49 protein-coding genes and 7 pseudogenes (1 of these 56 running past the window's edge) are annotated in these 57,671 nt (G+C 57.5%); 33 read left to right on the top strand and 23 right to left on the bottom strand.

The window, feature by feature from the left end; translation table 11 throughout:
• A protein-coding gene (locus C5L12_RS17620; RefSeq protein ID WP_245422959.1) for a sensor domain-containing protein crosses the window boundary here: on the top strand, positions 1-908 show its final stretch. 1,861 nt of this gene lie to the left of the window's left edge; 908 of the gene's 2,769 nt are visible here — the last part of the coding sequence; its start codon lies off the left edge, out of view; the stop codon is at positions 906-908.
• A gap of 147 nt (positions 909-1,055) precedes the next feature.
• Here the strand turns inward: C5L12_RS17620 and C5L12_RS17615 are convergent, their stop codons facing one another.
• From C5L12_RS17615 to C5L12_RS17605, 3 genes are read right to left on the bottom strand one after another with little or no spacing between them, the layout of a single operon-like run.
• The gene (locus tag C5L12_RS17615) at positions 1,056-1,493 is read right to left on the bottom strand and encodes a TadE/TadG family type IV pilus assembly protein (RefSeq protein ID WP_105373354.1); all 438 of its coding nucleotides are present in this window, start codon (positions 1,491-1,493) and stop codon (positions 1,056-1,058) included.
• On the bottom strand, positions 1,490-2,059 hold the full coding sequence (locus C5L12_RS17610) for a TadE/TadG family type IV pilus assembly protein (protein WP_245422958.1): 570 nt from the start codon (positions 2,057-2,059) through the stop codon (positions 1,490-1,492). The genes C5L12_RS17615 and C5L12_RS17610 overlap by 4 nt, the downstream gene beginning before the upstream one ends.
• 23 nt (positions 2,060-2,082) lie before the next feature.
• Complete coding sequence (locus C5L12_RS17605; RefSeq protein WP_280952532.1) at positions 2,083-4,020, bottom strand: pilus assembly protein TadG-related protein; 1,938 nt, start codon at positions 4,018-4,020, stop codon at positions 2,083-2,085.
• Positions 4,021-4,749: 729 nt separating this feature from the next.
• On the opposite strand from C5L12_RS17605, the gene C5L12_RS17600 reads away from it, so the two are divergent.
• On the top strand, positions 4,750-6,711 hold the full coding sequence (locus C5L12_RS17600; RefSeq protein ID WP_105373352.1) for a methyl-accepting chemotaxis protein: 1,962 nt from the start codon (positions 4,750-4,752) through the stop codon (positions 6,709-6,711).
• Between the two features lie 679 nt (positions 6,712-7,390).
• Here the strand turns inward: C5L12_RS17600 and C5L12_RS17590 are convergent.
• Together C5L12_RS17590 and pdxR are read right to left on the bottom strand one after the other, a co-directional pair.
• Positions 7,391-8,398 carry an AraC family transcriptional regulator gene (locus C5L12_RS17590; RefSeq protein WP_105373350.1) on the bottom strand — a complete coding sequence of 336 codons (1,008 nt, stop codon included), beginning with the start codon at positions 8,396-8,398 and terminating at the stop codon, positions 7,391-7,393.
• A 728-nt stretch (positions 8,399-9,126) separates the two neighbouring features.
• Positions 9,127-10,611, bottom strand: a complete 1,485-nt coding sequence (gene pdxR / locus C5L12_RS17580) for a MocR-like pyridoxine biosynthesis transcription factor PdxR (protein ID WP_105373348.1) — start codon at positions 10,609-10,611, stop codon at positions 9,127-9,129.
• Positions 10,612-10,692: 81 nt separating this feature from the next.
• Between pdxR and C5L12_RS17575 the strand changes: the two genes are divergently transcribed.
• From C5L12_RS17575 to C5L12_RS17560, 4 genes are all read left to right on the top strand, one after another.
• Positions 10,693-11,925 (top strand): trans-sulfuration enzyme family protein, encoded by a 1,233-nt coding sequence (locus C5L12_RS17575; RefSeq protein WP_105373347.1) that lies wholly within the window; start codon positions 10,693-10,695, stop codon positions 11,923-11,925.
• A gap of 49 nt (positions 11,926-11,974) precedes the next feature.
• The gene (locus tag C5L12_RS17570; protein ID WP_105373346.1) at positions 11,975-12,874 is read left to right on the top strand and encodes a dihydrodipicolinate synthase family protein; all 900 of its coding nucleotides are present in this window, start codon (positions 11,975-11,977) and stop codon (positions 12,872-12,874) included.
• Positions 12,875-12,915: 41 nt separating this feature from the next.
• Positions 12,916-14,379: an L-lactate permease gene (locus tag C5L12_RS17565; RefSeq protein ID WP_105373345.1), complete on the top strand. Its 1,464-nt coding sequence runs from the start codon at positions 12,916-12,918 to the stop codon at positions 14,377-14,379.
• A gap of 99 nt (positions 14,380-14,478) precedes the next feature.
• Positions 14,479-15,117: a glutathione S-transferase family protein gene (locus C5L12_RS17560; protein WP_105373344.1), complete on the top strand. Its 639-nt coding sequence runs from the start codon at positions 14,479-14,481 to the stop codon at positions 15,115-15,117.
• 321 nt (positions 15,118-15,438) lie between these two features.
• Here C5L12_RS17560 and C5L12_RS17555 read toward each other — a convergent pair whose 3' ends face one another.
• From C5L12_RS17555 to C5L12_RS17490, 14 genes are all read right to left on the bottom strand, one after another.
• Complete coding sequence (locus C5L12_RS17555) at positions 15,439-15,882, bottom strand: Lrp/AsnC family transcriptional regulator (RefSeq protein WP_105373343.1); 444 nt, start codon at positions 15,880-15,882, stop codon at positions 15,439-15,441.
• Complete coding sequence (locus C5L12_RS17550; protein ID WP_105373342.1) at positions 15,879-16,679, bottom strand: phosphotransferase; 801 nt, start codon at positions 16,677-16,679, stop codon at positions 15,879-15,881. Before C5L12_RS17550 ends, C5L12_RS17555 begins: the two co-directional genes overlap by 4 nt.
• A gap of 14 nt (positions 16,680-16,693) precedes the next feature.
• Entirely contained in the window at positions 16,694-18,109 is a 1,416-nt protein-coding gene (locus C5L12_RS17545) for an aspartate ammonia-lyase (protein ID WP_105373341.1), read from the bottom strand.
• An 11-nt stretch (positions 18,110-18,120) separates the two neighbouring features.
• Complete coding sequence (gene dapA / locus C5L12_RS17540; RefSeq protein ID WP_105373340.1) at positions 18,121-18,999, bottom strand: 4-hydroxy-tetrahydrodipicolinate synthase; 879 nt, start codon at positions 18,997-18,999, stop codon at positions 18,121-18,123.
• A 45-nt stretch (positions 19,000-19,044) separates the two neighbouring features.
• Positions 19,045-20,460 carry an aldehyde dehydrogenase family protein gene (locus C5L12_RS17535; protein ID WP_105373417.1) on the bottom strand — a complete coding sequence of 472 codons (1,416 nt, stop codon included), beginning with the start codon at positions 20,458-20,460 and terminating at the stop codon, positions 19,045-19,047.
• Positions 20,460-21,521, bottom strand: coding sequence for a homoserine dehydrogenase (locus C5L12_RS17530; protein ID WP_105373339.1), 1,062 nt, complete (start codon positions 21,519-21,521; stop codon positions 20,460-20,462). Before C5L12_RS17530 ends, C5L12_RS17535 begins: the two co-directional genes overlap by 1 nt.
• Before the next feature lie 279 nt (positions 21,522-21,800).
• Complete coding sequence (locus tag C5L12_RS17525) at positions 21,801-22,712, bottom strand: ArgP/LysG family DNA-binding transcriptional regulator (RefSeq protein ID WP_105373338.1); 912 nt, start codon at positions 22,710-22,712, stop codon at positions 21,801-21,803.
• Positions 22,713-22,803: 91 nt separating this feature from the next.
• Positions 22,804-23,121 (bottom strand): DMT family transporter, encoded by a 318-nt coding sequence (locus C5L12_RS17520; RefSeq protein ID WP_105373416.1) that lies wholly within the window; start codon positions 23,119-23,121, stop codon positions 22,804-22,806.
• Positions 23,122-23,228: 107 nt separating this feature from the next.
• Positions 23,229-24,440 (bottom strand): trans-sulfuration enzyme family protein, encoded by a 1,212-nt coding sequence (locus tag C5L12_RS17515; protein ID WP_105373415.1) that lies wholly within the window; start codon positions 24,438-24,440, stop codon positions 23,229-23,231.
• 39 nt (positions 24,441-24,479) lie between these two features.
• Positions 24,480-25,169, bottom strand: coding sequence for an ABC transporter permease (locus tag C5L12_RS17510; protein ID WP_105373337.1), 690 nt, complete (start codon positions 25,167-25,169; stop codon positions 24,480-24,482).
• Between the two features lie 12 nt (positions 25,170-25,181).
• Positions 25,182-25,904, bottom strand: coding sequence for an ABC transporter permease (locus C5L12_RS17505; RefSeq protein WP_105373336.1), 723 nt, complete (start codon positions 25,902-25,904; stop codon positions 25,182-25,184).
• Positions 25,905-25,970: 66 nt separating this feature from the next.
• On the bottom strand, positions 25,971-26,732 hold the full coding sequence (locus tag C5L12_RS17500; protein WP_105373414.1) for a transporter substrate-binding domain-containing protein: 762 nt from the start codon (positions 26,730-26,732) through the stop codon (positions 25,971-25,973).
• A gap of 37 nt (positions 26,733-26,769) precedes the next feature.
• Positions 26,770-27,552, bottom strand: a complete 783-nt coding sequence (locus C5L12_RS17495) for an ABC transporter ATP-binding protein (protein WP_105373335.1) — start codon at positions 27,550-27,552, stop codon at positions 26,770-26,772.
• Positions 27,553-27,660: 108 nt separating this feature from the next.
• Positions 27,661-28,419: a B3/B4 domain-containing protein gene (locus C5L12_RS17490; protein ID WP_205839356.1), complete on the bottom strand. Its 759-nt coding sequence runs from the start codon at positions 28,417-28,419 to the stop codon at positions 27,661-27,663.
• Between the two features lie 43 nt (positions 28,420-28,462).
• Between C5L12_RS17490 and C5L12_RS17485 the strand changes: the two genes are divergently transcribed.
• Together C5L12_RS17485 and C5L12_RS17480 are read left to right on the top strand one after the other, a co-directional pair.
• Positions 28,463-29,086: a helix-turn-helix domain-containing protein gene (locus C5L12_RS17485; protein WP_105373334.1), complete on the top strand. Its 624-nt coding sequence runs from the start codon at positions 28,463-28,465 to the stop codon at positions 29,084-29,086.
• 20 nt (positions 29,087-29,106) lie between these two features.
• Positions 29,107-30,309 (top strand): trans-sulfuration enzyme family protein, encoded by a 1,203-nt coding sequence (locus C5L12_RS17480; RefSeq protein WP_105373333.1) that lies wholly within the window; start codon positions 29,107-29,109, stop codon positions 30,307-30,309.
• A 72-nt stretch (positions 30,310-30,381) separates the two neighbouring features.
• Here the strand turns inward: C5L12_RS17480 and C5L12_RS17475 are convergent, their stop codons facing one another.
• Positions 30,382-31,731, bottom strand: coding sequence for a sigma-54 interaction domain-containing protein (locus C5L12_RS17475; RefSeq protein WP_105373332.1), 1,350 nt, complete (start codon positions 31,729-31,731; stop codon positions 30,382-30,384).
• Positions 31,732-31,984: 253 nt separating this feature from the next.
• Here C5L12_RS17475 and C5L12_RS17470 point away from each other — a divergent pair, with 253 nt between their 5' ends.
• The 3 genes from C5L12_RS17470 (at position 31,985) to acs (ending at position 36,765) form a co-directional block, all read left to right on the top strand.
• Entirely contained in the window at positions 31,985-32,812 is an 828-nt protein-coding gene (locus C5L12_RS17470) for an alpha/beta fold hydrolase (protein ID WP_105373331.1), read from the top strand.
• Between the two features lie 15 nt (positions 32,813-32,827).
• Complete coding sequence (locus C5L12_RS17465; protein ID WP_105373330.1) at positions 32,828-34,450, top strand: MFS transporter; 1,623 nt, start codon at positions 32,828-32,830, stop codon at positions 34,448-34,450.
• Positions 34,451-34,803: 353 nt separating this feature from the next.
• Positions 34,804-36,765, top strand: a complete 1,962-nt coding sequence (gene acs, locus C5L12_RS17460) for an acetate--CoA ligase (RefSeq protein ID WP_105373329.1) — start codon at positions 34,804-34,806, stop codon at positions 36,763-36,765.
• 229 nt (positions 36,766-36,994) lie between these two features.
• Here the strand turns inward: acs and C5L12_RS17455 are convergent, their stop codons facing one another.
• Complete coding sequence (locus C5L12_RS17455; RefSeq protein ID WP_105373328.1) at positions 36,995-38,809, bottom strand: methyl-accepting chemotaxis protein; 1,815 nt, start codon at positions 38,807-38,809, stop codon at positions 36,995-36,997.
• Between the two features lie 683 nt (positions 38,810-39,492).
• Between C5L12_RS17455 and C5L12_RS17450 the strand changes: the two genes are divergently transcribed.
• From C5L12_RS17450 to C5L12_RS17420, 7 genes are all read left to right on the top strand, one after another.
• Positions 39,493-40,431, top strand: coding sequence for a helix-turn-helix domain-containing protein (locus tag C5L12_RS17450; protein ID WP_157949074.1), 939 nt, complete (start codon positions 39,493-39,495; stop codon positions 40,429-40,431).
• Positions 40,432-40,710: 279 nt separating this feature from the next.
• On the top strand, positions 40,711-41,682 hold the full coding sequence (locus C5L12_RS17445) for a CobW family GTP-binding protein (RefSeq protein ID WP_105373326.1): 972 nt from the start codon (positions 40,711-40,713) through the stop codon (positions 41,680-41,682).
• 355 nt (positions 41,683-42,037) lie between these two features.
• Positions 42,038-42,781, top strand: coding sequence for a nitrile hydratase subunit beta (gene nthB / locus C5L12_RS17440; RefSeq protein WP_105373325.1), 744 nt, complete (start codon positions 42,038-42,040; stop codon positions 42,779-42,781).
• Between the two features lie 22 nt (positions 42,782-42,803).
• Positions 42,804-43,421: a nitrile hydratase subunit alpha gene (gene nthA / locus C5L12_RS17435; RefSeq protein ID WP_105373324.1), complete on the top strand. Its 618-nt coding sequence runs from the start codon at positions 42,804-42,806 to the stop codon at positions 43,419-43,421.
• Between the two features lie 8 nt (positions 43,422-43,429).
• A complete protein-coding gene (locus C5L12_RS17430) occupies positions 43,430-43,777 on the top strand; it encodes a nitrile hydratase accessory protein (RefSeq protein ID WP_105373323.1) in 348 nt (115 codons plus the stop codon).
• 19 nt (positions 43,778-43,796) lie between these two features.
• Entirely contained in the window at positions 43,797-44,474 is a 678-nt protein-coding gene (locus C5L12_RS17425; RefSeq protein ID WP_105373322.1) for an energy-coupling factor ABC transporter permease, read from the top strand.
• A gap of 98 nt (positions 44,475-44,572) precedes the next feature.
• A complete protein-coding gene (locus C5L12_RS17420) occupies positions 44,573-45,592 on the top strand; it encodes a GlxA family transcriptional regulator (RefSeq protein ID WP_105373321.1) in 1,020 nt (339 codons plus the stop codon).
• Positions 45,593-45,730: 138 nt separating this feature from the next.
• Here C5L12_RS17420 and C5L12_RS17415 read toward each other — a convergent pair whose 3' ends face one another.
• A complete protein-coding gene (locus tag C5L12_RS17415; RefSeq protein WP_105373320.1) occupies positions 45,731-46,648 on the bottom strand; it encodes a LysR family transcriptional regulator in 918 nt (305 codons plus the stop codon).
• A gap of 110 nt (positions 46,649-46,758) precedes the next feature.
• Here C5L12_RS17415 and C5L12_RS17410 point away from each other — a divergent pair, with 110 nt between their 5' ends.
• From C5L12_RS17410 to C5L12_RS17400, 3 genes and pseudogenes are all read left to right on the top strand, one after another.
• Positions 46,759-47,367 carry an FMN-dependent NADH-azoreductase gene (locus C5L12_RS17410; protein WP_105373319.1) on the top strand — a complete coding sequence of 203 codons (609 nt, stop codon included), beginning with the start codon at positions 46,759-46,761 and terminating at the stop codon, positions 47,365-47,367.
• A 27-nt stretch (positions 47,368-47,394) separates the two neighbouring features.
• Entirely contained in the window at positions 47,395-47,856 is a 462-nt protein-coding gene (locus C5L12_RS17405) for a DoxX family protein (RefSeq protein WP_105373318.1), read from the top strand.
• A pseudogene (locus tag C5L12_RS17400) lies at positions 47,838-48,940 on the top strand (ISL3 family transposase); the annotation flags it as partial. The gene C5L12_RS17405 and the pseudogene C5L12_RS17400, both read left to right, overlap by 19 nt.
• Before the next feature lie 155 nt (positions 48,941-49,095).
• Here the strand turns inward: C5L12_RS17400 and C5L12_RS17395 are convergent.
• Entirely contained in the window at positions 49,096-49,386 is a 291-nt protein-coding gene (locus C5L12_RS17395) for a hypothetical protein (protein ID WP_105373317.1), read from the bottom strand.
• Between the two features lie 57 nt (positions 49,387-49,443).
• Between C5L12_RS17395 and C5L12_RS17390 the strand changes: the two are divergent.
• The 12 genes and pseudogenes from C5L12_RS17390 to C5L12_RS17335 form a co-directional block, all read left to right on the top strand.
• Positions 49,444-50,643, top strand: a pseudogene (locus C5L12_RS17390) (IS256 family transposase).
• A gap of 212 nt (positions 50,644-50,855) precedes the next feature.
• The gene (gene nifB / locus C5L12_RS17385) at positions 50,856-52,337 is read left to right on the top strand and encodes a nitrogenase cofactor biosynthesis protein NifB (RefSeq protein WP_105373316.1); all 1,482 of its coding nucleotides are present in this window, start codon (positions 50,856-50,858) and stop codon (positions 52,335-52,337) included.
• Positions 52,338-52,371: 34 nt separating this feature from the next.
• Entirely contained in the window at positions 52,372-52,566 is a 195-nt protein-coding gene (locus tag C5L12_RS17380; RefSeq protein ID WP_105373315.1) for a 4Fe-4S binding protein, read from the top strand.
• 80 nt (positions 52,567-52,646) lie between these two features.
• Positions 52,647-52,973 (top strand): nitrogen fixation protein NifZ, encoded by a 327-nt coding sequence (locus C5L12_RS17375; RefSeq protein WP_105373314.1) that lies wholly within the window; start codon positions 52,647-52,649, stop codon positions 52,971-52,973.
• Positions 52,970-53,245, top strand: coding sequence for a putative nitrogen fixation protein NifT (gene nifT, locus C5L12_RS17370; protein WP_105373313.1), 276 nt, complete (start codon positions 52,970-52,972; stop codon positions 53,243-53,245). Before C5L12_RS17375 ends, nifT begins: the two co-directional genes overlap by 4 nt.
• A gap of 92 nt (positions 53,246-53,337) precedes the next feature.
• A pseudogene (locus tag C5L12_RS17365) lies at positions 53,338-53,691 on the top strand (IS110 family transposase); the annotation flags it as partial.
• Positions 53,692-53,693: 2 nt separating this feature from the next.
• Positions 53,694-53,969 (top strand): annotated as a pseudogene (locus C5L12_RS29235) (ISL3 family transposase); the annotation flags it as partial.
• A 47-nt stretch (positions 53,970-54,016) separates the two neighbouring features.
• Entirely contained in the window at positions 54,017-54,466 is a 450-nt protein-coding gene (tnpA, locus tag C5L12_RS17355; protein WP_105373312.1) for an IS66-like element accessory protein TnpA, read from the top strand.
• On the top strand, positions 54,463-54,816 hold the full coding sequence (gene tnpB / locus C5L12_RS17350) for an IS66 family insertion sequence element accessory protein TnpB (RefSeq protein ID WP_425350806.1): 354 nt from the start codon (positions 54,463-54,465) through the stop codon (positions 54,814-54,816). The genes tnpA and tnpB overlap by 4 nt, the downstream gene beginning before the upstream one ends.
• Positions 54,817-54,858: 42 nt before the next feature.
• Positions 54,859-55,773, top strand: a pseudogene (locus C5L12_RS17345) (transposase); the annotation flags it as partial.
• A 142-nt stretch (positions 55,774-55,915) separates the two neighbouring features.
• Positions 55,916-57,140, top strand: a pseudogene (gene istA, locus C5L12_RS17340) (IS21 family transposase); the annotation flags it as partial.
• A 5-nt stretch (positions 57,141-57,145) separates the two neighbouring features.
• Positions 57,146-57,562, top strand: a pseudogene (locus C5L12_RS17335) (ATP-binding protein); the annotation flags it as partial.
• Positions 57,563-57,671 lie beyond the last annotated feature (109 nt).

Below are 57,671 nucleotides of genomic sequence, written 5' to 3'. Positions count from 1 at the left end.
ACCCCGACGACAGCACAGATCCAGACGATCTGGTGAGATACGCCGATTCCGCCATGTACTTGGCGAAGCGCTCGGGGCGGGATAGCTTCCATTTCTATACCCGGGATCTAACGGCGGGCGCAGAGGAACGCTTCGCGCTTGAATCGGAACTGCGCCACGCCATCGATCGCGGCGAACTCGAGTTGCACTACCAGCCGAAGGTGCTCTTGCAGAACGGCACCATCTTTGGCTCGGAGGCATTGCTCAGATGGCGCCACCCGGAGCGAGGCATTATCCCACCAGATAAGTTCATCCGTATAGCGGAGGAGACTGGGTTTATCACCGACCTGGGGCGTTGGGTGTTGCACGAGGCCTGCGGTACCGCGTCCGCGCTGAATGCCGACGGACAACTGCAGCACAAAGTGGCAATCAATCTATCTGCGAGGGAGTTTCAATCCCGGGATTTGCCAAAGTTGGTCGCCGATTGTCTGAGCAGGACCGGCTGTAGAGCGACCTGGATTGAAATTGAAATCACGGAAAGTTTGCTGCTCGACGACAAGGAAAGGGCACTGGAGATCCTGCACGAACTACGAGCCATGGGCATCTCTATCGCCATCGATGATTTTGGCACAGGATATTCGGCGCTCAATTATCTGGCTCGCTTTCCGATCGACACGCTCAAAATCGACCGATCGTTCATCAACGGCGCCGGCGAGCGCAGTTCCGAACTGGTGAAGGCGATCCTGTTGATCGCCCGTTGCCTCGGACAGAGCGTCGTGGCGGAAGGTGTCGAGACCCTCGAGCAGGCCACCTTCCTGACAGCGAATGGCTGCGAGGCCGCGCAAGGCTTCTTCTATGGCAAACCAATGCCCAAAGCGGAGCTCATCAAGCTATTGGGGCTTCCGGAAGGCCTCAGCCTGGCGTCGTGAGGCGGGTCTGAGGTAGTGAAACCGTATTGGTCCCGTCCATTGGGGCGTGGATGCTCACCAGCGTTGCTTCGGTTCTCTTGAACCGTCAGGGCAGAGCGCGCCATCGCGACACACATAGGTGTGCGAAGGTCCAATGTCGCGAGCAATTCAGTAATTGGTGTAGCATGCTTCGGCTTTCAGCTGGGTACCGCCCGCAAGCGATGTGAGCAGATCGGGTACGACAGTCGTGAACTGATATTCGATCCTTGCCTGTGAGAGACCCTCCAGGCCACTGCAGGTGGCATTGCGATCGAGCGTGATCGCCGTCGGATCAATTTGGATGAGCCACCCCGCCGCTTTGGATTTCGCGAAAGCGATCGCATTCTCAGAGCTGTATGCTCCGCCATCTTCGCATTGGAGCTGCGGTATGCCCATGCAACGGGCAGTGGCGATTGCTGTTTCACGGAGGGCATGCGTCGTCCAGAACAATCGGGCGAATTCGATCATGCCAAACAGCAAAAGGAGAAAGACTGGTGCGACCAACGCGAACTCGACGGCGCTTGCGCCGGAACGTTCAAGGATGAACCTGCGAATGGAATACTTCATTTCGTCTGCACCACTGCATTGGCTGCAATGAAGCCGTCTCTGACGACATCGAACATCCTGAAGAATGGCGTATATGTCTGCCTCGCCGTCACAGCGACATATCGTCCGGCTCGCCCGCCGTCAGGACAAGACGTGTTGCAGGTGAACTGCCCGCCCCAATCGACTGATACTGCATTCCCCTTTGGACAATAGCAGGCATTGGCCTGACTGTTCACACCACCGATCTTGATCTTGGCCCCGTCATAACTCGCCTGTGGACCGTTGTTGACCTGTATAACCACGGTCGCATCGCCGCGATAATTGCTGGCGATCATGAGGGCGAGATTCTTGGCCAGTTCGCTGCCGTTGCTGCCATCGACCTGGTCGGAATGTGCGATGGCATAGCTGGCGCTTGCCGAGACGGCCGCCTCCAGTTGAAAACGCGAGAACACCAGCATTCCCAGATCGACGCTCGCCACGAAGACCAGAGCGAAGATGGGGACGACCAGCGCAAATTCGATGGCAGCATTGCCTGTTGTGTCCCTCAAGACATTGCGTCGATCGCCAAGACGAAAGTGCCCTTGCATCGTCATTATTCTCAGAAGCTTCCTCATTGGACCAAGGCCACCTTTCCGGTTCCACTCAGTTGCGTACATTCGGACATCGCCTGGGAACCGCCGGACAGCGAGATGCTCGTGCCGATCAATTGCAAGCAGCCGTTCCCGGCATCCCCGAGCTGACCACCACCGCCGAAGTCGATCACGCCATTTGGAAAATAGAATGCACCGGAGATCTTGGCTCGGCCGCCGGAGGTGATCTCGGCGCCTGTCGTGTTCTTGGAAGACTGCGGACCAATTACCGCCAGCTCCGCAAAGGGGCCGGATTTCGGGGCGTTGAGCGTGATGGCATTGCCGCCCGTCAGGCAGAACGACTTTCCACTACACTCCCAATCGGAAGGTGTTTCGATACCGGACAGTACGATGGTGACGTCCTTGCCGGAGACGGCGACATTGTCGCTACATGCGGAGCCGCCGGTATTGACCGAGAAGTACCCATCAACGGTATAGGTGCCAGCACCAAGTCGTGCGCCCCCCGCCAGATTGACGTTTCCGGATATATCGTGCTCGGCGCTGGCAGGGATGGCAATGCAGCTCCCACCGCCGCCGCCATTCAGATCTCCGTTCAGGCGGAAGAGACCCTTGCTCGTGCTGGCATCCGCCATGATCGTAATGGAGCCGCCATCAAGCCCGATGGCATTGTCGCCGCTGGATTTCCCGATGGTGTAACTGTTGGACGTACCGGCCCCAAGTTTGAGTGTGGCCCCAGCACCAGTATAGAAACCGGCGTCGAATACGAAGGTGCTTGGACCATCGATGGTGACCTTGCCTGACGTGCAGAGGCTATAGCGCGCGTCGCCGCATTTGTCGCTTCCCATGCCAAAGTGGAAGGAACCAGCACCAAATGTCAGGTCCGCACCGTACACCCCCTTCTCCACGTTAAAAATGCCGTCGCCGAATTCCAGCTTTGTGCCGAAGTCGTTCTGAATCCTGCCCGAGAAGCTATAGACCGTCGACTTGCTGCCCGAGACGTTGAACTTCACCTGCACGTTGCCATGCACAAGCAGGGAGCCGATGTTGATCTTCGAACCGCTGCAGGTCACATCCCACTTGTCCATCCAGTACTGATTGTAGTTGGCCGGGTCGTAGCTGCATCCAATGGCCTGTAGGGCGGCAGCAGTGTCCGGGGGTGAGGTGCTGCCACCGAATTCGATGTCCTTGCCTTTGGTGACCGAAGCTTCAGCCGGCCAGGATGCCTTCCGAATTATGTCGAGGCGACCATTGAGTTCCGCCACGCCCGCGTGGTTTTCCAAAGGATCGCCGGTGTATTGCTTTGTGACGGGAGCTTCGCTGCCGTCGCCCTTCACAATGTTCGCGGTCGATGGACAGGGCTGTGAAGAGCCTTCAAAGTAGGTGGCGCTCTTGGCCGTGATCTTGGTTCCACAGGGCGCGACTAGATCATTGTTGGACGCCACGTAGCAATTGGGCGCGCCGACCTGAACACCACCGGAAAGCGCCACGCCTGTTCCCGATTTATCAAGCGCGATGATGCAGGCGCTTTCCGCCGCACCAAACGAGGAATAGGCCTCTGCTGCGACGTCAAGTTGAGGTTTCACGCCGAGGACCGGTGCCAGAAATAGCGTGTTCGTCGTCTTGACCCCAACGTACACCGCCTGGAGCTTTGCGTCTTTCGGTGACGCTGCAAGTGAGACGGAAACGTTCGCAGGATCGACACCGTTGAGCTTCGCAACGTTGAGCGCGGCAGACCTCATCCGATCCTGCGAGCTTGTTTCACTATAGGCGAGCGCTCCCGCATAAGATGCCAAGTCAGCAGTGCGCTGATTTTCGTCCCGCACCAGCAACCCGTATCCATACTCGACGGACAAAGCTGCGAAACCAATGATGATTGGCAGCAGTATTGCTGCCATGATTGCGATACCCCCGTGCTGGTCGGCGCTCAACTTGCTAGCAAGGCGGTGGTAAGTCCTCATTGTCCGAAGTTTCCTCAAGACTAGCGTTCTAAAACTGACGCGCGAAAATCGGGGCCCTATGGGCTATTGCGAGTGTTGGCGCGGCTCCGGGGACAATTTCACGTCAAACACGGGACCTGCTGCACTTGCAGTGCGATGTGGAGCTAAACGAAACCTTACATCGGTCTTAGGACGGCGAGGTTTACGACGGAGAACGGATAGAGAAGGAAGAATCGGACACAAAAATATTGTAGACGTCGCCGTCGCCGGGCCCGTCAAATTTGGTACAAGGCGCGGCAGAGTTTTGCTCCGAGCTGCGTATTCCCTGTCATCTCTTCGCTTCTGGGCTCAGGTCAGGCCCTCTATCCATCGCGCGGCGCCTGCCGTTTGGCTCGGCATGGGACGTAAACGTTCGCAAATTGCCAGTGGGTCATGGTTAGAGCCATTCCTGACACGGTTGCAGGTGCTGTCAAAGACACGAGAGACGCGATCTCTTGACGGGGATGCCGCGGCACTTAGACGACAGCAGCCGACTTGTTGGTCTTGATAATCCAGTTTTGACCACGGCTGCTTCAACCGGTCGGTCGGTACAGATGTCCGCTTTCCGCCGGAGTGTCCGTTTCGCGGAGCAAAGTAATCAAGTCCGGTTAGATGCAAGACCTTGTTAACCCTACCTGGCGAGTTCTCGGGGGCGGCGTTATGCAAATCAGCAGATCATCAGGCCGCTCACCTCTCTTCAGGAACATCTACATGAAACCAAATTTTAGATCCTTCGGAATCGGAACCCGCCTGGGGATGGGTTTCGGTTTTCTTCTGCTCTTGATGCTGGCGCTGACGCAATACTCAGTCAGGCAGGTCAACGCGATTAACGATGGTCTTGGCCAGATCAACGACGTTAACAGCGTCAAGCAGCGCTTCGCCATTAACTACCGCGGCAGCGTTCACGATCGGGCCATTGCAATCCGGGACGTCACGCTGGTCGAAACACCTGCGGAACTGCAGGCCGCCGTGGATCTGATTGCGAAACTGGCCGACGCTTACGCTGTTAACGAGAAAAAGATGGCGGATATGATCGCCTCTCACGCGGGCGCCTCGGCCACGGAAACGAGCATACTTGCTGAAATCGCCGACATTCAGGCCAAGACTAATCCGCTTGTTGCTCAAATCATCGATCTGCAGAAGAGGGGCAATGAAGCGCAGGCAAAGACCATTCTGCTTGAACAGGCGCGGCCCCTGTTCGTAGCTTGGTTGGGCGCAATCAACAAATTCATCGACTACCAGGAGGCACTGAACCAGAAGCTTGGTGGCGAAGTCCGTCAATCCGCCAGTGGTTTCCAGACATTGGCATTCGGTTCGCTCGCTGGCGCCATTCTTTTGGCGATCGCCTCGGCTCTTTTGACAGGTCGTTCAATTACGAAGCCCATCGCCAAGCTGCAGTCGGCACTCCACCGTATGGCAGGCGGGGAAAGCAATGAAGCTGATGCTGGCCTCGACACTCGCCGTGACGAAATTGGTGATCTTGCACGCGCCATCGGCGCCGTCCGCGATACGCTAAGCGAGCAGGCTGCACGCCGGGCTGAAAGTGATGCCAACCGTGCAGCGGCGGAGCGCGAACAGCTTGAAAAATCTGCCAGGGACCGCGAGGCGGTGGCGGTGGAAACCAACAACGCGGTCGCGCAACTCGCTCAGGCGCTGGAAGCTATGGCCGAAGGCAATCTCGCTTTCCGCCTTACTCGAGCATTCGGCCCTGCCTTGGACACTCTGCGTCTGAACTTCAACAATTCCGCCGACAAGCTACAATCGACCTTGAAGGCGGTTGGAGGCAATGCGTTCTTGATCGACGCTGGTGCCGCAGAAATCAGCACGGCAGCCAACGACCTGGCGCGCCGCACCGAGCAACAGGCGGCATCGCTTGAAGAAACCGCATCCGCACTCGATCAGATCACAGCGACGGTCAACGGTTCGACTGCGCGGGCTGAAGAAGCTCGTACCGTTGTCGCCAAGACGCGGGAGAATGCCGAGCGGTCCGGCGACGTTGTCAAGCGCGCAATCCACGCCATGGGGCAGATCGAGAGCTCGTCTAGCGAAATCAACAACATTATCAGTGTGATCGACGAAATCGCGTTCCAGACCAATCTGCTGGCACTTAATGCCGGTGTTGAAGCAGCCCGTGCGGGAGAGGCCGGCAAAGGGTTTGCCGTTGTAGCCCAGGAGGTCCGGGAACTGGCGCAACGCTCAGCGAGAGCCGCCAAGGAGATCAAGCAGTTGATCCATGCATCTGCGGAGCAGGTCCGCTCCGGTGTGGCGCTCGTCGACGAGACGGGCGACGCGTTGACGGAAATCGTTTTGGAAGTGCAGGAAATCAATCAACACGTTGATGCAATCGTTGAGGCGGCGAGGGAGCAGTCAACAGCCCTGAAGGAGATCAACAACGCCGTCAACGCGATGGACCAGTTTACTCAGCAGAACGCTGCAATGGTCGAGGAAACTTCTGCTGCAGGACAGAAGCTGGCTTCAGAAGCAGCGGCGCTGTCGGCACAGCTTGGAAAGTTCCGTTTCGATGGTGCGGATGCACAGCCGATCCAACTTGCAAGCCTTGGTTCCAAGCCGCGACCTTCGGTTCCCGTCTCTATGATCCGGAAAATTTCATCAGCGTTCGGCGGTGCTAGAGGCGCGGCGGTCTCTGCCGCTCAGCAATGGGAGGATTTTTAATGAGCAATGTTATCGTCTTCACTGTCACCAATCCTGGGAACCGTTCGAAATCGATCGATGCCGACACGCGACTGAAAATCGAGACTATGGAGAGCGTCCGCGACCAAGTTAAAGACGTGTTTGCCAAGCTCTCGGAGATCCAAGATGAGCTCACAAGGGCGCACCTCTCTTGTACTTAACCCAAGACCGAAAACACGACGATCGATGCCCAGAAAAAGATGGGTTTGTTTGATCACTGTGCCTTCCGGGCAGGACGAAAACCTGGCTCATTCTCCTCGTAGGCTGACCCACTCAGCATAGCGTCGCTATAAGTGGCAATACTCCTGATGGACCGCTGCACTTGCCGCAGACGCCTGGCGTCTGCGGCTTCTCCCGATAGAACGATTGCTCGGCAGGCTGAATGGTGGGATTATCTAATTGCACGTGAGGTGGGAAGCGTGAGGTTGTTGAAACGCGGCCGCGTCTTGGCGGCCGAGATTAATCGCTGCATAATGGACCTTCGCTAGACGAGCTCTTAACGTCGACGACGCACTTTGCCAAGACAGGGGTGCAGCCCCATCAGACAACAGACAATCCTGAACTGCCCATCAGTTCAGTGCCGTTCAAGGCCAGCATCGCGGACCAACGTGTTACCCATTCGGAAGTGAGGTTATCGAACCGATTTGCTGAAAATTGTACCTTACAAATTCTCGGGGTCAAATTTACGGACTCGGACCCGGGTTTCCTTCGGGCTTTCGCCATAGGAGGCGCGATAGACGGCAGAAAAACGTCCGAAATGGAAGAAGCCCCATTTTAGACAGATGTCCTTGACCGACTGAGTATTCAATGGGTCAAGCAGATCCCTTCGTGCCGCTTTGAGACGTATCGTACGAAGATAGGTTGCTGGAGTCGTGTCTTTGAAAACTCGAAATGCATTCTCGAGCGTCCGGACAGAAACTCCGACAGCGTCCGCAACGATGAAGATTGTCAAGGGACTTCCTATTTTGGCATGCATGAAATCAATGGCGTGACGAACATGTGCTGGTGTAACGAGATGGACCTTCTTCTCCAATAGGTGTGACAGCCGATGAGGAACCGTTCGCAGGACAATATCGGCCATTGCACTGCTAAGGTTCGTCACTGCGAGTGGAGACCGAAGTAATGGACCATTGTGGCGCATCCCGCCTGCCATGGCTTTAGCGACGCTGACTAGCATCTGACCGGATTGATTGGACAGGTCGAGTTTGGTTTCAAGTTGGAGTGGATCAACAAGAGGGGTCTCGAAAATTGCAGGGACTGCTCGAGCGATTGCTGTCCAATCCAAACGTAGTGCCTCATATCGATGCCCTGAGCCGAGCATGTTGAAGCTCTTTACTTGACGATTGTGGGCTAGCAACACGTCGCCTGGCTTACCGCGGATTGCTTGATTTCCTACGTCCAGTTCAGTCACGCCAACCTTTGGCCAAATGATGGATAACCACTGAGCCGCCTCGGCGCATCCACTCAGCCTCCACCCATTCTCGAACTCACCTGAAAACAGGGACACAGTCCCGACCGTCCAGCAGTCTGCTTTCCAATAGAAGCTGCGTGATGCCCGGTCGGGCAAGGCATCAAGTGCACCGTATTCGTTCGATAGAGTCGCGACCATGGTCTCAAATGTCGAGCCGCTGTGCGGCGCGGTATGAGCTGATGCATGATCGTTTAACATGCGAACTGACCCCTTACCGCTGGAACACGCTGATGCCAGATTTTTCGGTGCTCGATGTGGTGCTCTTTGCGGGTGAGCAAACCCACCTTTTCGACCGCGGCCATATAGGCGCCCCCCGGGAAGCCAACCAAAGAGAGGGCCTCCGTAACAATGTGACCCGGCCTGTCTACATCCAAAACTTGCGGCACAAACGGTGCATTCGTGCTTTTGACTTCCACGTGCACAGCCCAAACCCGGCGTCTATCGCTGACGCAGCAATGCGAACGACAGCGTCTGCCGAACAGCCACTTGTGAGCCTCGCAGCGTGAATCGCTGCAGACCTCGTCCGATCCGAAGTCGTTACAGGCCCGCGATACCGCAAAGGTTGTGCAATCTGTTGTGCATCGATTTTCGTCCCGCCACGGCAAGCCGTATCCACAGTCGAACAATGCCGCGAAATCGTCCGAAGAGAAGGTACACGACTTCCCCCGTTTGATTTCCTTCCGCCACCGCACATAAAGACCGGCGGAAGCATGCAAGCTCCGTTGATCATCAATAGATGTTTTGTGACGCATGCTCCGCCATAGCCTCATCCCACGTTGCACCAGTCGCGACAGATATCAGATGAGGGAAAAGTGGCCCTTCAGTAAGAGCCAGTTTTTCTAGATATCAATGTGCCAGTTGACGAGGAGCTGCAGGAACTCACGCTTATTCTGAGTAGGGGGCGGGTTCTGCATCTACGTATGCACTCAGCCAGGATCTGTGACTGCTGAGAAGGCTTCTGCTAAAAGCTGCACCCCCTTCTGAATATGCTTCGGCGACAATGCCGAGTAGCCCATCACCAGCCCTAGTGGCTGTCTCTCTGAACGGCTAGTGTCTAGCGGGGCATAGAGCGACGAAATGCCATAAATGCCAACACCAAGCTCGTAGGCAGCCTTCATCAGGACGGCCTCAGCCGATGCGGATAGCTCGTTGAACCAAACGACGACATGCAAGCCTGCATCAGCGCCTTCGACGGTAATTCGCCTACCGAATGTCGCCTGAAGAGCGTTCAATAACATCTCCCGGCGCTCACGATTCAGCCGCCGGGCACGACGCACATGGCTCTCATAAGCGCCGCATTCTATTAGGGAAGCAAGCGCTTCTTGCTCGGTCATAGAAGTGTGCCGATCGGTCAACTGTTTTGAGGTTGCGAACACATCCTGCAAGTGCTTTGGCACCACCAGGTAGCCGATACGCATCATCGGTGACAGCGTCTTGGAAATGGTGCCCAGATAAATGACGTTTCGCCCGTCCCCCAAGCTCTGAAGGGGCGGAACAGGGCTGATGTCATACCGGTATTCGCTGTCGTAGTCGTCCTCAACCACATAGGCATCACGATCCAGAGCCCAATTGACAAGCTGATGGCGCCGACTAATCGGCATTACGCCGCCTAAGGGGAATTGGTGGGATGGTGTAACATAGGCCATCCGAGCATTGACATTTGCCAACTCTGCCGTTTGTAGGCCGTCAGCGTCGACGTCCACGTCTATGGTGCAGGCACCGGTACTAGAGAATATCTGCCGAGCCATCCGATAACCGGGGTTCTCCATCACGAATGCGCTGTCTTCATCCAGGAGGAGCCGAGCACAGAGATCCAACCCCTGCTGAGAACCATTGACGACAATGATCTGCTCAAGATCGCATTGTAGCGTCCTTGCCCGCCAAAGGTAACCCTGAAGGGCTTGCCGCAGCCGCCGGGAACCCCGCGGGTCCTCATAGGCCAGTCGCCCCGGTCTTTGAGTAATCACAGAATTGACAGCACGCTTCCATGCCAGCGCCGGAAAATCGGATGGGGCAAGGTCGCCGTACCGAAAATCGACCGCCAGAGTGTTGGGCAGGTAATCGAGCCACGGTGGAAGCGCGCGAAGCCTTTCTCCGTAAGCCGAGAGCGGCCCACATGCCTCCCGCGACGCGTTGGTTTCTCGAAGGCGCTGTCCCAGCTGCAAGGCCGTCACTCGCGGACGAGCACCCTGACGCAATTCCACGAAGCCTTCAGCGGCAAGCTGTTCATAGGCGACTGTAACCGTTGTCCGTGACACATGCAGTTCAATTGCCAGGCTCCGTGAGGACGGCAGCTGGCTCCCTGCTGAATACACGCCGTTGAGGATCTGATTTTTGAGCGCCTCGTAGATTCTGCGAGCACCCATCTTTGGGGCATGCCCCGCTTCCACCTGCTTTTCCGACTGGACCATCTTTTTTCTGCCGAACTGGATATTTGTTGCCGGCCAGTATGATGCCAGTCTGAACTAAAGCAAAGAGGATATGATCGAGCTATGACGGGCAGCGAACAGGACAAGGGTCAGGCACGCGCTGACTATTCTCATACGGCAAGCTTCGGATTTGACACGCGCGCCATTCATCACGCGTTTGACCCAGTGGCCTTCAAGAGAGCTGTCCAGCCGCCGGTGTTCCTGACCTCAACCTACGGATTTGAGAGCGTCGAGGCCAATGATGCCGCCGCAGCACTTGGCGGCCGGCTTTATGCGCGAGAATATAACCCGACCACAGAGATTCTCGAGCAGAGGCTTGCGAATTTGGAAGGGGCCGAGGCGGGCCTGGTTGTATCGACCGGGATGGCTGCTTTCGGCACTCTGATACTGTCATTGCTATCGCAGGGCGACGAACTCGTGGTCCACAAAACGCTCTATTCCAACACTGTTGCGATGGTGGAGCACGGCCTGCCTCGCTTCGGAATCAAGGTCATTCCCGTCGATTTGTCTGATCCGTCCAACCTCGACGGTACGATAACCGAAAAAACCAAGCTCGTTTATTTCGAAACACCTGTGAATCCGATGAGCAGCATTCTCGACATCGCAGCGATCGCGGGGCGCGCTCACGCGCGCGGCGTGAAGGTCGCGGTGGACAGCACCTTTGCTTCTCCAGCGCTCCAGCGGCCTATCGAGCATGGGGCGGATATCGTTCTTCACTCGCTGACAAAATACATCAACGGGCACGGAGACACGTTGGGTGGAGCGCTGCTCGGCGACGCTGAAACGCTCCACCGCTTGCATGAAACGGGGCTCCGCTACATTACAGGCGCGACCTTGGCCCCACACTCGGCCTTCCTAATCATGCGCGGCCTGAAAACCTTATCGCTTCGTATGGATCGGCATAGCGCTTCGGCTCTGGCGATCGCCCGAATGCTCGAAGCGCATCCGGCTGTGTCCTGGGTCAGTTACCCATTCCTGGAATCGCATCCTGATCAGGCGACCGCGCGCAAACAAATGGCGCAAGGATCCGGCATGCTTGCCTTTGGACTTCATGCCGGTTTCGACGGCGCAAGGACGATGTTGGACCGCTTGAAACTGATGACGCGCGCGGTCAGCCTCGGTGACACTGACACGCTAATTTATCATCCGGCCAGCATTACGAGAGCCCGGCAATCAATAAGGAAGGACGCCCACATGGTAAGGGGTGTCGGAGACGACCTTATCCGTCTGTCCGTCGGCCTGGAAGATGTGAGCGATCTGATTGGCGACCTGCAGCAGGCGCTTCTCGCCTTCTGACATTTCCAGAGAAGCTTTGAATACATAGACGTCGAAATCGGAGTTTCCAATGGCTATCCTCAGCGGGCTTTCCGCATTTCCCATCACGCCGGCTGACCAAAACGGCAATGTCGACATTGCCGCGCTCAAAAGACTGGTAGCGCGCCTCTGCACCGCGGGCGTCGATTCGATTGGCCTTCTTGGCAGCACCGGAACCTATATGTACCTGTCCCGTGAGGAGCGGCGGCGGGCTGTGGAAGCAGCGATCAAGGAGGTCCGCGGGAACACACCGGTCGTGGTGGGCGTCGGGGCCATGCGGACAGACGAGGCGGTCAGGCTGGCGCAGGACGCGAAAGCCGCAGGTGCCGCGGCTGGCCTCCTTGCTGCAGTTTCCTATGCACCGCTGACGGAGAATGAGGTCTTCGAGCACTTCTCAACCGTCGCTCGCGAGAGCGGCCTACCCATCGTGATCTACGATAATCCGGGGACCACTCATTTCCGTTTCACAGCCGATCTGGTAGAACGATTGGCTCATGTGTCTGGCATTGTTGCGATCAAGAATCCCACGGAAAAATCCGAGGAGATCGCGAGGCATCTGGCGCACCAGAGATCGACGGCACCTAGGGGCTTCTCGATCGGCTATAGCGGGGATTGGAATGCTGCCGAAGCCATGATCTGCGGTGCCGATACCTGGTATAGCGTGCTCGCCGGCATCCTTCCCGATGTCTGCCTGCGCATCGTCAGGGCAGCACAGAACGGTGATGCCGGCGAGGCACGCCGGATCGATGCAGGCCTTGCGCCGATCTGGGAACTGTTCAAACAGTTCTCAAGCCTTCGGACGGTCTACACCATGGCAGATCTGCTCGGCGTCTGCCAGGCCGAACCGCCTCGTCCTATACTCCCCCTGCCTCCGGCCGCGAAGGAGAGGGTTGCTCAGTGCCTCGCCGTGTTTGAGCACGACCTGGCCTGAGGCAAAGCAACGTCTGGCACTGGTGGAGGATCCAGAGGGCAGTGCTTTATTTCGTATGGGCATTGCCCGCGCTCATCGTCATCGCACTGCTCGCTAGCGGTCGTGCCTCCACGCTTGGTGCCGCAATCATCGGATTGCTGGTTGCCGTGGTCGTCGCGTTGACCGCTGCGCCGGAGCGGTTTCAGCTGTTTGATGGCGCCTTTGCACTACTGCGCGGAGCCTGGATCGGCTGGATTGTTGTGCCCTACATCCTGGGTGGGCTGCTGTTCTGGCAAATGGCAATTCGGCCTGGAGATGCCGCGATGCCCGTGGAAGGCCTGCAGCGCAACAGGCAGGGCAGGCGGCGGTTGCTGTTTTCTGCCTGCTTCCTCATCGGTCCGTTTTCCGAATCCGCGACCGGCTTCGGTGTCGGGATCGTGGGAACGATGCTGTTGCTGCGCAAGCTGGACCTGCAACCTGTCCCTCTGATGGCGTTCAGCCTGATCAGTCAGACAATGATTCTGTGGGGCGGCATGGGCAACGGTGCGATCGTCGCTGGTGCCTTTTCGCACAGCGACCCTACCGCCCTCGCTGTCAATGCGAGTTTCTTTCAGTTGGCCTTGAATGTGCTCTGGTTGCCAATGTTCTGGAGGATGGCTGAGAAAGCAGGTGTCGGGGCGCCGATCCGCGAGCATCTCAGCGAGGTTCTATGGCTAGGAGGAAGCATTCTGCTGCTGATTGCAGCGACGCACGCCCTCGGACCAGAGGTGGCCATGCTCTGTGCCTACGGGCCCGTCATCGTTCTACGTTATGTTGCCGATGAGCGCCCCGACAAGGAGCGAATGCTTGAAGCAATGGAAAGGATGACCCCCTTTGCGCTTCTCATAGGATGGCTTTTGGCCAGTCGGCTCGTCTTGCCTTTGAGCCAGTTCCTGCAGCAAACAGGGCGGCTCGAGCCTTTTGTCGGCGCGCCGGGCTGGTCGCCGCTCTTTCACGCCGGCACTTGGCTCACCTTCGGAGCCTTGTTGTGCGCGCTCTTCTATGGTCACGTTTCGAGCCTAAAACTGCAGGCTCGGGAAGCTTGGAAGACCGGTCGACTTTCGGTTCTCGCCATCATCATTTTTTCTATGATGGCGGAGATCTTGTCCAGCTCGGGGATCGCTTCGGCCCTCGCAGAGGGCATGCATGCCGCGATCGGCACAGGCGCGCTGGCATGCCTCACGCTCATATCCGCTGCATTCGGCGCTCTCGCAAACAGCGGCAATGCCGCAAACGGCCTCTTCATGGGTTCTCAGGTCAGCCTCGCGACGGAGGCCGGCCTGAATGTCGCGGCGGTTATCGCCCTGCAGCACACTGCGGCTCTTGCGCTAAACCTAATTTCTCCGGTGCGAATGTCGATAGTATGCAGTCTTGCCGGCTGCGCTGGACGGGAACGGGCGGTTTACCGCGCAATGATGCCGTTCGCGGTGGTGATCGTGATCGTGCTGCTCACAGGCTCCCTGTTGATCACATTGGAAGTGGTCTAGTGCCAGACCCCTGTTGCCTCTGCGCTCCAGACAATAGAGTCGTCGGCCGCAAACAATGGGGACGAACCAAGATGAAACTCTAATGATTGGAGACTGCGCATGTCGGAATTCAGGCTGCATTGCTTTGCGATGTCGGGAAACTCATACAAGGTTGCGTTGTTTCTTGCGCTTGCAGGCCAAGACTGGGAACCGGTGCTCGTGGACTACTTCGGTGGTCAAACGCATCAAGAGCAATGGCGACAGGAGGTGAACGAACTGGGAGAAGTTCCAGTTCTGGAACACAAAGGCGCAAAACTCAGTCAGTCGGCACTTATCCTGGACTACTTGGCTGAAACCACGGGAAAATTTGGTCCTGCCAATGCTTCGGAGAAGCACGCGATCTGGCGATGGATGTTGTTCGACAACCATAAATTCACAAGCTATTTCGCCACTCTGCGCTATCTTTATGGGATCAAGCAGACTGGAGAAACCGAGTTGACGCAGTTCCTGCGAGAGCGAGCGACCGCCGCGTATCGCATTGTCGACGACCACCTGCGGCAAACGCCGTTCCTTGTGTCTGAACGCCCGACAATCGCGGATCTGTCTCTGGCCGGCTACGTCTACATGCCGGAGGAGACGGGCATGCCCGAGAGCGAGTTTCCCAACATCGCAAAGTGGAAGGACAGAATCCGAAACCTGGCAGGTTGGCGGCATCCATATGATCTGATGCCAGGGCCCACTTCACTATCGATACTTTGAAGGCGAAGGCAGAGCTCGTTTTCATTCGAGCTCTGCAAGCATTTGGGCCTAAGCCACCTCGGCGGGCCTGATCTCGACCCGCCGATACAGGCCCATTGTGATCCACATGCCGACTGTTGTTCGCGGGCTTTGTGCGTGCTCAAGGCAGAAATTGTCCGAGCGCGTCAGGCGTGGTCTGCTCATGCGAACAGCATTGAAGTCCAGATGCCGGCGGGTCACTTCATACGCAAAAGGGTCGGCGGGTGGCCCGCTGCACTTGTGTGACTAGCAGGCGGCGCTGTTGTGGTTGGCGGCAGACCGGGGTTCATTGCCTGGATAGCGTCATTTTCTTATGACTGAAGAAAGCGCGAACGCGGTCAGTGTGTCCCGTACCCCCGGCATTTCCGAAACCTGTTGCCAGATGCGGCGGATACGATCGGCTTCGGGAGATTCGACGCGTACTAGCAGATCGAAGTCGCCCGTCATGACATCGCATGCCACAACTTCGGGAATTTTGCGAAGCGCCTGAATGACATCACCGCCTCTCATCCGGTCCTGGCGATATACGAACATCAAGGCTGTGGTGACATGTTGGTCACCGCCACCATCGCCAGTGACGATGGTGTATCCCTTTATGAAGCCCTCGCGCTCTAGCCTTTCGATCCGAACACGTACCGCGTTTCGCGACAGGTTCACTTTCGCTGACAGTTCCGCGTGCGAGACGCGCGCATTCGCCTTCAACTCGGAGAGTATCTGTTCATCTATCCGATCGATCAGGTACTTCATGATGTTGGATAGCTGTCGTTCAGAATATTGCGAGCAGTTTCGTATGCCGCCAAAGCGATCTCCGGCACGCCAGTTTTCCCGTTCTTGCCGGCAAAACGGCGAGAAACGGATGCCATCACAAAAGCTGGAAGCGCTTGCATCTCGGCTTCCGAGAGTTGGCGCACCTCTTGATAGCCACGGAGAAGCGCGCCTGCCCGGGATTTGTCCAATTTTCCGGTGGCAAGACCTGTCCATGAAACCAAAGCGTCAGCCACTTCCGACACCAGAACATCATCGTGGCGCAGGCGGAAGTTGATTACGCCGCTGACTCTGTCATCAATGTAGAAGACATTGTCGTGAACCAGTGCACCGTGGACAGCGCCCGTGGGAAGTTCTGTCGCCACCCTCTTAACTTTGCGCTCAAGGACAGTATGGATTTGAGCCATGACACGGCCCAAGCTCACGCATTTCGCATCTGTCGCGTTGGAGGTAGATGATCCTGGGACGAATGTGACGACCGCCACCAGACGTTCAGCCACATGGAATGTCGCGCTGCCGTCAACGGTGCGTATGGGCCTGGGGCAGGGCACGCCATTGCGATGAAGCGTCTCCATCGTGACGAACGCTCTCTCGAGATCAAGTGGTTCCGCACCGTTTTCAAACAGCGTAACGATGTATTCCTCTTCTTTTGTGCGAAAGAGGTATGTGGTTTCTGTATCGCCATCGGCAATGCCGATTACCGACGACAACGACATCATCCCGTAGGCTGTCGTGATTGATACGCGATCCTCATCGGACAATTCAGTAAATACCGCCACTTTTTGCTATCCCATCAAGCTGACGAGCGCGTTGGCAGGCGTGTAAACTCCGCCGTCCCCGCGAACAATGTCTCAATTTGCTGCGCTGTAAGGACGCCTGCCTCCTCAACGACCTCTCGCAATTTTCGATTGTCAGCCAGAGCCTTCTTCGAAAGGACGGCTGCATTGCTGTAGCCGATCATCTTTGCGAGCGGAGTTGCCAGCACGAGTGTCTGGTCAAGAACTGCCTCGCAGCGCGCTGTGTCCACCTCAATGCCATCGACGCAGCGATGCTTGAAAATGTCCATTCCGCGGGTCAGCATTCGCATCGATTGGAGAATATTGAGAACGATCACCGGCTCCATCGCGTTTAACTGGAGCTGACCTGCACTGGCAGCGAGAGTGACGGTAAGATCATTCCCGATGACCTGGAAGCTGATCTGATTGATCATCTCCGGAATTACGGGGTTGACCTTTCCGGGCATGATCGACGAGCCCGCCTGCACGGCGGGCAGCCGGATCTCGCCAAATCCGCCACGAGGCCCGCTGCTCAAGAGCCTCAGGTCGTTGCTGATTTTCGTCAGCTTCACCGCCATGCGCTTGAGGACGCCCGAGAAGGAGACAAAGCCCCCCGTGTCAGAGGTTGCCTCGATCAGATTTCGAGCTGGAATGAGCTGGAAGCCTGAAATCTCTATCAAGTGACGGCAGGCTGTAGCGGCAAAGCCGGGCGGCACATTGATCGACGTCCCTATCGCAGATCCCCCGAGGTTCACTTCCTTGAGCAGCTTGGATACGGTCTGGAGTTGCCTGATGTCTTCGTCGATGAGTTCGGCAAAGGCTTCGAACTCCTGGCCGACAGTCATTGGCACAGCGTCCTGCAGCTGTGTGCGTCCAACCTTAAGTGCCGCGGCATACTCTCTTGCCTTCGCGCGGAACGCGTCCCTGAGGCTGATCTGTGCACTCACCAAGCCGTCACATGCGCGCAGAATGGTGAGGCGCAGGGCCGTCGGGTACACGTCGTTGGTCGACTGCGAGAGGTTTACATCGTCATTTGGATGAAGCTTGCTGTATTCGCCTGCCTTGGCCCCCAGCTTACTGAGCGCCAGGTTGCTTATCACCTCATTGACGTTCATGTTCGTGGATGTGCCAGCGCCACCCTGCATCATGTCGACGGGGAAGTTGCCATCTACATCCTTGAGCTCGATGAGGTGGTCGCAAGCTTCTGAAATTGCGTTGGTCTTTTCCTGCGAGAGAAGACCAAGCTCATAGTTTGCCATGACCGCGGCCTTTTTGATCATGGCCATGGACTGGATAAGTTCCGGGAAGTCGCGGAGGCAGAGCCCAGAGACATCGAAATTGAGTTCGGCGCGTCGCGTATGGACGCCGTAGAGGACATTGGCAGGGATCTGCAGGGAGCCAATCAAATCAGCTTCAATGCGTTCAGTGATCATTTCTCGTCTTTCTACACATCAATTCCGGCGTGACGCATAGCGTCGTCGATCGCCTGCTTCACTGGCGGGCTAACGTCCACGAGCGGAAGGCGCAGGTCACCACGGATGATCCCAAGACGCGACAAGGCATACTTCGGACCTGCGGGATTGGTTTCGAGGAAAAGGGCGCGATGAAGCGGCATCAACTGATCCTGCAAAGTGAGTGCGAGACTGAAATCTCCACTCAGGCAGGCATGCTGAAACTCGGCGCAAAGGCGCGGGGCAACATTTGCAGTCACCGAGATGCAGCCATGGCCACCATGTGCCATGTAACCCAGTGCGGTGCCATCCTCGCCTGACAGGAGATTGAACTCCTTCCCACATGCCATGCGCTCCAACGACGGCCGAAGGATGTTGCCAGTTGCGTCTTTCACGCCAGTGACGTTCTTGCAGTCTTTGAAAATGCGCGCGAGCGTTTCCACCTGGATATCGATAACGCTGCGGCCGGGAATATTGTAGACAATGATCGGGATGTCTGCCTCAGCATCTATCGCCTTGAAGTGCTGGTAAATGCCTTCCTGGGTCGGCTTGTTGTAGTATGGAGAAACAATCAGCAGCCCGTCTGCACCTGCCTTTTGGGCGTGGTGGACGAAGTCTATTGCTTCCTCGGTGCTGTTAGAACCGGCCCCGGCAATGATCGGAACCCGTCCTTTGGCGACATCGATCGTTAATTCGATGACTTGCTTATGCTCAGCATGGCTAAGGGTTGGGCTCTCACCGGTTGTCCCGCATGGAACAAGGCCGGAAGACCCCTCACCAATCTGCCATTCGATGAGGCTACACAATGCAGCCTCATCGACCTTGCCATCAGCGAACGGTGTAACGAGCGCGGTAATGGAACCTTTGAACATGTGAAACTCCCGAATGCTGGTGACTGGACCGGTCTGGCGTGGTGATTAGGTCTTCAACCGATTGATGCAGACGACCTTGGGCTGCGTCATGTCTTCGTATGCAAAACGCACCCCCTCGCGTCCCATGCTGCCGTATTTGAAGCCGCCGAAGGGCATTGCGTCGAAACGGTAGTCCGAGGAGTCATTGATCATGACGCCACCGGCATCAATCCGGCTCGCCGCGTCCAGAGCGGCTTCCAGGTCGTTCGTGAAGATGCCCGCGTGAAGGCTGTAGTCGGGACTGTTTGCCATCTCGATTGCATCGCTCAGCTTGTCAAACGGCTGGAGGAGGACGATCGGAGCAAAAACCTCTTCTTTCCAGACATCGCAGTCGGAAGGAACGTTCTCCAGCACGGTTGGTGGGAAGAGATTGCCGGAGGGCTTGTTGCCGCACAGCAAAGTAGCACCTGCGCTGATCGCCCGATCAACCATAGCTGCAGCCCGGGTCACTGCCCGCTCTGCGATCATCGGGCCCACGTCCGTATCCGCTTCGAGCGGATTGCCAGTTTTGAGCCTCTTGGTCTTCGCAACGAACTCCGTCCTGAATTGTTCGTAGATCGGTCGCTGAACCAGAATGCGCTGCGTTCCGATGCAATTCTGGCCGGCTGCCCAATATGCGCCTGAGACGCAGCCTTCGACTGCCGCGTCGAAATCCGAGTTTTCCATCACGATCACTGGAGCGTTGCCGCCAAGGTCCATCGCCAGCTTCTTCAGGCCGGCATTCTTGGCGATCGCCTCGCCTGTCACAAACCCGCCGGTGAACGAAATCATCCGAACATCCCGAGCAGTGACGAGGGCTTTTCCAAGATCAGCGCCACCGATCGCGACGGTGACGATCTCCTCCGGAAGACCGCTTTCAACCAGGACGTCTGCCAGTCTGAGCGCTGACAACGGGGTCAGCTCCGACGGCTTGAGAAGAACTGCGTTGCCGCCGGCGATTGCCGGCCCAAGCTTGTGGGCGACGAGGTTCAGGGGGTCGTTGTAGGGGGTGATTGCCGTAATAATGCCCAACGGTTCACGGGTAAACCACCCCTGACGCGTTTCCGATCCGGCATAGGAGTCGAAGGGAATGACTTCCCCGGCGTTGCGCTTGGCTTCGTCGGCCGAGAGCTTCAGTGTGTTGATGCAGCGGGTCGCTTCCTTGCGAGCCTGCGTGATCGTCTTGCCGGCTTCCCGAACAATAAGAAGAGCGAACTCCTCTTTGTTCTTCTCAACTGCAGAGGCGGCCTTTTCGAGGATTGCAGAGCGTTGGTAACGGGGAAGGCGGCGTGCGATCTGAGCACCGCGCCTTGCGCGCTCAAGAAGGTAGCCGATGTCGTCGGCGCTCGTCGTGACGACTGTGCCGACTATGCTGCCGTCAAACGGGTTGCTAACGGTTATGTGCTGGACAGCGGGGGCATTGTTGAGGGAAACGCTATGCATCATGCGGCATCCTTCTTGCCGTCGTTGGCCTGTGCATTGTGGATGGCGACAATGTCGGAGAGCAGGGCGTAGGCCGTTTCAATCCGTCCAGCCCCTGGACCTGTGATCGTTACGGAGCCGAGCAGCTCGGTGTTCAACGAGACAGCGTTGGTTGCGCCATTCACGCCTGCCAATGGGTGCTCGAGAGGAAGCTGTTTTGGGGAGACGTTGCCGGATACTCTTCCATCAGCATTGCGGACCGCTGATCCAATAAGCTTCCAGCGGCTCTTCGCCTGGGTTGCTTCTTCAATGTCAGCGAGAGAAAGTTTGGAGATACCGTTGCAGGTAACATCCTCAGGTCTGAGCTTGGCACCAAGCAGCTCATTTGCGAGGATGACGACTTTGAGCCGCACGTCAAAACCTTCCACGTCAGCGGTCGGGTCGGCTTCGGCGTAACCGAGCTCTTGGGCTTCCTTGACGGCGGAGGCAAAGTCGAGACCGCCTTCCATGCGGCCAAGGATGAAGTTTGACGTGCCGTTCAAGATGCCCTCGAAGCCCTTTAGTTCAGCGCCGCCGAGCGTCTTTTCAGCCATACGAATGACTGGAGTGCCGCTCATGACGGAGCCTTCGTATTCGAAATGGAGGCCGTTTACCTTGGCAAGGTCCTTGAGTTCCTGGGCCGCGATAGCAACCGGCCCCTTATTCGTCGTGACGACATGCTTGCCGGTCTGAAGCGCCCAGCGGCAATGAGATACGGCCGGTTCGCCATCCTTGGGATTGGTGAAGGTCGCCTCGACAATGATGTCGGCAGGTGCTGTCTTGATGATTGTCTCGTTGTCCGCTTCGGCGCTGCCGCCAGACAGCTGTCCGAAACCACCCTTGGTGAAATTCGCTTCAATCAGTGTCTTCGCGTCAAGGCCGTTGGGCGAGATGACCGAACCGAGATAAAGGTCGCTCACGGCGACGATGTTCAGGCTGAAGCCCAGGTCCCTCTGCCATTGCGGGTTTCGGGTCGCAATGAGCTCGGCAAGAGCCCGATTGACCCCACCAAATCCGATAAGAGCGATATTGTAGACTGTCATGACGATCCTCCTGGTGACTTGTCTTTCACGAATTTGAATTGCGGATCGCTCAGGCGGAACGGAGCAGATAGACCAAACAACAGTGCATTTCGCTCATTCCGCAGTGGTTTAGATTGGGTATGCAAGGCACTGGGCCGTGGCTGAGACGTGACACCCGCTTCGGCGTATCCGGAGGCTCGTTGGGTGTCGGTCTATGATCGGGATCATGAACATGTTAGTCCGCTCGTGTTCCGTATTTCCAGGCAGTGCCGCTGATCGTTGCCGGTCGAGCAGCGGCATCTACGTATTTCCATCTTGTTCAAGGTTCTTTTTCGCTAACTGGACGACGCTTGCCGTCAACCTCTCCAACTGTTTCACTGCCACAGGATCAACCTGCCAAAACAACGGCAAGGCAAAGCCTGTCCCGGAGCGCAGCTCGACTAGCGCACCGGATCTGAGGTGATCTGTGGCAAGGTGAACCGGGACGACACCCCATCCAATGCCGGCGAGGGCTGCATCGAAGATGCTCCGACGTGAGGGCAGCCGATGTAGGGAGACCTTCACGTCCGCGCCGAGTGCTCTCTTAATCCACTGGTGCGGTAAGCGGTCTGTCGGTCCCGTCGCAAGGCCCGGGGCGCTCGCGATTGCCGCTGACGGCAGCCCGCGGGGAAAATGATGCTGCATGAAGGCCGGCGTCGCCACGGCTGTGACGGGCAGGCTTCCCAATGAAAAGCTGGAATACCCCTCTACGAATTCCTCTTCACGCGTAACTGCAGCAAGAAGTTCGCCGGCACGCAGCCTGTCACCGACACGAACAGTCTCATCCAGAACCAAATCGACAAGAAATGGTGCGTCCTGCGTGAAGCCCGAGAGTGCCTGAACTATCCAGCTTCCCTGCCATTCTGGATCTGCACCGATCCTCAGCCTGGAACGTTCGGACGCGGAGCAGGGATCGGTGAGGCGCGGAAATTCTGCGGCCAGATCGTGCTCGAGCATCTCGACGCGCTGAAAATGGCGAACAAGCTGCTCACCTTCTTTCGTTGCGGAACAAGGGTTGCCTCTGACGATCAAGGCTGTGCCGAGACGTTTCTCCAGCTGCTTAACGCGCTGCGAGACGGCCGATTGTGTGACACGAAGTTCGCGAGCGGCGCTTTCGAAGCTGCCCAGCCTGATTACTGCAATAACGGCTCTAACGGAGCGATAATCCAGCATGTCTCGGTCCAATCTGCCTTCTAGGCGTAGAGGAGATCGCGTTTTGCTTTGGCATCGTTCGACACGAAGCTGCGTCTCCGAGCTGCATCTCTCAGACACTCGACAGCTTCATCATCACAAGACCCGCAACGATCATCATGCCGGCCAATATGCGCATTGGTGCTGCGGGTTCGTTCAAGACCAGAATTCCGAGCAGGAAGGACCCAATTGCTCCAATGCCAGTCCAGACGGTATAGGCCGTACCAAGCGGTAAAACCCGCATCGAGAACGAAAGCAGGACCCCGCTTCCGATCATCGCGACAAGAGTGATCACAGACGGAACAAGCAGCGTGAAGCCTTCCGATTTTTTCATGTAAAAGGCCCAGACCACCTCGAGTAGTCCTGCAATGGCCAGGATGATCCAATGCATGTCATATGTTCCTTGAGAATTCCGGATCGAACCGGCAGCGACGCTCATGTAGCGAGACCGTCTTCAGGAGATCCTTCCCGCTACACCGAATGGCTGAACTGGCATCTTCAGAACCGGTTGAAGGTCTCATCAAGTGCGTGCTCGATATCGGCGATGAGGTCCTGCGGGTCCTCGAGTCCGATGGAAAGACGCAGATGGCCATACTTCTGGAAGTTTAGCGGATAGCGCTCGGCTCCGCCGCGACCGCTTCCTCCGACATGAACAATCAGCGTCTCATCATGACCGAGTGAAACAGCCGAAGTGATCACCTTCAGATTGGCGACGAAGCGGTTCTGAGCGTCCGGATCACCGTTGACAGCGAAGGCCATCACTCCACCATAACCCTTGCCTGCAAATTGCGCCTTTGCCAGCTGATGCTGGTCGTGGCTCTCAAGTCCTGGATAGGTGACATAGGCAACACGATTGTCGCCGGAAAGGTAATCCGCAACGGTCTGTGCGGTGGCGAACTGCTGCTTGAGGCGCAAGGGGAGGGTGACCGACCCACGGGTGATGAGCCAGGCATTGAACGGTGAAATCGTACCGCCGAGATCAACGAGGGCATCCGCCTTCACATGATGGACTAGATCCTTGGACCCAATCACCACCCCGCCCATCGCGTCACCATGACCATTGATATACTTGGTCAGGGAGTGGATGACGAGATCAGCGCCGAGTGCCAGCGGCCGGAAGAAGGGAGGAGGGGTAAAGGTTGAATCCACCGACAGAAGAGCTCCGGCTTCCTTGGCGATGGACACGAGCGTTGCGATGTCGGCGACTTTTGTGGTCGGGTTGGCAATCGTTTCGGTATGGATCAGCTTGGTGTTGGGCCGCACCGCCGCCCTCACCGCATCCATGTCGCCCATATCGACGAAGGTGGCCTCGATCTTGTAGCGCTGCGGCAGGAGTTCGGCAAAAAGCCGCCAGACCGCTTCGTAGGTCACGTCGCCGACGATGACATGATCGCCGCTCTTTAGGAAGGTGAAGAACACGGCATGAAGCGCTGCCACACCGGTTGCGAAGACGGCTGCGTCCTCGCCGCCTTCCATGGCCGCCAGCTTGCGCTGCAGGCAGATCTGATTGTGCCCGGAGTTTCGGGTGTAGGAGGGCGCCTCGGTGTCGGACCAGTCCATGGTCGAGGGGTCGTAGGGAAGAAGATACGAATTCGCCATGACGATCGGCGTGCGTATCGCACCTGACGTCTGGTCAATCTCGTTGCCGCCGTGTACCGAAAGCGTTTCGAAGGAGAGCGTTGAAAGCTCATGTTTGTTTGGTCTGGACATGTCGTGGCCTCTGGTTTTGTTCATGGGTCTTGACCGGCGCTATCGGCGCGTCGGCACAGCATTTTCAAGTTTCTGGAAGGCCTGAGTGATGAAAAAAGTCAGGCCGACATAGAAGAGGGTGACGAGAAGCAGTGGCTCGTAAACGAGCAGCGTATCCTGACGGATCTTGTAGGCGGCGCCGTATAGGTCCATCACCGTCACGGAAAAGACGATGGGTGTGGCTTTGAGCTGAAGGACCACCTCTCCGGCAAAGGTAGGAAGTCCGATCCTTATGGCGCGGGGAAGCCAGATACGGCGAAGAATCTTGGCTTGCGACATGCCGACGGCGCGGGCCGCCTCAAGCTCGCCCCTTGGGACCGCCAACATCGCGCCTCTGAGGATTTCTCCTTGGTAGGCTGCAAAATTCAGCGTTAGCGCAAGGGCAGCGAAGAAAAGGCCCTCCCTCAGCAGTGGCCAAAGGAAACTGGTTCTCAGCCCAGGCACATAGGGTAGATAGGTGCCGAGGCCGTAGTAGAGGAGCCAAAGCTGGATCAAGAGCGGCGTGCCACGGAAGAACGTGCAGTAGCCCTTTGACAGCCAGCGCGCGCCCGGGTTGCGGCCAACCTGGGCGATCGCCAGGAAGACCGCAAGCACAAAGCCGCAGGTCACCGAAATCGCAAGTAGCAAGCAGGTGAGGAACGCGCCTTGTATGAGCAGGTCTCGATAGGAAAAGATCCAGCTGAAATCCATGTCCAAACTCCCTTATGAAGCCGGCTTTTGTCCGCGGCGGAAGGAGACTTCGAGCGCAGAGAAGAGCATGTTTGAGACGATGGTGATCACGAGATAGAGGGCTGCAGCTGCGAGAAAAAACACCATGTATTCCTTGGTGTTGCTCGCAGCGACGCGTGCGGCCAGCGCCAGCTCCTGATAGCCGACGACGGCAATCAATGCGCTATCCTTGATAACCGACATCCAGAGATTGGCAAAACCCGGCAGCGCGTTCGGAATGAGACCCGGAAGCACGATCCTGCGGAAGCGCAGCGTCGGGCGCATGCCGAACGCCTTGGCTGCCTCCAGCTGTCCCACCGGAATTGCCAGGATTGCGCCGCGCAGGACCTCCGTCATGTAGGCCCCCTGTACGAAACCGAGCACCGCGACAGCCGCGACAAGGCCATTGACCTCGACAGGTCCGACGCCCGCCAAGGCAAGCAGGCGGTTTAGTCCGTCGGTTCCCGCATAGTACAAGGCAACGATCAAAATGAGCTCAGGAACGGCTCGAACGATTGTCGTATAAGCATTCAGAAGGGACCGCAGCGGGGGAATCCCACTCAGTTTTCCAAGGGCGCCGAAGAAGCCTATCATCATTCCGACCAGATACGCACCAGCCGAGATCAGGACGGTTGCCAGCGCACCAGCCAGCAACACGCCGCCCCACCCGGGTGGAGTCAATGACAACAGGTCCAGCGCTGAATGTGGAGTGTTCATGGGAAGTCTTCCAATCGGGTGTGCCGATCACCGCGGCTTGCGCGGCAATCGGCAGCGTCATCTGTCTCAATAGGGGTCGTAGTCGAAAAACTTCTTGCTGAATTCGGCGTATTCGCCGCTGGCTCTGACCGCTTTTATGGCGGCGTTCAGCCGTTCACGGAGCTCGTCATCACCCTTGCGCACACCGCCACCCACACCTGCGCCAAGAATGGCGTCATCCGGTTCGACATTGCCCTTGTACTCGCAGCATCCCTGTCCCAGATCGGTTTTTAGAAACTCCTTGAGCGGGCCCGTGTCAGCAAAGACATAATCGATGCGGCCGGACGCGAGGTCCTGAAAGGACTCATCGACTGTCGCGTAGCTTTTCTCGCTAGCGACGTCGGCAAAGTGCTCCTTGAAATATGCCGACTGGGTCGTCGAAACGGCAATGCCCACCGTTTTGTCCTTCAGTTCCTTGGCCGTGACCCCCATGGCGCCGTCCTTCGGGCCGATCATCCCGGCCAGTGCCGAATAGTACTTGTCGGTGAAGTCGATCCGCTTCTTGCGTTCGTCGGTGATCGACATGGAGGACCAGATCACGTCGATCTTCTTGCTTTCCAGTGCCGGAATGAGGCCATCCCACGCAACGTCGACGATCGTGCATTTCTCATTGAGTTCCTCACATACCGCGTCCATGAGGTCGATTTCCCAGCCAATCGCTTTACCGGAGGCGTCCTTGGTCGTGTAAGGCGGGTAGGCCTCGTTGACGATGCCAAAGCGGATTTCTGCATGCGCATCTGCCGCCATCATGAACAACGTGATGGCAAGCGCTTTTCCTAGGTGCTTCATTTGCATTCCCCTTTTTGCTGTTGAGACTGTTGAGTGGTCAGTGCGAACCGGCTGCAACGAATTCCTTGCAGCGAGCGCTCGTGGGTGCGCCGAAGACCTGTGCGGGGGAACCTTCTTCCTCCACTTGGCCCTGGTGCAGAAACATGACGCGTGTCGAGACATCGCGAGCGAACTTCATCTCGTGAGTGACCATGATCATGGTGCGACCCTCCTCTGCGAGGCCGCGGATGACTTTCAACACCTCGCCGACAAGCTCGGGATCAAGGGCAGAGGTCGGCTCATCGAACAGCATGACGGAGGGATCGACGCAGAGTGCACGGGCGATGGAGGCGCGTTGCTGCTGGCCGCCGGAGAGAAAAGCAGGGTAGGCATCCTTCTTCTCGTAGAGACCGACCTTTGCCAGCAGGGCTTCGGCCTTCTCGATGGCTGCTGCCCGCTCGACGCCGAGCACATGTACGGGTGCTTCGATGACGTTTTGAAGGATGGTCATATGTTGCCAAAGGTTGAAGCTCTGGAAGACCATGCCCAGGCCCGTCCTCAGCCTTTCGATCTGCCGCCAGTTGGCAGGCTGCGATTTTCCGTCCCGGCCGCTTCTGAACGCAACATCTTCGCCATTGATGCGAAAGGACCCACGATCCGGAATCTCAAGGAAATTGATGCAGCGCAGGAAGGTGCTCTTGCCGGAGCCCGATGACCCGATGATCGAAACAACGTCACCCTTTTCAGCCGAAAGGGAAATACCCTTCAGCACCTTGTGGGATCCATAGCTTTTATGAACGTCATTCACGACCAAGGCCGGCACGTGTGTCTCAGGGCGCATTGTTCCTCCTTTGCGATGCGACGTGCACCCACTCCTCCGGGCACAGCTTCGCCACCGCCACGTCGCCGCGACAAAAAATCGTTGATCTTAATCAGGGGTAACCGCTGGTCAGTCGGCCTTCGACGGAAACACGCCTCCATCGGTCAATATACTGACCTTCGCCGCCGGGCCTGCCTGCGTGTCCTGTGCCGTGAGGAGATGTCTATAGACCTCACAGCCAGGCGCCAGTTGCCGAAGCCCGTTCACCAGCATGTTCGCGGCCTCTTCAAGCGCCTCTTCCGGCATCGTCCCAAGGCTCTCGAGGATGAACCACATCCGGCCGCCGACAGAATCCAGCCGCGTGCGCGTTCCCTGCCGCCAGTTCCACCGGCGGCATGTCACACCCACGTCATCGCGCCAGATCACTTCGCCTTTGGACGGGTGCTCGATGATCGCCTCGCCGTTTGCAACCGTATCGAAGGCTTCCGTGCCGTCGGCGATCGACAGCCGCGGCTGGCCCACATAGGCATCGAAATTTTCGCCGCCAACCGGCACTGCAAAACGCAGGCTCACCGCGTTGTAAAGGTCAACCAGCGGGCCGATCGACGGAAGGCGACCGTCTTTGTCGACCCGCTTTTTCAGCGCCTGCGCAGAACACGGCGTTCGATTGGGCTTTGCGCCAAAGCGGCTATAGACTTCCGCCCAGGAAGCGAGATGCGCGTCCGCCCATTGCGGTCCGCCGGTGCGCACGAAATCACAGGCTTCCCCAAGGACGTCGCGGCTCATTGTGCCGCGCACCCCATCGTTGGCGTCAACCAGAATGCTGATCGCGCGAAAGTCCGGTGCGATTTTTACGATATCGGTGTCGATCACCGGAAAATCCAACATGCCCTCTAGCTCCCATTGACCAATTTGGTCTATGATATCGACCATGGAAAAGAAAGTCAATATATCGACCGAATCGGTCGCTGACGTCGAGCGCGTCAGCGCAACCGTCTCCCAAAACATGAAAACGTTCAGGCGCCAGAGCGGCCTGACACTCGACGAGCTCTCTCGGAAGTCCGGTGTGAGCAAGGGCATGCTCGTCGAAATCGAAAAGGGGACTGCCAATCCGAGCATCGCTACGTTGTGCCGGGCTGCAACGGCGCTCGGCGTATCGGTCGCCGATTTCGTCGGCGTCGCCTCGAGCGTTCCGGTCCGCATTGTCCCTCCGCAAGACGCTTCAACCTTGTGGCGTGGTCCAAAGGGCGGAAGCGCCACGCTTCTCGTGGGAACCAACGGGCCGGACGAGATCGAGCTTTGGCGCTGGACGCTGTTGCCTGGCGAAATTTTCGAATCGCCGGGCCATTCGCCTGGCACACTCGAACTTCTCAATGTCGAAGTTGGCGAACTCACCCTGAAGCTTGGCGAAAGCGAGTATCTGGTGCAGGCGGGGTCATCGGTCCTGGCGCGAACGGAAGACAAGCATGCCTACATGAATTGCGGAACCGCTGAATTGCGCTTCGTTATGACGGTGGCGGAACTGCAGCGGCCGCGGGTGCGAACCGGTCTTTAGATAGACAAGGGGGAGCACGAATGAACGGAAAGCACTCGCTTGGCGATCAGGACACCGGGGAAGCCGAAGCGGATTTCGAAGATCTCGGCTTTTCAACCCGCACGATACATGATCCGTTTCCATCAAAATTCGTGGGCTCCATCCCCGGCACATCTGCTTTGTCGGCTTGTGGCCGGGCCATCAAAGTCGGGTTTGATGGTCCGGACGGAGATCTTTCGGCCACAACACAACTTGAGGAGAAGCTCGCTCGTCTGGAAGGGGCGCAGGCGGGCCTGGGCCTCTCATCAGGCTTGACCGCCTTTCGCACTTTTGTCCGGTCATTGCTGTCGGCCGGAGACGAGATGATCGTTCACAGACCCGTCTGCACGGATACGGCCTATCTCATGTGGGAGATCGTTTCAGCGGTTGGCGCGAAGCTTGTCGCAACGGATCTTTCGGACGAAAAGGCCATCAACCATTCGGTCACAGCCCGAACGAGATTTGTCTATCTCGACACCCCCACCAATCCTCTCAACCAGGTGCTGGATGTTGCCAGAATTTCCGATCGTGCTCATACCCATGGCCTCAAGGTGGCAGTCGACAGCACGCTTGCAACGCCTGTGCTTCAGCGTCCGCTGGAACACGGGGCGGACATCGTTCTGCACTCCTTGTCGAAATACATAAATGGTCACGGTGACACCGTCGGAGGCGTGCTGCTTGGTGAGGCGAGGGTCATCCGACAGTTGAGGGAGGAGAGCCTTCGTCATCCGCATGAAACGGCCATCTCACCGCATGCATCGTTCCTGATATTGCGCGGCCTGAACACCTTGGCACTTCGTATGGATCAACATTGCAGTGCTGCGCACGCGCTTGCTCTGACCTTGGAAGCCCACCCCTCCGTGGCGTGGGTCAGATATCCTCTCTTGAGATCCCACCCGGACTATGAAACCGCCCGCCGTCAGATGACCGGCGGCGGCGGGATGCTTGCCTTTGGACTGCACCGGGGAGCTGATGCTGCGGCGGCAATGATCAAACGACTGAGGCTGATCACGCCTGGCGGCAATGTAGCAGAACTTGGCAGTTTCATTTGCGGTTCGTCTCGTCTCACGACGACCCGTCACCTCCCGCTCGCCGAGAGAGAGCTTTGCGATATCCTTGGCGAGGGCGTCATACGGTGCTCAGCAGGCCTTGAAGATGCCGAGGATCTCGTCGAGGATCTCCTTCAGGCCCTCGACTTCGAATGATCGGCGCCCGACTCGCAGGTGAAGATGATCGCACGCTGACAACACACGCGCCGGAGAGGGACGAATGATCGCTTAGGCCGGTCGATCCTCCTTGAGCAGCCTGTAGAGTTGCGCGCGGCTGATGCCGAGTATCTCGGCTGCGCGCTGCTTGTTGCCCCCCGCCTCCTGGAGAGCCGCACGAAGTGCTGTGTGGGTCTCGGATCTGACGCGGCTCTTCAGGTCTCCCCCCGCCTTGGCCGAGGTCGGGCGGGCCGCTGCCATCGACAAGAGCGATAACTTTCCCGTCACGACCATGCGCGTGAGTGCATTCTCCAGTTCCCGCACATTGCCTGGCCACTCGTGCGCAGCAATCAAAGCGTGGTCCTCGCATGTCAGCTCCGGCGCCGACTTTGAGAGCCTGCTCGCGATGCGCTCAAGCAACTGTTTGGCAAACAGATCGAGGTTTTCTCTTTCTCGCAAGGCAGGAACATCGATCGGCAATACGCTCAGACGATGGTAAAGATCTTCTCTGAACCGTCCCGCCTCTATCAGTTCGGCCAGCGGCCTGTTCGTCGCGCAGATGATGCGCACGTCGATGCTGACTGGATGAGTGCCGCCGACGCGGACGATCTCGCCAGTCTGCAAAACCCGCAACAGACTGCCTTGGAGGGTAAGCGGCATGTCGCCAATCTCATCCAGGAATATGACGCCCCCTGCAGCCAACTCGAATTTTCCCGGCTTGCCCTGACTGCGAGCGCCTGTGAACGCACCCCCGTCATATCCGAACAACTCCGCCTCGATCAGTTCGCTTGGTATCGACGCGCAGTTGACCCACACGAAGGGCATCGTACTGCGTTCCGACAGCGAATGTATCGCCTGCGCGGCCAGTTCCTTGCCGCTGCCAGTCTCCCCGCGTATGAGGACAGGCACATCATAGGCGGCCGCGAGTTTCAGGTTGTCACGGAACGCGTCCATCACCGCGCCAGTCCCGATGATATCGTCGAGGCCGAATTTCGATTGCCATGCCTTCGGTTTCGAGGGAATGGCAAGTTCCGCCTTCGAAATCCGGCTGTAGGTCTTCTTCAGAGCATTGTAATCGGAGAACAGCGCCAAACCCACGGCGCCGATGATCTGTCCGTCCTTGTGCACCGGCACCTGTTTCGTCACCAGCTTGTGGCCGCGCACCTCCAGCGGATAACCGATATGCGTGCCAATACCCCGGGCAACGAAATGAAGCCTGGTTTGCGGCCCGACCACGTCAGTTATGTGCCGTCCGAGAAACTCCTCTGCCTCGCCGCCAAGAAGGCGGCAATAGGGGTCGTTAATCAGGACAATCGTTCCTTCCGTGTCGACAGCGACAAGACAATCCGAGACGTGATCGAGAACGAGCCGGAGGAATCCGGCCTCTTCAGAGGAGCCTGAAAGCCATTCCGGAAGCGACATGTTCTCCTGCCTAGTTGTTCTGAGTGGCTACCACTTGCATCAGGCGCCAGAATGTCTCACATGCGAGACCTAAGGTGTAGCAGATTTGAGAACGAGTTCACAAGCACCGATACCAGGGCACGGCCTCGGCTCATCCAGATCTAATCGTAAACGCCTCAAATTCAATCGGTTACAAGTTCCTGCTCTCTCTCGAGGAGATTTGGCCCACGGCTTGCGATGCTATTCGCGCAAAATACCGAAAGGGGAGCAAATTATGCATACGGAAACAATTGAGATAGGCGACACGATCGTCCAAGTGTCGGGTGCAGGTGCACCGCTCGTCTTCGTGCACGGATTTACGACGACCGCCGAATTCTGGCGCGAGCAGGTCGAAACCTTCTCGTCCCGACACCAAGTCGTCCGCATCAACTTGCCGGGGCATGGTGTTTCGCCGAGGCCTGCCGGGCGTAGCTATACGATCGAGGCCTTTGCAAACGACGTGCTGGAAGTCTTCCGCAAGCTTGACATCCGGCAAGCTGTCCTAGTCGGCCTGTCGATGGGCGGAACCATTGCACAAAGCTTCACGCTCGCCCATCCGGAACGGGTACAGGCCCTGGTGCTTGTCGGAGCGACGCCGCATGGGCTTGGAGAAGACGTCAACGTTGATAACGTGCTCAAGGCAATTGACGAGCTCGGTGTCGTACAGGCCAGCCAGAACGTCATCGATCGGTCATTCGGCAGCGCAGCGAGCGAGGATCTCCTGCAGTTTGCTCGGCAGGAGGTGGCCCAGACCCCTGACTTCGTGGCGCGCGAGGCAATTGCCTCGCTGAATGCGTCCGACAGTCGTTCACGCCTCGCTGACATCAGGGTCCCGACACTGGTTGTCGTCGGAAACGAGGATATCATCACGCCTCCCGCAGAGTCGGTCATCCTGGCTGATGGCATACCGGACAGCAGATTAGAGGTCATCGAGGATGCCGGACACTTCCCGATGCTTGAGCAGCCTGGGAAATTCAATGACACGCTGGCGGCATTTCTGCAGGCTTGCGAGGATTCATCTTTTCAGGCGAGCAGCCAAGAGCGCTCGCGCCACGCGATCTAGGGGGAGGGCACAGTTATGTCTGTTCATGAGATTTCATCTGGAGCCGCTGCGACTGCAGAGGGCCTTGATCGGAACACGAAGCGCACGGTCTTTGCTGCGGCCCTCGGGACCGTTTTCGAGTGGTACGACTTCTTCATCTATGGGTCGCTTGCCGCCTTTTTCAGTACGCTGTTCTTTCCGAAGGGCAATGAAACCGCAGCACTTCTTGCCGCACTTGCGACCTTTGGCGCCGGCTTTGTGCTGCGGCCCTTCGGTGCCGTTGTCTTCGGACGCTTGGGTGACCTTGTCGGCCGGAAAAAGACCTTCCTGGTGACCATGCTTGTCATGGGCCTTGCGACGGCTGCCATTGGCCTTTTGCCGACCTACGAGACGATCGGGTGGGCAGCGCCTGCATTGCTCGTGACCTTGCGCCTTCTCCAGGGGTTGGCCGTCGGGGGTGAGTTCGGCGGTGCCGTCACCTATGTTGCCGAGCATTCCGACCACAATCATCGCGGTTTGACGACCAGTTGGATCCAGATCACCGCAACGCTGGGTCTCTTCCTGTCGCTGATCGTGATCGTGCTGTGCCGCAGTTCGATGTCGCCGGAATCCTTTGCAAGCTGGGGCTGGCGCTTGCCCTTCGTCGGATCGATCGTTCTTCTGGTTCTTTCGCTCTACATCCGCCTGAAGCTGCATGAATCGCCTGTATTCCAGGAGATGAAGGCACAGGGTAAGGGCTCGAAAAACCCGATCGCCGAGACCCTTGGAGATCGCCGCAATTTGCGTCTGATTCTGGTGGCAATCTTCGGTATCGTCGCTGGTCAGGCCGTCATCTGGTACACGGGCCACTTCTACAGCCTCTATTTCATGACGACGACACTGAAAATGACGCATGATCAGGCCAACTTCTACCTTCTGGTCGCGCTGACCCTCGGAACGCCCTTCTTCCTGTTCTTCGGCTGGCTCTCTGACCGGATTGGACGCAAGTGGATCGTTGTGACTGGTTGTGCACTGTCGGCGTTCCTCATCATGCCGCTGTTCCAGGCTCTGGGCACCTACGGCAATCCGGCGCTAGCTGAGTTCCGCGCGAAGACGTCGGTAACACTGGTTGGAAACGACTGCGACCATGATCAATCCTTCATAGGTCAATTGTTCAGCCCGCAAGCGACGACGGACTGCCAGAAGGTCAAGGCGCTTCTGACGGCACGGGCAGTCCCCTACACGGTCAAGACCGACGCGGAACCCTTGCGTGTGCAAGTGAACGGTGGTGACACCAAACCGTACAGCGAGGCAGAGCTGCTTGCAGATCTGACTGCAAGTGGTATGCCCGATCCGAAGGTACCTGTTCAACCGAACGGACCTATGGTGATAGGTATTCTGTTCTGCCTCGTTTTCCTGGCCACGATGGTCTACGGCCCGCTCGGAGCGCTTCTCGTCGAGCTCTTTCCCGTCCGTATACGCTACAGCGGTGTGTCGGTAGCTTTGCAGCTCGGCAATGGATGGATCGGTGGCTTCGCACCCTTCGTCGCGACGGCCGTGGTGATTGCAACCGGCAACATCTTCGGTGGGCTTTGGTACACCGTCGCATTCGCAGGACTGACAGCGGTGATCGGTGCGCTTCTCCTGCCAGAGACGCGCGGTCGTGACCTGAATACCTGATAAGGGACATGGCTCGCCAGGCAATTGTCTGTCACGGGGGGGCCTGTTCACTAACCGCCAGGTCGACGCAAGGGAGGTCCGGGCGAATGCCCGGACTTCTGTTAGAGGGCCCGCAAAATGCCGGTTTCCTGATAGACGTGGAGAGATCCCCATCCACGGCGCTTTTCAACTCACAAGCAGGCGGACCAAAGGGTTGAATCGTAACCGGCTGTACGCGGGCCCTCGGCCGTACTTGATGGCGCATGCTGCTGCATCGCCGATGGCAGTCTCGAAACGCCGCGGGGGCTTCGGATCCATCCCGCCAAGGAGAGACTTGTACGTCAACCAATCTTTGGATTGATGAGGAGGAGTTCATGTCAGCCAAAACCTATCCGGTGCTGAAATCGGCAAAAGTTCGTGCCCTGATCGATGATGAGAAGTACCAGAAGTGGTATCAGGAGAGCATCGAGGATCCCGAGAAGTTCTGGGGCAAGCATGGCAAGCGGATCGACTGGTTCAAGCCGTATACGAAGGTCAAGAACACATCCTTCAAGGGCAAGGTCCCGATCAAGTGGTTCGAGGACGGCCTGACCAACGTCTCCTATAACTGCATCGACCGTCACCTGAAGACGCATGGCGAACGCACCGCCATCATCTGGGAAGGCGACAACCCTTATATCGACAAGAAGATCACCTATAACGAGCTCTACGAGCACGTCTGCCGCATGGCGAACGTCCTCAAGAAGCACGGCGTGAAGAAGGGTGACCGCGTCACCATCTACATGCCGATGATCCCGGAAGCGGCTTATGCCATGCTCGCCTGCGCCCGCATCGGCGCGGTGCATTCGGTCGTCTTCGGTGGCTTCTCGCCAGAAGCGCTCGCAGGTCGCATCGTTGACTGTGAATCGACCTTCGTCATTACCTGCGACGAAGGCGTTCGTGGCGGCAAACCGGTTCCGCTGAAGGAAAACACCGATATCGCGATCGACATCGCTGCCAAGCAGTATGTGATCGTCAACAAGGTGCTTGTCGTGCGCCGCACCGGCGGCAAGATCGGCTGGGCGCCGGGCCGCGATATCTGGCACCATCAGGAAGTGCACACGGTCAAGGCCGAATGCCCGCCGGTGAAGATGAAGGCGGAAGATCCGTTGTTCATCCTCTACACCTCGGGTTCGACGGGTAAGCCGAAGGGCGTCATGCACACGACCGGCGGCTATCTCGTCTATGCGTCGATGACGCATGAATACGTCTTCGATTATCACGATGGTGACATCTACTGGTGCACGGCCGATGTGGGCTGGGTTACCGGTCACTCCTACATCGTCTACGGGCCGCTTTCGAACTGCGCCACGACGCTGATGTTCGAGGGTATCCCGACCTTCCCGGATCAGGGCCGCTTCTGGGAGGTGATCGAGAAGCACAAGGTCAACATCTTCTACACCGCACCGACCGCGATCCGCTCGCTGATGGGTGCCGGCGACGAGTTCGTGAAGCGCTCGGACCGTTCGTCGCTCCGCCTTCTCGGCTCGGTCGGCGAACCGATCAATCCGGAAGCCTGGGAGTGGTACTACAACGTCGTCGGCGAACAGAAGTCGCCCGTCGTCGATACATGGTGGCAGACGGAAACAGGCGGCATCATGATCACGCCGCTGCCGGGTGCGACCGCGCTGAAACCCGGTTCGGCCACGCGACCTTTCTTCGGGGTCAAGCCGGAGTTGGTGGACAATGAGGGTCAAGTGCTGGAAGGCGCGACCGACGGCAACCTCTGCATCACCGACAGCTGGCCGGGCCAGGCCCGCTCCGTCTACGGCGATCACGACCGCTTCGTGCAGACCTACTTCTCGACCTACAAGGGCAAGTACTTCACGGGTGACGGCTGCCGGCGCGATGAAGACGGCTACTATTGGATCACGGGCCGCGTCGATGACGTCCTGAACGTCTCCGGCCACCGTCTGGGAACCGCCGAAGTCGAATCGGCGCTGGTCTCGCACCACCTCGTCTCGGAAGCTGCTGTCGTCGGATATCCGCATGGTATCAAAGGGCAGGGCATCTACTGCTATGTCACCCTGATGTCGGGTCATGAGGGCAATGACGCGCTCAGAGCCGATCTGGTGAAACACGTCCGTACCGAAATCGGCCCGATCGCAACCCCGGACAAGATCCAGTTCGCGCCGGGCCTGCCGAAGACCCGTTCCGGCAAGATCATGCGCCGCATCCTGCGCAAGATCGCGGAGGACGATTTCGGTGCGCTCGGCGATACCTCGACGCTCGCCGATCCGGCTGTCGTGGATGATCTGATCGCGAACCGTCAGAATAAGGCGTCGGCGGCGGGTTGACTTTTCGCCGTGCAGATTGGGACGAACCAGTTGCATTGGCCTATTTCTGCGCAAACCAGTCCAAGAAGGCATTTTAGAGTTTGGAGTGGGAATAAAAGTAGTGCGCTTGAGCACTTGTTTTACGCGCTTTTAAGACAGAAGCATCCGGCGGCGAGGGCCGCCGGATGCTGGCATGCGAGAGCTGGTATTCAGCTGGGAAGATGATGAAGCATGAGATGTGGTCTTACACTCACGCTGCTTCGTAAAGTCGATCGTCTTGGTTGATGCTCGCAGTCCTGAAGTTGGCAATCAAACTAAGTAAACCTTCCGTATCAACGGCAAGTGTGGCTGCAATTTCGGTGGTCGCCTGCGCCATTGCAGCGTTTTTCTGCGTCGCCACGTCAAGCTCATTGATCGAGCTCGCCACGCTGGAGAGTGTCGTGTCCTGCTCCTTGGCACTCCGGGCGATACTCGCCACAAATTGATCGGCTTCTTCGATCTGTCGCGATATTCTTTGGAGCGCTTGACCGGCATCGCCAACCAGGCTCACGCCTTCAGTGACCTGAATGGATGACTTTGAGATTTGATCTTTGATTTCTTTTGCGGCGGACGCTGAGCGCTGTGCGAGCTCGCGCACTTCCTGAGCGACCACTGCGAAGCCCTTCCCGCTTTCGCCTGCTCTTGCAGCTTCGACGCCGGCATTAAGGGCGAGGAGGTTGGTCTGAAACGCAATCTCATCGATAACACTGATGATATTTGAGATCTCTCTCGCAGAGTGTTCAATGCCGGCCATCGCGCTGATTGCTTTCACGACGATTGCTTCGCTCTGGTTAGCTTCGTTACTGATCGCGCTGACCTTGGCTGCCGCGCTATGGGCTCCTTGCGCTGTTTCCCGGACGGTAACGGTCAGCTCGTCAATTGCAGCCGATGCCTCCTCGAGATTGGCAGCTTGAAGCTCGCTGCGGCGTGCAAGATCGGCAGATGCGCGATAGATCTCCTCCTTGCTCATTGCGATGACCTGGCCTTTCTGGTTTACAACCGCCAGAGCCGATTCGAGTCTCTCCATCGCCGTATTAAAGTTCGCACGCAGTGCGGCATATCTCTCACCAATATCGCCGCAGCGTACCGTTAGATCTCCCTGGGACAAGGCTTCCAACGCTCCACTGATCGTGGATACGACATGCGTCTGGATTGCTCGCTCTTCCTCTTCAAGCTGCACTCTTTGATCGCGCTCGGCTTCAAGGGCGAGCTTGTTCTCCGCATCTCGCCGTTCCAATTCCAGCCGCCTTCTGACGCGGTCCTGAAGCGTCTTGATTGAAGCGGCCATCATGCCAATTTCACTCGGCTGATCAGTGTAGGGGATTTTATAGGAAATATCCTGAGCAGCTATTGCACCAAGTGCTTTGCGGATTTCAGAAAACGGAACTGTGATGCTTCTCAGCAGGAAGACTGCAATCAAGATGCTGACAGCCAGCACGGACAAGCCGATAAAGGCGGCCTTCTTGTAAATCTGGTATATCTTGCTCCCAATATCATCCATGTAGCTGCCTGTACCGAGAATGATCTGCCAGGGTGCAAAATCCCGGGCATAAGCCGTTTTCACAACCTGCTGATCAGCAGGAAGCCCTGGCTTCGGCCAATAGTATTGGAGGGAGCCTCCGCCATTGCGCGCTATTTCTATCAGAGTTCCGACAACAGCTATGCCGTTCTTGTCTTTGGTGTTCATGAAGTTTGTGCCGACATCCTTCTTGTCCGGCATCAACACACGTACACCGTTATAATCGTACCCGAAAATGTATCCGGTGGGTTCGTAACGGATTGCTTCGATAGCGTTGATTGCCGACGACAACGCCGCTTCATGGCTCAACGCCCCCGATATTTCAGACTGATAGAAGTGGTCCATGATCGAGTAGGCGATATCCACCTGACTTTTCAATGCATCGATCCGCTCAGCAGAAACTTGATCCATTGCGGTTTTGACCAAGCTGGCCGCAGTGATTGATAAGGCGCAAGTCAGGCCGCAGATGAACAAGACCAATTTGTTGCGCATCGAGATGTTACGCATGCTTCTCTCCAGGTGTCCCAAATGTTCCAACAGATCGAAGCGCCCCCGTGGACCGGAATAGCTGCATTTTACATGCAGATATTCCGTTTCCGCCCATGTCGCTCCGTCGTGTTGAAGATTTGAGTCGGAGAGTATTAACAGTGTCATAGAAACCAGTTCGCCACGGTAGGTTCGCGGCGCTATTTGGATACAAAGCGCAATTTGGATAGATCTGAATTCGGTTTCTCCATGGGCCGGCTGGTCGCGACGTCGGCAAAGCGTCGTGAGGCTGGTGGTCTTCACGTTCCGACTGCAGCTTTGCCATCTCATGGCAAAACAGCCGGATTGCCCCTCTCAATCATGCCGCGAAAGGCGTGAAAGCAGGTTGGCATTCAGGCTCGCCTCTTTGCAGCCAAAGGGGCGTCAGCGAAGTGTTTCAATAGTGAGACGCTGCGTCTCGGATTCATGACAAAACACCGAATACCGCAATTCAGACATGACGCATCGTTCTAGCCGTTATGTAGTTTTCTCAGAGTGTTAACGAGAAATCCCGAGCTGGCCCAGTCATTGCAGCCGAAGCCTCGACCGGCCGGCATTGCCGGGCACGATGCCGATGTGTCGTCCCCGTCGCGAGGTCCGGCTCTGCGGGGGAGGAGCTCTTGTGTCAATCTCGGATCGCTGACGCTAGATGTGGGCAGTCTGATTTGTATGAGCAATCGAGCCTGAGCCAAGGTGCTGCTAAATCGCCGGCGCATGTCCACGAGATATCGATTGGGGGCAACAGGTTCCTCATAGGCCGGTTGGGCTCGACGGACAGGGACGGCCTTTCAGAAGTATTCCGCCTGCTGCCTGCCGAATCCGAGCCTTATCTCCTGTGTTTGCCCAGCGTCGATACGACCGATGTATCCGCCGGGGAGAGGCCATTTGGTCCAAAGTTAACGCATGGCTTTTTCTCGGATAGTCTCAGCCTTGCAAAAGAGCGCCTGCTGATTGAGCCGGCGGACCACGTCTTCTTCGCGTTTGAAGCGGCCGCGCTAGAGCATGCTTTGGGCGGAAGCTTGGCGAAGTCAGCCTCCGGTTTCCTCAAAATGGAATGGGTGATCGACTTGAATTTGCCGAGTGCGTCGCACCTGAAAGTCCTTGTGGAACTCATCTGCGACTGCCTGAATGCTCCGGAAGAGTATCGCCTTCCTCGCAAGGCCGTTGAGTGTCTTTTTCAGGCCGTCATCACGGCTCTATGCCACGTGACTGCTGTCAGCCCAGTCCGACAAAATGCACCGCCCGCTTCACCGGCCATTCCCTGGCACCTAAAAAGGGCGATTTCATATATGCGCGCAAATCTAGGAACTCCCATGTCGGTGGCCATGATAGCGCGTGAGGCTGGGACAAGCGTGCGTGCCCTTCAGGCCGCGTTCAAGAGATTTAGAGGCGCTACGCCGCTCGGCTATCTGCAGAAGATCAGGCTGGAGGCTGCACGCCAAGAGCTGCAAAAAAGCACCTTACCCCTGGCGATTTCCGATATCGCACGCAAGGCGGGATTTACGCATATGGGACGGTTTTCTGAAGCCTATAGCAAACTTTACGGGGAGACCCCATCCGAGACGCTCAAGGCGCGAGAACGGGGCTCTCTGGACGAAGATTGAAAATCCGGCGCGTGGATTGTTGCAATAGCGCGGATCGGCCGCTTCGCGCCTGCTTTTTCCGCAGGTGATCAAAAAATATGCATGCTTAAATTTCGTCCACAGATTGGCGGATTCTGTTGGCGATTTGGCTGAATCTGCCTTCCTGCTGCGATTGTCAGCCGTCCGACTTCGTATTGTAATCGTCTCCAGAGCCGCACGGCGGCCAGACACTTGCGTGGGCCCGAATTGCAGTCGACCGAGGTCGGCAGGTCTCAGGCTCGGTTCGGATCGGAGGCGAACATGAAAAAACTCAAGGCGACGATTCTTACTGGTTTTCTCGGTGCCGGAAAAACCACGCTTCTCAACCGGCTTTTGACGGAACGCCATGAAGAACGCATCGCTGTTATCATCAATGAGTTCGGTGAAGTTGGGATCGACGGCAAACTGATCATTGAGACGAGCGAAGCCGTCGTTGAGCTGAACAATGGCTGTATCTGCTGCACGGTGCGGGAGGATCTGATCGGCGCACTTCGCGATCTCCTGGCGTCAGAACATGTATTCGATCGCATCGTCATCGAAACATCTGGTCTCGCCGATCCGGCACCCGTCATTCAATCCTTTGTTCTTGACGAGGTCTTGTCGGACCGAGTGCAACTCGACGCGATCGTTACCGTCGTCGATGCCCGGCACGTTGGACAGCAACTCGGTCAGGACGAAGCCGTCGAGCAGATCAGCTTTGCCGACCTTGTCCTGCTCAACAAAACAGACCTCGTTTCTGCGCACGAGCTTGCAGCGGCCGAAAAGCAAGTACGGCAACTTAACCCGCTGGCTCGGCTCATTCATACCAAGGACTGTGCTGTGCCAATAGACGTCGTGCTCGACCTTGGCGCGTTTGACCTCAACAACATCATGTCGATCGACCCGGCCATTCTTGAAGACCACGAGCATGAACATGACCAGTCCATTGCCTGTGTCGCATTGCGGCAGGAAGAACCTCTGGACCCGGCGGCATTCAACGCCTGGCTGAACCAACTCGTGCAGGTCCAAGGTGCCGACATCCTTCGCATGAAGGGAGTGTTGAACTTCGCCGGGGAAGCGCGTCGCTACGTCTTCCACGGTGTCCATATGACGCTCGAGGGGCGTCCGGGAAAGCCATGGAGAGAAGATGTTCGCCTTAGCGATATCGTCTTTATTGGCCGAGACCTTGACCCCGCCGAACTTCGCCGCGGCCTTGAAAGCTGCACTCCTGCCGCCTTGGCCGAGACCGTTTGAGATCTTGCATCCAGAAAGGAAGATACGCTGTGCTCACTGTCCGACACAAAGAACGCTGAGCCGTTCTTGGTAAGGCCGAAGCTTATATGGGAAAAGTCGTGTTTCCCACTCGGCCTCGGGCCAATTCTCCTGATCCGCGCACTATCGTCGTCTGCGGCCCGAGCGTTAATCAAATCTGTTGGCATTCGACTGGTCAGGGGACTGAGTTGCTCGACTATCCTGCGCACCATTTGCCTTGGGCTTTTGAACGCTGCTTGAAGATGCCTCCAGATACTTGTCGAACATGACGCCATGTTAAATCTCGCCTTCAAGGCAGGGCAGACAGTGACCCCATTTTCTCGAAAGGAATAGCGGTATGAAACTCCAGCATTATCTTGGCGGACTGGAAGGCCTCGGTCCTGTCAGCACCGAAACCAGGGTTTTCGTTGAACCGTGGGAAACGCGGATATTCGGGATCCACACAGCAATGATGGCTTTGTCGGCCCAATTGCCGCTGCCCCAAACGCCCTCGGTCTTCCACACGATCTGGACCTGGGCCGATCTGCGCAAGGGAGCCGAGAGCCTCAATCCATTCGACTATTTCAAGTATCGATACTACGAGAAATGGCTGGGCGGGATTTCGGGCTACTTTATCGATCAGGGGTATATCACCGAAGACGAGCTCGACGCCTTAACGGAGGAGTATTACGCGGACCCCAGGAAGCCGCTCCCAAGGGCTGGTGATCCGGCAATCGATGACCGCGTTACCAAATATCTGGTGGAAGGTGACAGTCCGGCAAGGGACGTGGTGGCGACGCCTGAATTCTCAGTCGGCGATGTGGTCACGATCGCGAATGTCCCAAGTGTGGAGCATACCCGTCTGCCGGGATTCCTGCGGTGCAAGACGGGCGTCATCGAAACCGTCTATCCCGGCGCGTATACCTATCTCTGCGACACTGGCGCAGACGGTATCGGAGCAGCAATGGCAGTGTACTGCGTTCGCTTCAATCCGAACGACCTGTGGCCGGGCAATGCCGAACCGAACTTCAGCCTCTACGCCGATCTCTATGCGCGCTACGTCAGCCCGGCGGACGTGTCGGAGTCGATCAAGGCTGCCTAAGATTATTGTTGGGGAGAAACAAATGTCTGAACGCTTCAAATATCGGGAGGACCGCGAGGCTCACAATGCCGCGCGCGTGCGGGCCCTCGAAGCCTTGCTTATCAAGAAGGGAATCATCACGGATCGGACCGTCGATACGGTGCTCGAATACTTCGAGACCAAGATGGGGCCCTTTAACGGTGCCAAGATTGTCGCCCGCGCCTGGGTCGATCCGGATTTCAAGCGGCGGCTTATCGAGGATACACCGAAAGCGATCGCCGAGCTCGACCTGCCTGATGGTATGGCCGGCGCAGAGGGCGAGCATATGCGCGCAGTTGCCAACGCACCAGGCATCCATAATCTGATTATCTGTACCTTATGCTCCTGCTACCCGTGGCCGGTACTCGGGTTGCCGCCGTATTGGTACAAGGATCCGACCTTCCGTAGCCGTGCAGCTCGCGAGCCGCGTGCGGTGCTTGCCGAATTCGGTTTGCCGATCTCCGAGGAAGTTGAGGTTAAGGTCTGGGATTCGAGCGCCCAGATTCGCTGGTTCGTCGTGCCCGAACGGCCTGCGGGAACTGAAAGTCTGTCGGAGATGGAACTTGAGGCTCTGGTCACGCCGGAAGCCATGATGGGTGTCGCTGTCGCCAAGGCCGCCTGAGGTAGAATATGCTAACGCAGTTCGAACATTTTGCTGTTGCCGAGATGTTGGGCAAGCCTGACAGCCCCCCGCGGGCCAACGGTACCCTTTGTTTCGGGTCCGAATGGGAACGCACCTCCTTCGGAATTGCGCTCGCGCTCGCCAAAGAAGGCTATTTCGAATGGGACGACTTTCGTGACGAACTGATCGCTTCGATCGGGAAATGGGAAGGCGATCACCCTTCTGACCATTCATCATGGAACTATTATGACCAGTTTCTGACGGCGCTCGAGAGTGCCGTCGTCAAGACAAATCTGCTGGCCATCTCGGAGATACGAGAGCTCTTCGGTGTCAGCGGTCAAGCCAATCCACAATAGCGTTTACGGAGACATCAACATGCATATCGAGCCTGGTATCGTGGACGGGGCCAAGATCGTCCTGAGCTATGCCACTGCCGCCGGCGCTACGCTTTTCACTATGAAACATGCGCGCGACGAGCTCAAGCGCCGGGGGCTGTCCTCCCTTCTGATCCGAAGCGCCTTCGCAACGGCTCTCGTCTTTTCCTTCTTCGAAATCCTTCCGCATTATCCGGTCGGCGTCTCGGAGGTTCACCTCATCCTTGGCTCGACACTCTTCCTGCTGTTCGGTGCCGCGCCGGCGGCGGTGGGTCTTGCCGCAGGGTTGGTGCTCCAGGGAATGTTTTTTGCGCCATTCGACCTGCCCCAATATGGTATGAACGTCACGACCTTGCTGGCGCCGCTTTTTGCGCTGCAGCTTGCTTCAAGCAAGATCATTGCGCCAAATACCCCCTATGTCGATCTCAGGTATCGGCAGACGCTGGCCTTGTCGGCGACCTATCAGGGCGGTGTCGTTTTGTGGGTGGCATTCTGGGCGCTTTACGGACATGGCTTCAATGTCGAGAACCTGCTCTCCATCGGGAGCTTTGGCTTGGCTTACCTAATGGTCATCCTGGTGGAACCGCTCATCGATATCCTGGTGCTCGCGGCGGTCAAATCCGGGAGGGATGTGTCACGTATGGGCTTCTTCGATGCCCGACTGACCTCTGCCAATTGATTTTCTGAGAGTGACCACCCGCCGCCGGGTGGTGGTCACTCTTGGCAGGAATCTTGCTTCTGCCTCGGGATCAACAGAGGGTTTAGAGGCATTCCCCAATGCGGATCGTTATTTTAGCGCCACCGGGCGTCCAATCATTGGATGTTGTGGGTCCTGCAGAGGTATTCTGGGAGGCTGCGCGCCGCTGCGGCGAGATGAGCAGGTATGACATACAGATCATGTCCACCGGGCAACCTTCAATTGGCGGAACTGGCCAACTGCGGTTTCTTGCGGATCGTACGATCTTTGACCGCGATGAAACAATCCATACTTTGCTGGTGGCAGGCGACCCTTCATTCCAGGCAATCGATCCGCAGGTCATTTCCTGGCTGCGCCGCCGCGTGCCTACCGTCAAGCGATATGGTTCAATCTGCACTGGCGTCTTCCTGCTTGCCGCGGCAGGGCTGCTTGAAGGCAAGCGGGTCACGACCCACTGGGAATGCACGCCAAGGTTCCACAAGGAATACCCTCACATAGAACTAGAGCCGGACGCGATCTATATTCGTGATGGCAAGCTCATCACTGCCGCCGGCGTGACCGCTGGCATCGACCTTGCTCTCGCCCTAGTAGAAGAGGATCTTGGGCGCGAAGTCGCATTGGCTGTGGCGAGATACATGGTGATGTTTGTAAAGCGGCCAGGCGGTCAATCTCAGTTCAGCGCACATCTTGTTGGCCAAATGTCCGAAACGACCTTCATTCAGAAGGCACAGGCCTACATTCTGGAAAACCTGGATCGAGAGCTTCATGTCGAGGGGATCGCCAGGACGGTCGGTATGAGCACTCGTAATTTCGGCCGCGTGTTCAGGCTCGAACTCGGTATGACGCCGCTGGATTTCATCGTCGCGGCCCGCACCGACGCTGCACGCAGGTTGCTGGAAGATACTAACCGTCCATTGCAATCCATCGCAAAAGCCTGCGGCTTCGGTGACGTTGGGGCGATGCGCCGGGCCTTCAGCAAGACCATCGGGGTCACACCTCACGAGTATCGGGCCAGGTTTCAAGCGCGCATAGACCACAGGGCGCTTGTCAATGCTCAAGAGCCTCACGTTCCTGATCGCATGGTACGCCGGCTCGGCTAGGTGCTTGCGCCTCAGCCATTTACGCTGCCGATCAAATCGCCTGTTCCCCGTTTCGACACGCACTCTTACGGAAGCGGTTCGAGCATCACCGGGCGGCGCCCTCAGGCTAACTCCCTGGCGTTCGCCACATGTCGGCGCTCAACCCTCAGCGAGCTTGCTCTGGCGCGAAAGCCTAGCGCGGATCTCGCTGGTGAGCCACCTAGCTGCTGGTCCCGGCGGGGTGGTAACATTGTGAATTGCGTAAAGCGGGTAGCCGTTTTGGTCAAAAATGGGAAGATCAAGATGGACAAGGCGGCCGTTTGCTATGTCATCCGTTACCAGTGACGCCGGAAGGCCACCCCAACCTAAGCCGCCCCGGATAAACAGGTGCTTCGTCGCGTTGTCGCTGACCCGCCAGATCTTAAGGGAGAACACGTTGAAGTCACGTCCTTTTGTCAGCCCGGAGGCGTCGTAAACGACGAGCTGTGTCTCATCCCTCACGTCAACAAGGCCAATGGTCCGGTCCAACATTCCAAGAGGATGGTCGGGGCTTGCGACGGGAATTATGGCAGAATGGCCGATTGCCTCTGAAACAACCTTGTGGTTTCCGGCCGCCATGAAGCCGCCGAAGCCGACCGTCGCGCTCCCGTTTATGACCGCATCCATCACGATCCCAAGCGTACCGGCCGTCACACTCAAAGACACGGTCGGATACAAGTGTCGGAAGGCACGCAGCGCATCGACAACGATGTCCGATGGGACGGCGCTGCTGATCGCCAGGCGCAGCTCTCCCTCAAGTCCATCGTTCAGCGCTTTCACGCGTGCTTGCATCAGGTCGAGATCACCCAGCAGCCTGCGCGCGTCCTCAAGGACGGATGTGCCAGCCTCTGTAAGTTGTGGGCGTTTGGTTCCGGAACGTTGGAAGAGCGTCACCCCGAGCTGCGCTTCAAGATTGGCAATCGTATAGCTAACCACCGACTGCGTGCGATTCAGCGCACGGGAGGCGGCAGAGAAGCTGCCTTTCTCCACTACTGCAAGGAATACTTGGAATTGATCCAGAGTTGGATGGGGCTGCATAACTCATCGATCCGATCGATATCTTAGTTCGATTTTATGTCAGTTTTCACGATGACCTACAAGCTCTAAAGCCGTCGATAGATTCACTCGCGTCCTTAGAAGGGCACTTCATGTCGTCCATCCTGCTTCTCACTGCCAGCCCGCGCCCCAGTTCATTCTCCACGCAGATTGCGTTCGAGCTTGCCGATCGGCTGCGGGCGGCGAATCCCACCAGCCTGCTGGTTCACCGCGATCTGGCCACCAATCCGCTTCCACATATAGACGGCGGCTTCACTGCCGGGATCCACAAGCCGAATGAGGCTCTGAATGCTGCGGAAGCTGCAGCAATCCGGCTGTCGGATGAACTCGTGGCTGAAATTCTCGGGGCCGATACGCTGGTAATCGGCACCGCCTTCATCAACTTCAACATCACGTCGAACCTGAAATCCTGGATCGACTACATCGGCCGGGCTGGCAAGACCTTCCAATATACCGCCAGCGGTCCCGAGGGGCTGGTCAAAGACAGGAAGGCTTATATCGTGCTCGCCTCGGGCGGGATCTACTCCGAAGGCCCGGCGGCGGCGCTCGATCATGCCACGCCTTACCTGAAGTCGGTGCTAGCCTTTATCGGAATCACGGACGTCGAGGTGATCCGTGTCGAAGGTGTGAACCGCGGCCCCGATGGCGCCGCGAATGCCGTTACCGCCGCCCGGGCCCAGATCGCCCGGATCGCCGCCTAAGCCGCCTCACTGAAGCAGGAGTTTTACATGCAAGCAAACATCGTCTCTACTCCCAATCCGCCTGCCGGCAAGACACTGCGGATCAGTCTCTGGATCGCTCAGACGCTGGCGTCTGCCGCTTTCGTCCTGTTTGGTTCCCAGAAGCTTTTCATGCCGGCTGAGGCGCTCGCCGCGATGTGGCAGACCCAATGGCCCGTCGAATATCCTACCCTGTTGCGCCTTACCGGGTTGATCGATGTGGCAGGCGGAATCGGCATTCTGTTGCCGGCTCTTACTCGGATCCAGCCACGCATGACCGTTCTTGCCGCATTGGGCTGCACCTTGCTACAAGTCTGCGCCATCGTCTTCCATGCCACGCGGAGTGAATTTGCGGCCCTGCCGCTGAACTTTATCCTGCTCCCTCTCGTGGCCTTCATCCTCTGGGGACGCGGCAAGAGGACACCCGTCGCCCCGCGTGAGTATTACCGCCGTCGACCCCGCCTTCGGTGATTGGCATCGACGACTGGGCCTGGCGGCGCAATCATCGCTATGGCACGATCGTGTGTGACCTGGAGCGTCGGCGGCCGATCCGTTTGCTGCCCGACCGTGAGCCCGCGACGGCAGAGGCTTGGTTGCGGGAAAATCCCCAAATCGAGATCATTGCTCGCGACCGCGGCGGCGCTTACGGGTTGGCGGCCGCAAGGGTATTGCCCGATGCAGTGCAGGTCGCTGATCGATGGTATCTGATGGAGAATGACAGCCGTGCATTCCTGGACGCCGTCCGCAAATCGATGCGACAAATCCGCAAGACACTAGGTGCAACGCGCATCAATCCTAAACTTCTGACCGCGGCCGAGCGCCTTCAAAACCAAAGCTATCTTCGGCGCGAACAGACCAACGCGGCGATCACAGCGCTTGCAAAGGACGGTGTCACGATCATGGAAATCGTGCGCCGTACTGGTCGTAGCCGCGGCTTGGTCCGCCAGGTGCTCAGAGGGCACCGCAACGACGTCTTTCGGTCAAGAGAAAGCTCGTTGGAGACCTATCTCGAATGGCTTGACGTGCATGGGCTGCCGGCAAGCGGAAGGGCACTGAGCTATGGCGGCGTTTGAAAACACAGGGCTTTCGTGATTCGCGCCGGGTCGTGAGCGAATGGGCCACACGGCGGAAGAGGGCCGACAAGGCGGATGCGGAATCGTTGAACCGCATTCCTTCCGTCCGAACGATTGCCCGCGTTTTGACAACCACCAGAGACAACCTGACGAAATGCGAGACCGTCACCATCGCTGCAATAGAAGGCGGTATTCCCTTGCTGGTCAAGACTCGCGACATCATCGCTGACTTCCATCGCATAATCCGGCGCAAGGCGGAAAACCGGCTCGCGTCGTGGATCGACCGAGCCCGCGACAGTCTGTTTTCCTCCTTTTGTAATGGTGTGGCGAAAGACATACAGGCAGTCCGCGCAGCGATCGTATCACTATGGTCCAATGGACAAACCCAGGGGCAGATCACCAAGCTCAAGCTGGTAAAGCGCCAGATGTACGGACGCGGAAAGCTTGATCTTCTTCAAGCCCGCCTGATTGGCGCGACATGAGAGAATTGCACCAAATATGCGTCAGAGCCCCGTTACAACGCCGATTGAGAGCATCACCGACGCACAGTTTGTTCCGCTTGAAAAAGTGGCTTGACCAGTGACGAGCGACAACCCCATCAGTTCAATTCGATGCCGTAATATTTCCGCAATCTCCTTCATCGGCGCGCCAGCGTAGAAGCCGGCTGGCAGCGCTGTGGCGGAGAATGAGGACCCCGGTTCGCGTCTTCCACATCTTCGGTACCGGCCAATACTGCGCGTACGACGCTCTTGGTTGTGATCGTAAGCATAAGCTTGAGCCCTTTGCTTATGCAGAATGTCGGTAGAAATGGGGTGCAGTTAATGTTGAGGTCGTGTCCCATCAGTTGGTGTAGCTCAGCGATAATGAAGCCGCTCGCGAGCGCGCCGTTGGTAGCGCTGTAGCGAGTGAGCGGCGTGTGGGTGGTCATCGGCGCTTTCCGGAAGGGTTTGGTTGTTGACGCCAACCCATTTCGGAAGGACCACCGATGACCGACGACATGATGAACCTGCGCACGCTCGTGGAGAAGACCCTTGATGCCGATCTGCTGCGGGAGATGATCGGCTTTGCCGCCGAGCGGCTGATGGAAATGGAGGTGGGCGTAGCCACCGGCGCCGCCTATGGCGAGAAGGACCCGTTGCGGCTGGCCCAGCGTAACGGATACCGCGACAGGGACTGGGAGACGCGGGCCGGCACGGTCGAGCTGCGCATACCCAAGCTCAGGAAGGGCTCCTACTTTCCAGGCTTCCTCGAACCCCGCCGCATGGCCGAGAAGGCGCTGACCGCCGTCATCCAGGAAGCCTATATCCAAGGCATATCGACGCGCTCGGTCGACGACTTGGTCAAGGCAATGGGCATGAGCGGTATCTCCAAAAGCCAGGTCTCGCGGCTGTGCGAGGAGATCGACGGGAAGGTGAAGGCCTTCCTCGAGCGGCCGATCGAGGGCGATTGGCCCTACCTGTGGATCGACGCCACTTACGTGAAGGTCCGCAGCGGCGGGCGGATCGTTTCGGTTGCCGTCATCATCGCCGTCGGCGTCAACGCGGACGGCCGGCGCGAGGTGCTGGGCATGGAGATTGGCACATCGGAAGCCGAGCCAATCTGGACGGAGTTTCTGCGCAAGGTGACACGTCGCGGCCTACGTGGCGTCAAGCTTGTCGTCTCTGATGCCCACGAAGGCATAAGGCGGCCGTCACCAAGGTGCTGTGCGCGACATGGCAGAGGTGCCGCGTCCACTTCATGAGGAACGTGCTGGCTCACGCCGGCAAGGAGCGGGCGCAGGGTCGTCTCGGCCTTCATCGCCACCGCTTTCGCTCAGGAGACGCCCGAGGCAGCGTCCCTACAATGGCGAGCCGTTGCCGACCAGATCCGGCCGAAGGTGCCGAAGCTGGCAACAATCATGGACGCGACCGAGCCCGACGTACTGGCTTACATGACGTTCCCGAAGGAACATCCTGCCAAGCTTCACTCGACGAATCCGATCGAGCGTCTCAACGGCGAAATTAAGCGACGAACCGAGGTGGTCGGCATCTTCCCCAACGACGATGCAATCGTGCGCTTCGTCGGTGCGATCCTGCTCGAGCAGAACGACGAATGGGCTGTCCAGCGCGCCAGATACATGACGCTGGAAACGATCAGCCAGATGAGCGATGATCCCATAATCAGCCTGCCAGCAGTGGCGCGCTGATCAGCCCGGCCCATGCCGGAGAGCACGGCGACCAATGCCGCCAGCTACACCACCCCGCGGGACACGATCAATGTTGCGACTTCGACAAAAGTGCGCCAGAGCAATGGCACGAACCAAACACTAAACAACAACGTATTGAAATAACTATCCCTTTCTGTTGGTACAGCGCTTGCATTTCCGACAACGACCTTACCCATCAGTGGAGATGTTCGATGAATGCCCCGATTGTTTCGCTCGAAAGCCCGACCCAAACGCCATCCGCTGGGCAGTTGCTTACGACCGCGAAATCCGGTGGCTGCGCATCCTCGTTTTGCGGCCTGTCCTCCAGGGCAGCCAAAATAGATTCGGCCACCTGGGAGAAGATCAAGGATCATCCATGCTTTTCAGAGGAAGCGCACCACCATTTTGCCCGCATGCACGTCGCGGTCGCCTCAGCCTGCAATATTCAATGCAACTACTGCAATCGCAAATATGATTGCACCAATGAAAGTCGACCTGGTGTTGTGTCGGAAAAGCTGACACCGGAGCAGGCGCTGCTGAAGGTGATTGCGGTCGCCAACGAAGTGCCGCAGTTGTCGGTTCTCGGGATCGCGGGTCCGGGCGACGCCAGCTACGACTGGGCAAAGACAAGGGCGACTTTCGAACGCGTCTCCAGGGAGATTCCGGACATCAAGCTATGCATCTCCACTAATGGACTTGCCCTGCCGGAGCATGTCGACGAGTTGGCCGAATTGAACATCAGTCACGTGACGATCACCATAAACATGGTTGACCCTGCTGTCGGCCAAGAGATTTACCCGTGGATATTCTATCGTCATCGCCGCTACACTGGCATGGAGGCTTCCAAAATCCTGCATGAGAGGCAGATGTTGGGGCTTGAGATGTTGAGCGAACGCGGCATCCTAACGAAGGTCAATTCGGTGATGATCCCCGGCATCAATGATCAGCACCTGATCGAAGTCAACAAATGGGTTACTGAGCGTGGTGCATTTCTGCACAACGTCATGCCGCTAATTTCCGACCCGACACACGGTACTCGCTTTGGTCTCAATGGACAACGCGGTCCAAATGCGCTCGAACTGAAGGCGCTTCAGGATCGTCTCGAAGGTGGTGTCAAACTGATGCGTCACTGCCGACAGTGCCGTGCCGATGCAGTCGGACTTCTCGGCACTGATCGCGGCCAGGAGTTCACGCTCGACCAGATTCCGCCCGATCTTGGCTACAACGGCGGCAAGCGTCTTGCCTACCGGGAGGTGGTCGAACGCATACGCGATGACCAATTGGTAGCGCAGAACCAGGCGATGACGACGCTTGCTTCAATGAGCGTGCGCGGGTCGCTTCGAGTGGCTGTTGCGACGAAGGGGGGCGGACGCATTAACGAACACTTCGGTCATGCTAAGGAGTTCCAAGTCTATGAAGCCTCGCAGACAGGCATTACATTTGTGGGGCATCGCAAAATTGAGCCGTATTGCCGAGGGGGGTGGGGCGAGGAAGGCACCCTAGATGGCATCATTGCTGCACTCAAAGGCATAGACATCGTGTTGTGCGCTAGAATCGGAGAATGCCCCAAGAAGCAGCTTATAGAAGCTGGGATCCGGGGAATAGAGGTCTTTGGCTATGAGCACATCGAAACTGCAATCAGCGCTCTTTATGCCTCTGAGAATGGTATCGATCTATCACAGGCAATAGCTTGAGCTTGCTTATCCAGACACAAACAGGAGTTGATCCATGTCCTTCAAAATCATCGCGTCTCAATGTACGCAATGCGGTGCTTGCGAGTTTGAATGTCCTTCGGGTGCCATCGAGTTGAGGGGCGATAGATACGTGATTGATCCCGAGAGATGCACCGAATGCGAGGGAGTCTACGAGGCACAGCAATGCGCCTCAGTGTGTCCGGTACCTAAGACCTGCGTGCCAGCTTAAACCCGGAACGCAAAAGCCGGGCTATCCGGCCCAAGAGTCTTCGGTCTTCCCTGTATACCACAATGATGAAGGAAATGGCGATGGGTGTTGGACGCGAGGAGGAGATCGAAATCCATAATCCTCCAAAGTTTATGCCGGGCGAGCGGGTCTGTGCCACACTTCACATCAAGAACGATGGCACCTATCCCGGGAAAGAGATCGGAGCAAGCCTCGTTAGGAAAGGCGACACGGGCTTTGTGTGCGATGTGGGGACATTTCTCCAGCAGTTTTACATCTATGCAGTCGAATGGATTGATCGTGGCATCGTCGTTGGAATGCGCACCCGTGAACTGGTAAGCCTCGACGTGGTCTCAAGTCGGAAAAATGCTGCCGAATGCACGCATGGGAACGAAGGAAAAGCCAAATGAGAGTGACAATTCGGAGAACTAACAATGGCTTATCAGCATATGTTCCCAGAAAGGATCTAGAAGAGCCGATCATCGGAATTGAGAATGAAAGCCTATGGGGCGGCTTTGTGGAGCTTGCAAACGGCTGGCGGTTCCTATTGCCTGAGCTTCCGAAGGACACCCCTCTACCGATGACGGTCGAGGCAAGGAAGATCGTGAATGATGATGCTGGTACGGTAGGCAAAAGAGATGGCATGAAAGAGGCCGCACCCGCCGAAAGAACGGATCACTGAGATGCAGGTGATGATGGAGGGGGAAGTCACACTTCCAGCCTTTCGGCTTATCCTGTTGGGGTTTTGCAGATCTCAATAAGGGAGTTAGAAGCATGACTGCCTCTTATGATTACCACCTCGGCTCCGACTACCACAAATCCTATAGCCACCTGGTGGTTCAGGACAGCAGTGGCAAGACGCTCAGATCCGGCCGGGTTAAGAACGACCGGCAGTCGCTGGGTGGGTTTCTCAAGCGCTACCGGGAGACTAGCCACGCGGTTGTCGAGGCGACCCGCAACTGGATGATGATGTACGATTGGCTCGACGACATTTGTGATGATGTCGTTCTCGCTCATCCCTTGAAGGTCAAGGCGATCGCTGACGCCAAGATCAAGACCGATAAGATCTACGCGACGGTGCTGGCGCATCTGCTGGGAGCCGACCTGGTGCCAAAAGCCTGGGCACCGACGCATTCCTCGACGCCGTCCGCAAATCCATGCGACAGATCAAAACAGCGATCGGGTCCGCAACCCTCAATCCGGACCTGCTGACGGTCGCTGAGCGGATCAAATATCAGGGATATCTTCATCGAGAAGACACGAACGCCGCCATTCTGGACTTGGCCAAGTCCGGAGTTGCAATCAAAGAAATCGTTCGTCGCACCGGGCACAGCCGCGGCCTCGTCAGGCGGGTGCTACGTGGTCAAAGATCCGACGTGTTCTGCGTGCGGGAGTACGCATCCGAGGTGGGCCGCCTTGCTGAGAAGTGAGGCGAACTGGATGTTCTGTCTATATGGACGTCAATATAGACAGTGTGAGAACCGTGGATTTAACGCTTGAGAAGCGGCCGCAAGTTAGCCGTATGGAGATTGTCGATAGCGGGCGGCGTCGCCGTTTCAGCAACGAGGCCAAACTTGCAATCGTGGCGGAGAGTTATTCCGCCCCGCGTCAGGTCACGGCAACGGCACGTCGCCATGGGATCACACGCTTTCAGTTGAACGATTGGCGTAAAGCAGCGCGCGAGGGACGGCTTGGCAATGGTGGGGGGAGTGAAGGGTTTATTCCTGCACTGTTGGTCCCGGAACCAGGCGTGCCGGTCGCTGCGACGGCGACCAAGCCTTCAATGGCACAAGGTGGGCTTATGGAGGTTGTCAGCGCCAATGGTCGCCGTGTGATCGTGGGACGCGATGTCGACGTTGAAGCGCTGCTTCGGATCCTGCGCGGACTGGAGGCGCTGCGGTGAATCTGTTTCCGATGGGAACAGGGGTCAAGGTCTGGCTTTCGACGGGCTATACGGACATGCGCTGTGGCTTTCCCTCCTTGGCGCTTCGGGTGCAGGAGGTTCTGCAGCATGATCCGTTGTCGGGGCATCTCTTCGTCTTCAGGGGCCGCAGATCGGATATTTTAAAGATCATCTGGCATGATGGTCTGGGCGCCTGCCTTTTTACCCGGCGGCTGGAGAAGGGCCGGTATATCTGGCCGAATATGGATGGCGGTGCGGTAGCGATCTCACCGGCGCAATTGTCCTATTTGTTGTCCGGGATCGACTGGCGCAATCCGCAGGAAACCTGGCGTCCGAGACGGGTTGGATAGCATTATTACATTGAAATATTGAGTGAATGATCGAATGGCTTCATGACTTCGAAACCTGTGGATCTTCCTGCGGACCTTGCGAGCGCCTATCTGGTGCTGCTTTCCGAGCGTGAGATGTTGCAGGCTGAACATGATGTCGTTGTTGCCGAGCGCGATACCGTCGTCGCCGAGCGGGACATTGCGGTGGCGCAAGCCGCCAATGCCCAGGCGATGCTGTCCGACAGTGAGGCGCTGATCGCCAAACTGGAGCTGGCGATCGAAAAGCTGAGGCGGGAGCTTCGCGGAAAGCGTTCCGAGCGCACCGCGCGATTGCTTGACCAGACGGAATTGCAGCTCGAAGAGCTGGTGATGGCGGCGACAGAGGACGAGGTTGCAGCGCAGGCTGCTGCCGCCAAGACCGCGAGCGTACGTTCGTTCACACGCAAGCGGCCGGTCCGAAAGCAGTGGCCGGAGGGTGTCGAACGCAAGCGTGTGGTTATCGATCCTCCCGGCACCTGTGCATGCTGTGGCGGATCCCGGCTTTCCAAGCTGGGCGAGGATGTGACCGAAACGCTGGAGGAGATCCCGCGCCGGTTCATCGTGATCGAAACCGTAGGCGAGAAATTTACCTGCCGCGACTGCGAGGCGATCAGTCAGCCGCCGGCGCCCTTCCATGCGACGCCGCGCGGCTTCATCGGTCCTCATCAGCTGGCGACGATCCTGTTTGACAAGTTTGGCATGCATAGCCCTCTCAACCGCCAGAGCACCCGGTTCAAATGCGAGGGCATCGAGCTTTCGACCTCGACGTTGGCCGACCAGGTCGGGTATGGAACGGCCGCGCTCCTGCTGATCTTTGATCTGAGCGAAACGCATGTCTTCGCGGCCGAGCGCCTTTTTGGCGATGACACCACTATTCCCATCCAGGCCAAAGACAAATGCACGACCGGGTGCATATGGACCTACGTGCGCGATGACCGGTGTCAGTACCGGATCAATACTCCCTATTAGTGCCGTTTGAATCTTCCCCAGGTGCTGCGGCCACTGGTCTTCCGGGGCGCGCCCCGGAAGACCAGTGGCGCGTCATCGCCAATACTCCTTCCGATGGTCGGAAGGGGGGTGGGTGATCAAGCTGAGGGAGACGATCATGATCCTGGATCTGCATCAGCAGGGGCTGACGGTGTCGGCTATTTCCAGAGAAACTGGCATCGATCGCAAGACGGTGCGCAAATACATAGAGCGAGGCCTCGAGGCTCCGGCCTATGGTCCAAGAAAGCCTCGGGCAACGGTCATTGACCCGTTCGCTTCATACCTGCGGGAGCGGGTCAAATCCTACCCCGGCCTGACCGGTATCGGTTATTTCGAGAACTGCGTGAGCGAGGCTATGCCGGCGGTTACACGGCGGTGACAGATTTTCTCCGTGATGTTCGCCCCGTTGCAAGTCAGGGCTTTGAAGTTCGTTTCGAGACGCTGCCTGGTGGCAGGCTCAGGTGGATTTCGCCCAGTTTCATGTCGTCTTCACCGACGAACCGATGACGCCGAGGATCGTCTGGCTGTTCTCGATGGTGCTGGGTCACAGCCGTCTAATCTGGGCACGCTTCGTCATGCATCAGAACCTGCCGACCGTCCTGCGTTGTCATATAGCCGCCTTCGAGGCTCTCGGCGGCGCTCCGCGCGAAGTGCTTTACGATCGGATGAAGACTGCCGTCATCGGCGAAGGCCAGTCAGAAGGCATCGTCTATAACCGTGCCCTCATAGACCTGGCTCGTCACTATGGCTTCCATCCCAGGGCATGCAAACCGTATCGAGCAAAAACGAAGGGCAAGGTCGAGCAGCCGTTTCGTTATATCCGCGAAGACTTCTTCCTGGCCCGCTCGTTCCGCAACCTCGATGACTTGAACGCCCAGCTCCGGCACTGGCTGGCTACCGTCGCCAATCCAAGGAAGCACGCCATGACCCTGCGTGTCGTCAATGAAGCCTTCGCCGAGGAGCGGCCGTACCTGCGACCATTACCGCTGGCTCCGTTTAAATCCGTCTTGAAGCTAGAGCGCCGGGTGTCGCGGGAAGGCATGGTGAGCGTCGGCGGCAACACCTACAGCGTTCCGGATGCTACGCAAAGCCGAACGGTGGAAGTCCATTCTCTCGCCGACGAGGTCCGCATCTTCGAGAACGGCATTCTGATCGCAGCCCATCCCGTCCTGGAGGGCCGCAAACAGCGCCGGATTCAACCTGACCATCGACCAGCACTCGTGCCGCAACATCGGTCCAGGACGCGCGACGACGCCATTGTCGTCAAGCCCGCCGGCGACACGGTGCTTCAGCGATCTCTCGCCTTCTACGATGCCGTCGGATCTTCCAACCTTCGCTCGATCGAGATCGGATACTCACCCTGGCGCAGCTCGGCTTCGTCGATCGTCACGAGGCCGTTCATTTCCTTGGTCCGCCGGGAACGGGCAAAAGCCATTTTGCCACAGCGCTCAGTGTCGAAGCTGTGAAGGCCGGAAAGAGTGTGTATTTTACGACCCTCGCCGACCTCATTGGTTCGCTTGCCCGTTCCGAACGAGAAGGCAGACTTCAGGAGCGCATTCGCTTCTTCTGCAGGCCAAGCTTGCTGATTGTCGACGAGATCGGCTACCTGCCGGTCATCCAAGGCGGTTGCAATCTCTTCTTTCAACTCGTCAATGCGCGATATGAACGTGGTGCCATGATCCTGACGTCAAACCGCGGCTTTGCAGAATGGGGCGACGTCTTTGGCGAGCCAAGCATCGCAGACTGCCGCTATTATCGACGGGGTGGTGCATTATGTAACCATCATTGACCCGCGCCACGGCCTTGCGGGTCAGCGTCTTGAGCTGGTGTCAGTCCAGTCCGGACGCGGG

Source organism: Neorhizobium huautlense (assembly GCF_002968575.1).
Lineage (GTDB): Bacteria > Pseudomonadota > Alphaproteobacteria > Rhizobiales > Rhizobiaceae > Neorhizobium > Neorhizobium huautlense.
Note: the sequence above shows the minus strand (reverse complement) of the source record. Positions and strands in the feature narration are given on the sequence as shown.

Excerpts from the sequence above, each read along its gene's own strand:
- C5L12_RS17610 (WP_245422958.1), bottom strand. The coding sequence starts at position 2,059 with ATGCAAGGGCACTTTCGTCTTGGCGATCGACGCAATGTCTTGAGGGAC.
- C5L12_RS17615 (WP_105373354.1), bottom strand. The coding sequence starts at position 1,493 with ATGAAGTATTCCATTCGCAGGTTCATCCTTGAACGTTCCGGCGCAAGC.
- C5L12_RS17395 (WP_105373317.1), bottom strand. The coding sequence starts at position 49,386 with ATGACCACCCACACGCCGCTCACTCGCTACAGCGCTACCAACGGCGCG.
- C5L12_RS17535 (WP_105373417.1), bottom strand. The coding sequence starts at position 20,460 with ATGCATAGCGTTTCCCTCAACAATGCCCCCGCTGTCCAGCACATAACC.
- C5L12_RS17480 (WP_105373333.1), top strand. The coding sequence starts at position 29,107 with ATGAACGGAAAGCACTCGCTTGGCGATCAGGACACCGGGGAAGCCGAA.
- C5L12_RS17500 (WP_105373414.1), bottom strand. The coding sequence starts at position 26,732 with ATGAAGCACCTAGGAAAAGCGCTTGCCATCACGTTGTTCATGATGGCG.
- C5L12_RS17475 (WP_105373332.1), bottom strand. The coding sequence starts at position 31,731 with ATGTCGCTTCCGGAATGGCTTTCAGGCTCCTCTGAAGAGGCCGGATTC.
- C5L12_RS17525 (WP_105373338.1), bottom strand. The coding sequence starts at position 22,712 with ATGCTGGATTATCGCTCCGTTAGAGCCGTTATTGCAGTAATCAGGCTG.
- C5L12_RS17590 (WP_105373350.1), bottom strand. The coding sequence starts at position 8,398 with ATGTTAAACGATCATGCATCAGCTCATACCGCGCCGCACAGCGGCTCG.
- C5L12_RS17410 (WP_105373319.1), top strand. The coding sequence starts at position 46,759 with ATGTCGTCCATCCTGCTTCTCACTGCCAGCCCGCGCCCCAGTTCATTC.
- C5L12_RS17555 (WP_105373343.1), bottom strand. The coding sequence starts at position 15,882 with ATGAAGTACCTGATCGATCGGATAGATGAACAGATACTCTCCGAGTTG.
- C5L12_RS17470 (WP_105373331.1), top strand. The coding sequence starts at position 31,985 with ATGCATACGGAAACAATTGAGATAGGCGACACGATCGTCCAAGTGTCG.
- C5L12_RS17380 (WP_105373315.1), top strand. The coding sequence starts at position 52,372 with ATGTCCTTCAAAATCATCGCGTCTCAATGTACGCAATGCGGTGCTTGC.
- C5L12_RS17420 (WP_105373321.1), top strand. The coding sequence starts at position 44,573 with ATGCGGATCGTTATTTTAGCGCCACCGGGCGTCCAATCATTGGATGTT.
- dapA (WP_105373340.1), bottom strand. The coding sequence starts at position 18,999 with ATGTTCAAAGGTTCCATTACCGCGCTCGTTACACCGTTCGCTGATGGC.
- tnpA (WP_105373312.1), top strand. The coding sequence starts at position 54,017 with ATGGACGTCAATATAGACAGTGTGAGAACCGTGGATTTAACGCTTGAG.
- C5L12_RS17510 (WP_105373337.1), bottom strand. The coding sequence starts at position 25,169 with ATGGATTTCAGCTGGATCTTTTCCTATCGAGACCTGCTCATACAAGGC.
- C5L12_RS17530 (WP_105373339.1), bottom strand. The coding sequence starts at position 21,521 with ATGACAGTCTACAATATCGCTCTTATCGGATTTGGTGGGGTCAATCGG.
- acs (WP_105373329.1), top strand. The coding sequence starts at position 34,804 with ATGTCAGCCAAAACCTATCCGGTGCTGAAATCGGCAAAAGTTCGTGCC.
- nthA (WP_105373324.1), top strand. The coding sequence starts at position 42,804 with ATGTCTGAACGCTTCAAATATCGGGAGGACCGCGAGGCTCACAATGCC.
- C5L12_RS17515 (WP_105373415.1), bottom strand. The coding sequence starts at position 24,440 with ATGTCCAGACCAAACAAACATGAGCTTTCAACGCTCTCCTTCGAAACG.
- C5L12_RS17445 (WP_105373326.1), top strand. The coding sequence starts at position 40,711 with ATGAAAAAACTCAAGGCGACGATTCTTACTGGTTTTCTCGGTGCCGGA.
- nifT (WP_105373313.1), top strand. The coding sequence starts at position 52,970 with ATGAGAGTGACAATTCGGAGAACTAACAATGGCTTATCAGCATATGTT.
- C5L12_RS17605 (WP_280952532.1), bottom strand. The coding sequence starts at position 4,020 with ATGAGGACTTACCACCGCCTTGCTAGCAAGTTGAGCGCCGACCAGCAC.
- C5L12_RS17490 (WP_205839356.1), bottom strand. The coding sequence starts at position 28,419 with ATGTTGGATTTTCCGGTGATCGACACCGATATCGTAAAAATCGCACCG.
- C5L12_RS17405 (WP_105373318.1), top strand. The coding sequence starts at position 47,395 with ATGCAAGCAAACATCGTCTCTACTCCCAATCCGCCTGCCGGCAAGACA.
- C5L12_RS17570 (WP_105373346.1), top strand. The coding sequence starts at position 11,975 with ATGGCTATCCTCAGCGGGCTTTCCGCATTTCCCATCACGCCGGCTGAC.
- C5L12_RS17430 (WP_105373323.1), top strand. The coding sequence starts at position 43,430 with ATGCTAACGCAGTTCGAACATTTTGCTGTTGCCGAGATGTTGGGCAAG.
- C5L12_RS17575 (WP_105373347.1), top strand. The coding sequence starts at position 10,693 with ATGACGGGCAGCGAACAGGACAAGGGTCAGGCACGCGCTGACTATTCT.
- nifB (WP_105373316.1), top strand. The coding sequence starts at position 50,856 with ATGAATGCCCCGATTGTTTCGCTCGAAAGCCCGACCCAAACGCCATCC.
- C5L12_RS17495 (WP_105373335.1), bottom strand. The coding sequence starts at position 27,552 with ATGCGCCCTGAGACACACGTGCCGGCCTTGGTCGTGAATGACGTTCAT.
- C5L12_RS17415 (WP_105373320.1), bottom strand. The coding sequence starts at position 46,648 with ATGCAGCCCCATCCAACTCTGGATCAATTCCAAGTATTCCTTGCAGTA.
- C5L12_RS17485 (WP_105373334.1), top strand. The coding sequence starts at position 28,463 with ATGGAAAAGAAAGTCAATATATCGACCGAATCGGTCGCTGACGTCGAG.
- C5L12_RS17600 (WP_105373352.1), top strand. The coding sequence starts at position 4,750 with ATGAAACCAAATTTTAGATCCTTCGGAATCGGAACCCGCCTGGGGATG.
- C5L12_RS17425 (WP_105373322.1), top strand. The coding sequence starts at position 43,797 with ATGCATATCGAGCCTGGTATCGTGGACGGGGCCAAGATCGTCCTGAGC.
- C5L12_RS17545 (WP_105373341.1), bottom strand. The coding sequence starts at position 18,109 with ATGATCACTGAACGCATTGAAGCTGATTTGATTGGCTCCCTGCAGATC.
- C5L12_RS17455 (WP_105373328.1), bottom strand. The coding sequence starts at position 38,809 with ATGCGTAACATCTCGATGCGCAACAAATTGGTCTTGTTCATCTGCGGC.
- C5L12_RS17465 (WP_105373330.1), top strand. The coding sequence starts at position 32,828 with ATGTCTGTTCATGAGATTTCATCTGGAGCCGCTGCGACTGCAGAGGGC.
- nthB (WP_105373325.1), top strand. The coding sequence starts at position 42,038 with ATGAAACTCCAGCATTATCTTGGCGGACTGGAAGGCCTCGGTCCTGTC.
- C5L12_RS17505 (WP_105373336.1), bottom strand. The coding sequence starts at position 25,904 with ATGAACACTCCACATTCAGCGCTGGACCTGTTGTCATTGACTCCACCC.
- pdxR (WP_105373348.1), bottom strand. The coding sequence starts at position 10,611 with ATGGTCCAGTCGGAAAAGCAGGTGGAAGCGGGGCATGCCCCAAAGATG.
- C5L12_RS17375 (WP_105373314.1), top strand. The coding sequence starts at position 52,647 with ATGGGTGTTGGACGCGAGGAGGAGATCGAAATCCATAATCCTCCAAAG.
- C5L12_RS17520 (WP_105373416.1), bottom strand. The coding sequence starts at position 23,121 with ATGCATTGGATCATCCTGGCCATTGCAGGACTACTCGAGGTGGTCTGG.
- C5L12_RS17560 (WP_105373344.1), top strand. The coding sequence starts at position 14,479 with ATGTCGGAATTCAGGCTGCATTGCTTTGCGATGTCGGGAAACTCATAC.